The following is a 57,671-nucleotide window of genomic DNA, read 5'->3' as shown; positions in this document are numbered from 1 at the left end:
CAATTTCACAAGCTAATATCAACCATCCAATCATGCTCCCACTCCTTATTTAATACAACTGTGTTATTTAATTTAGCACGGTTGTATTAAAAAGGCAATATCTGTTATACTGTGCTCATGCCTAAAATTGTGGATCATGAAGAACGAAAAGAAAAACTTGCGGAGGCCACCTGGCGGGTTATCCGCCGGGAAGGAATGGAGCGCGCATCTGTGCGCACCATTGCGATGGAAGCCGGAATTTCGGCGGGATCGATGCGCCATTATTTTTCCACCCAATCCGAACTGTTGGCCTTTTCAATGAAACTGGTATCCGATCGGGTGAAAGCCCGCATCAGAAGCAGCGAATTTTCGGGGAACCCCCTTGAAGATATCCAGCGGATCATATATGAGATATTGCCCGTAGATGAAGAGCGAAGTGCAGAAATGGAGGTGTGGCTCAGCTTTACGGCAAAGGCACTCGTAGATCCGGCTCTTCAATCTTTAAGCAATGAAGTGTACGATGAGCTGAGAGCGACCATTGCGCACTGCATAGACTTCCTTATTGATTCTGGCTTGGCGCGTCCCGATCTTAACCGGGAGATCGAATCGGAGCGTTTGTATGCGCTTGTTGACGGCTTGGCCATGCACGCTGTCATGCAGCCTGGCCGCGCTACTCCTGACGTGCTTAAATCTGTTGTCTTGCATCATTTAGAGGCTCTTTGCCAATGATCCGATCGCTTTGTTCGGGGATTCGTTTAGGCGATAACAAAGTGGGGAAGCACAGGACAGAAGTCAGCCCTAATGCATATATCAGCATTGGGGCTGACTTCTCCTTTAAGTGACAAACGGGGTCATTCACTTCGACTTTATCGGTAATACATGGTGACCAAAAGCTTTATCAAGTAACGCGCTAGCCTCTTGACGAAGCAAAGGTTTCACTGCCCTTGTGTCGCAAGGAATTGTGGACCTAGGAACACATGGGAAAAACGATTGTATGGGCTCACAATGGACACATTGCAAAAACAAATATGCTGCCGCAAGTATATGCTGGGCAGCATTTGGCAGAGTATTACGGTGAACACTATGTATCTATCGGAACCTCCTTGTATGAAGGCTAGTTTAATGCTTTAAACTCGAATAATGAGGTTGTTGCCAATCAAATACAAGCGGACGATCTAAGCAGCTTTAATTATACTCTTGGAGAAGTCAATGCGGACCAATACTTTGTCGATGTGCGCAAGGCAAGCGGGGTAACGAAAGAATGGTTGAACGAACAGCGTCCTTTTGCAATTGGATTTGCAAGTGCCGATCCTAGTAAACCTAGCTATGTGGACATTTCGTTAAGTCAGGCGTTTGACATCCTCATTCATATTCAAAAAGCGGCCGTCTCTCAGCTTAACAGCTAGAGCACAAAATGAGGGCATCCGGTGTTCGGATACCCTCTCATTGCAATAAGTTCTTGTCAACAAGCACATACTTGGTTTCGAAGGTTGTGCATTAATGAATAGAGCAGTTTTGTTCCACTGGAGCATCTTCGCTATCTGGCGCAGGTTCATTTTCTTCAATGATCACTTCTATTTTGCGGATCCGGTTTTTGCTTATGTCCCGAATAATCATTTTGACATGCTCATATTGGATTTCTGTGCCCGGCTGAATATCGGGGAACTCGCTGAATACCCAGCCTCCGATAGTGTCTACCTCTTTATTTTCGATAATAATTCCGGTAAGATTGCTGAATTCGTGCAGATTCACCTTGCCATCGATCAAGTAGCAGTTCTCATCCAACTTCTCGATATCTCTTCGTTCATTAGTGTCAAATTCATCTCGTATTTCTCCGACAATCTCCTCGAGGATATCTTCGATCGTAATCAAGCCGGATGTTCCTCCGAACTCATCTACAAGCAACGCAATATGAACCCGTTTTTGCTGCATTTGCTTTAGCAACGATTTGATTGGAATGACTTCGGGCACAGTGAGAATCGGATGCACCAGCTTCTTGAAGTCAAAGTCCGGATTGTTGTCGTATTCTAAGAAGAGCTGCTTCGTGTTGATCATACCTACAATATGGTCTTTACTGTTGATTGCGACCGGAAAACGGGTATACTGTTCTTTGCGAATAATGGTCATATTCTCTTGCAGGGAACGATTTGTATATAAACAGATCATGTCTGTGCGTGGCACCATAATTTCTTTGGCCAGCAACTCATCAAAAGCGAAAATTCGGTTCACATAACCAAATTCGGTGTTGTTGATTTTTCCGCTTTGATAGCTTTCGGACAAGATGATTTGAATTTCTTCTTGAGAATGTGCTTCTTCATGCTCCTTGACCGGCTTCAATCCGAACAGACGGACTAGCAGGTTGGCGGAACCGTTGAGGATCCAAATGAAAGGATACATTATTTTATAGAAATATATAATCGGTTTAGCTGTTAGTAAGCTGATAGCTTCAGCCTTCTGAATCGCCACTGTCTTGGGAGCAAGCTCGCCGATAACGACATGCAGGAATGTAACCGATATAAATGCAATTAAGAATGACATGACATGGCTGATATCGCTTTGAATGTGCCATTTGTCAAAGATGGGGCGCAGCATGGCTTCTACTGTAGGCTCTCCTAACCAACCTAGTCCCAAGGCTGTAATGGTGATACCCAGCTGACATGCCGACAAATATCCATCCAAGTTGCTAGTTACGCGTTGAACGGCCAATGCATTTTTGCGTCCTTCCAGCACGAGTTGATCCACACGACTGGAACGGAGCTTTACAATAGCAAACTCCGTAGCGACGAAAAAGGCGGTCAACACAATGAGTATGGCAACTATGAATAGATTAAATCCTATGCCCATATTACTTTGTCTCATCCCTTTTTATATTAGATTTTGGAGTTCATTTGAACTAATTATACGAACTTATAAATAGATATACAAATAACCGCTTCAAACATTGAAGGCTAAACCAGCACGTTAATTCCGTTAAATAGAGTCAACGCATTCATTTTCTTAGTTTTACTGTTCTTTACAAGCGATTTCTAATGGTGCTATGATTGGTTCACATGAACTTGTAATATGCTGTGAGGAGGGAAGCATGATGGAGTCAATGACGCTTACGAGAAAAGAGATGTCATCCTTATTGCTTTCGCTGCAAGGAAACCACGAACAGTCGCCACTAACTATTCTACAAACGGCGTGGTCTAAAAATCACCAGCAAGCCTGTCAGAAGGGCGCTTCGCTCCCTGCTTTTTTGACGACGGAGATGCGTCCTGTCATTGAGAAGGTCATCCAGGGTATCCAATTCAACGGTTTTTCTTTGCAAGAGATTGCAGATCTCGGGAGTCTGATCGAGTATTCGAATGTTTCGATTACATCCATACAGAATTGGGTCAAACGTGACTTTAAAGAGTTATTTGTCATTAAGGAAGGAAGAAAATATTCCATTAATCAAGCCGCTTTATTGTTTATTATTGATGATTTGAAAAGCAATTTGGATTTTCTTTCTATCCGCAGGCTATTCCATACTTTGTTTTTTGGCAGGGAAAAGGACATTACTGAATTTATTGAGCCTGTTCAGTTCTATTATGCATATTCTACCATGTTCGAAGAATTGGATGCGAATAATGACCAGATGTTCGATATTGTCGGGCATACTTCGACCGCGAATTCCCAGGATACGCTATTAGATAATATGGTGAAGGCATACGCCGATCGAGTCGCCCAGTCGATGACGGGCATATCCAAGGCCCAGCAAAAAGGGGTAAGCAATATTCTTGTCATCTCGGCCCTTTCCGTTCAAACCTCCTATTTGCAAGCGGTAGCAAAACGTTATTACAATGCGACGGTATTTCTTGATTTCGATTGATGACCTAATGAAATTATCAAGTCCTTCGGATATGTGAAGAACATTTTGGAGGATTAATATGGAAAATTGTCAAATATATTAATCAAGTATGAGCCAATAGATTGTTTTTACTTATGATGAAAGGTGTGGTAGGTTGCGGCAAGGGTTGATATGGAAGCAAGGACTGGACGAACAAGAACAGGCGGAGATTCGTGAACTGGCTGAAGCGTGTGAAGAGCATGACGGCATCCGATTGAAGCTGAATTGGGATATGCTGCAGGCACGGCCGGCGGATCAAATGAATGATGTGCTTTATTACAAGGATGGCAAGCTGGTGGCGTTCCTTGGCATCTATATCATTATTCCGGCGGAAGCAGAGCTGAGCGGAATGGTGCATCCCGATTATCGCCGGCAAGGGATGTTTATGCGAATGGTGGAAGAAGCGTGTGAGCAGTTATCTCGGCGGGGGCCGAAGGAAGTCATTTACATCTGCTCGCGGGATTCCGCTTCCGGCGTTGCATTTCTGCAGCGGCGCGGGTTGCCGTATGCGTTCTCCGAATACGTGATGGAGCGGAAAGATGCTGATAATGCGCCGCTGCCAAGCGGGCAGCAGCGGGAGATCCATTTGCGCGAAGCTGGGGCTGATGATGTGACCATGTTGGCTGAGCTGAACCGGGTCGGCTTCGGCCTGCCGGAGCAGGAAGCGGGTGACTTGGCGACGGCAGCGCTATCGCCGCAGGAAGTGACGTACATCATTGAGAGCGGCGGCCGAGCCGTCGGCAAGCTTGGCGTACTGCTTGAGGGAGATGCGGCGTTCATCTATGGCTTCTGTATGCGCCCGGAGGAGCGGGGCCATGGATTAGGGCGGGCCGCTCTTGCCGGGACGATCGAGCGGCTGCGGCGCGAGTCGAACATCGCGCGCTTCCAGCTGGAGGTAGCCGTCAGCAACGAGCGCGCGCTCGGATTGTATGAGTCGTGCGGCTTTCGCAGGACGAATGTCATTGATTATTACAAGGAATCGCTATTATAGCCATAACACGACACACCCCCTGAAGACACTGAGATATGCTATGCTCAATGTCCATTCCAGGGGGTGTCTTTCTGCGATAGGCTGTAGGCATCTTTCACGGCATCATGTTGTTACTGTAAAGGGATTTCGAATTCGAGCTCCTTGAAGAAGGTGGCCTTCCGCATTTTGCTTGTATAGAATTTGATTTCTTTGTCTTTTTGCAGTGGCTGATCATCACATTCCATAACGTACGAATATATCCCATTTTCTACTTTCAATAACTTGTTTCTATACCACACTCGCTCACCGTCTTGTATAAGCAGTATGGCGTTTGTTTGATCTTCCGGGGAGTTGCCCTCAACATCATAGTGCAGCACCGTCTTATCCGGGTTGAACGCAATGCTTCGTATCGTAATCGAACCGATTTCTCCTTGCTGTACGGTTACCGGCAAAGCATTCGGATCCAGTACAACGGCGTTGTCCCCATAGCGTTTTCCGGAATAATAGGGCTTGAATATGAGCTTTTTGGCATGCTCGGGCAATGGGGCGTAATCAAATACAAATTCCATGGTCACCGTGTTATTATCGGTTTGCACACTCGCTCCTCCTTTACCGCCCATCGATGGAATAATAAATCCGCTCTCATCCGTTAAGATATAGGAACTATTCCATCCACTCCAGTTTTTCTTATGTTTATCCGGCGAGGTATCCTCTGCAATCTTGAATCTCACTTCTGTTCCGAGTGGCGTCGAGATTACGGATTGAAGGGTGATAGAGCCCTTTCCATTCTTTATTTGCTTCGTTTCCATCGGAACTATTTTTAGGGTTTGTGAATCATTGAATTTGACAGGGACGTTGAACTCCCAGTTCCCGCTTACCTCTCCCACCTGCTTGATTGAAAATGGAACGGTGAACTCGTCGGGCAGCTTGGTGTCACGCTCCGCTTCCAAGCCATAGACAGATTCGAACTTCAAAATTCCAATATTTTGCGCTGGCGTTTTTGAAATCATCCATGTCGCTTTATGCGTCCATATGTCGCTCACATCAGCATAATAGTCACGTAATTCAATCTCATATCTGTCCCAGCTGTTGTCAAGCGCAGGTAATGCATTGTCCGATTCCTCCTGGATTCCGAGCACGACCTGGACGCCGTCGTACAATACTTCTGTAATGGTAAGGGTAATGCCCTGATCGGCGGCGCTTAAATGAGCAGGCGCGGACAATCCTTTCCGGTTCGCATTTTGGAGGCCTTCATCACCGAGCGTTTCAAAAATTTGGCCGATAAACGGCACTTTTTTCAGCGTCTCCGCCATTACGGGGGACACGAAGCCGGACACCAACGTGCCGCCAATGATAAGGATGACAGCGGCAGCAACCAACCATGGCTTGCGGTTAGACGTTTTTCTTCGCACAGGCACAGCGTCGAGGGATTGAAGCGTCTCTTCCAGCCGCGTCTTCACCAGCTCGGGAAGCTCCGAGGCACATCCTGCCGTTAACCGCTGACGAATTTCTTCATCCACTTTGGACTCCATCAGGTTGTCAGCTCCTTTCCGCTGCCGTTAGTGACATTCAATAGTTCGGCCAGTTTTTGACGCGCTCGGTAGAGGCGCGACTTGACCGTGCCGATAGGCTGATCCAGCATGTCGGCCACTTCTTTGAGAGGCAAATCTTCAATATAAAATAAAGTGACGACAATGCGCAGGTCTTCCTCCAGCGAATCGACAATCTCTTGGGTCTCAATATGCATGTAATCGTCTTCTTCCGCACGCGCATGCTGAAGTTCGATAAACGGTACGGTCTGTTTTCGCTTCCGCAAAATTGATCGGCATTCGTTCACCAATATCCGAACGAGCCAAGTTTTGAAATACCGCGGTTCCCGCAATGTATGAATAGAGCGGTACGCTTTCAGCACCGCTTCTTGAATTGCATCCGCACAATCCTCGTCCGAAGATACAATGGATTTGGCTATTCTGTAAAGGGAGGCTTCATGAGCCCGAATGAGCGTTCCGAACGCATCCTTGTCGCCTTGGCGGACCCGCTCTACTTCATGCTCTAGCTGCTGCAATGTTATAATCTCCTTTGTGACTTATTGCAAAATTGCCGTTCGCTGTTCAGGATGCGGCCGGGGAAACGATCATCTTCCAGAATTCCCCTTTATCATTGATCGTACCTTTGACGGTCGGTTTTCCTTTTTTGGCAAACGTATATTCATCATATTCTACGGATACCTCATAACCTTTCAAGTCCAAATTGAAGTATTGTTAACGCTTGCTTGGCGTCGTCCAGCACTTTCGGGTCAAGATCGGCTAAAGTTATTTTATTGATCTTCTCCCCCTGCTTCTGTTGTTACGCTCCGTAAGCAATGTTGTGCACCGGCAGAGCGGATAGGCTCGTCATAAATAGACCTGCAGCAATCGTTGCGGCAATTAATATTTTATAAGGTTTCATATCTAGTTCCTCCTCGTTAAATTGCATCTAATACATTAGAGTCGGTTGTGGAGCGGGGAGGTTCACGCAATATGAAAATTTTGTTTACAGCTATTTTATATTTATGATAGATTTGGAGTTAGATATTGGAAAGGGGAATTTATACTTCATGCCAGTTTCTTTGTAATGGTTGCCAAATAGCACGAAAATTCCGTGTTTGAACAACGGGAGAAGTGTGCCCTTTTGACCCATTACAAGGACTCAGCGAAAGTATTGCATATACTTGCGGAGTGCCTATTTGGGGCACTCCGTTTTTTGTTGGACAAATGCGGATACAGAAATTTCATTCACTTTGAGAGGTGTTTTATAAATGAGACAACAGCTTGGTTTTGCCACGGAATCGTTACGATTGAGAGAATTCACAAGGGCGGATATTCCCGCTCTATATTCACTGACCCGTCAAACGGAAATTACGGACATACTCCCGGACTGGAACATGTCCGAAGAGGAGATAAGGGGATTCCTGGATTTCGTCATCTCCTCTTATGACACCTATAATCCGGATAATGTCAGAGTTCTGTTGGCTATCGAGCACAGGCAAGACCGGAAATTAATCGGCTGGTGCGGAGTATTTCCGAACGACATGCTGCCTCAAGCGGAGCGGGAAGTCGCTTATGCGATATCGAAGGATTATCGAAGCAAGGGGTATACGACAGAAGCGGTGCAAGGAATGATTTCATACGTATTTCATCACTCGACCCTTCCAGAAATCGTGGCCATCGTCAAACCGTTCAATGCGGCCTCAAGAAAGGTGCTTGAAAAGTCAGGCTTCGAACATCAAAAGCTTATAAGGCTATCTGATAATTCCGACTATAACTATTTCATCCTTCAGAGGGGCGATACTCATATGATTAGAGACATACGAGAAGAAGATATTGAGCCTTACTTGGATATTCTCGCCGAGGTCGAGCATGTGAACTTGAACCGAAGCAATCCAGAGCACGAGCAGTGGCTGCGGAGACGGATTAGCACGCATTTTCGCCGGGGCGCCAAGTTTTATGGTTATCAGGATGAAGAAGGGGCGGCCGGAATTGTTGTCATGTTGCATGAAGAAGCGCCAGCAGGAATAGACGCGCTAGGAGCCAGAGCCGAAGTCCTTGATATCGGCGTGAGCAAGCAGCATAGAAGAAAAGGGATGGGCTCCATTCTCCTCAAGCATGCGGAAGCTGTGGCGAGAAGCCGGGGAGCGTATTGCATGTTCATGATGACATACGCGGAGGATTATGATGTCATCGCTTTCTACGGGAAAAATGGCTTCATTCCGGTTGCCACCATTCCCGATGTGTTTGGACCGGATCTGGAAGGAACTGCTGTGCTTCGTAAAGTTCTGCGATAAGTCATTTCGCAGAGGCAACGTGCCAGCTCCGCTTGATGGGAAGCGGAGTTGCATTGATTTACACGCTCGAAGCTGTCCCCGTTGGAAAATATACAGTCAAATGTGCGGAGAGTGCGATTAAATCGGATGCGGACTGGAATTTGTACAGCGGATCCGGCTGGTATGAGCAATATGCAGCGGAAACGTGTCAAAAGACTGTATAAATTCCAATGGAATCAAGTGCAAAAAGGGATACGCTTCTGTTTGATTGCACAAAATCCAATGGGGATGAGACAATGAGGACTCCGCGGAGCTGGTTCAGATGATTGTCACGTAAAAACACTCCATTATTGGGGGATATAAGTTTCAACTCAAAGTAGAAGGGGGACCTTTAAATTCAATGGCAAGTCATTTGTTATGATGGGCGAAAATGAAGAAGGCTCTGGCTTATCTTTCAAGTCGGACCAGGAAACCCAAGAAATCCTGCTGCAGCAAGGCCAATTTTTCAAAACTCCGTATATCGGCCATCATGGCTGGGTTTCGGTCAAGGCCATCGAGCCGCTGGAATGGGGGGAGCTGGGATAATTGCTTGAAGAAGCATATCTGCGGGCAGCGCCGAAGCGTTTGGTGAAGCGAGTGCGGACATGACATGAGCCTCGATTGGAGCGGTAAAAGAAAGAGCCAGCCTCGGAAGCTAGTGAAGTGCGTCCGAGGCTGGCTTGTTGCGGTATCCGGTTCTAGCGGGTTGCGGTTTGCCCCAGGCTTCAGCCTCGTTACTGCATCGGGCGGGCGAGGAACGTGCTGATGAGTGCGGCCGCCTCCTGGCGCAGCATGGCATGTGTTGAGTTGTAATCGACTGAGCCGTCCGGCTTCGGCGTTACTTCCGGGCCGTGCTTCTTGCCGGCAACGATGTATTTCACGGCCGGAAGCGCCCAAGAGCCGGTATCGCCAGATACCTTCGCATCCTGCTTCGGCACGCCGAGCAGGGAAGCGATCCGCCAGATGAGGGCGGCCGCTTCCTGACGGGTTATCGGCCGGTCCGGCTCGAAACGCTTATCGGCCGCGGCCGTGAGAACCCCCCAATCGACTGCCGTCTGGATGTCTTGTGCCGCCGCGTGGCCGATCGTGTCGGAGAAGGCCGGCGGATTCGCCGATCGCTTCAAATGCATGCTGGCCATTATCATCGAGACGAATTCGGCGCGCGTTATTGTCTTCCTCGGCCAGAAGCGTGCGCCTGCTTCAGCGGCAATGCCGCCCCGCATAACTAGGTCGCGCACATAGGAGCGATATGGATGCTCCGATCCGATATCCTTGAAAGCGATCTCTGTTGCGGGCAGCTTCTCGGACCAGGCGACATCTCCCTTGTCTAGATAAGCGATGCTGCCGTCCGCATTCCGTTTGAAGCCGATTTGTTTGCCTTGGTCGTTAATGAAGAGCAGGGGATCCACTTGGCGCAGCCGCTGCCGCCCGGAGAACGGATCGACCAATTCCAGCGTGCCGTTCGCTTGCGCTTCCACACGAAGAACATAGAAGCCTGTGCGCAAGTCGCGATAGCTGCCCTCGAACGGCTTAAGCTCTTTTTGCGTCGGCTTCAAGATGACAGGCTCCGGCCGATTATCCGGGTAATAGTGGTCCATGAACGACTTGAAGATGTATGTGCGGAAGTTACCGGTCATGCCATCGTTCCGGTTGAAAATGACGAACGCGCCTGTCTTATGCTCAGGCAGCAGCCACATCCATGAGCTGAAGCCTGGCAGATCTCCGCCTTTGCCGATGACGTTCTGGCCGTTAAAGGCCTCGCGGTAGCTCGTTTCGAAACCGTAGGACGCATTCGGCAGCTTTGAATGCGAGGAGACCTTCACTTCCAGCATGTTGCGCACCGTTTCTGGTTTTAAGATGCGCTTGTCGTTATACGTTCCTTCATTTATCATCGCAATCATGAACTTCGCCATATCGCCTCCGGTCGAGAGCAGGCTGCCATCCGGACTATCCGCAGGCATAAGCTCATAGTAGGGAAGGATCTTGCCTGTAGGCTCATAAGAGACTGCTAAGCTGGCCTTCGTCTCTGGCGTCATAACGAAGCTGCTGTGGTTCATGGCAAGCGGATCCAGCACATGCTGCTTAGCGTATTGATTGAACGGCATGCCGGCAACTTGCTCCACGATATACCCCTGCAGCATGAAGCCGAAGTTGTCATACATATAGGTCTCCCCGGGCTTGCGTACAACGGTCGGCATGAATTGGCGCAGGAAATCGGACGTGTTGTTAATGTTGGTGTTGCTCGGGGTATCAGAAAAATCAAAACCGCTTGTATAGGTCATCAGGTGCTCCGCCGTCAGCGGACCATCGATCTTTCGCGGAATTTTGATGCCGCCCATATAGGCTTCGACATCCTTCTTCAAGTCTATTTTGCCCTGTTCGGCCAACTGCAACAGTGCTGCGGAGGTGAACGGCTTCGTGACGGATGCTACGCGCATGACCGTATTCTCGGGATCCATCGGCTTCTTTGCCGCTACATCAGAGTAGCCATACCCCTTGCTCAAGATTACCTTGCCGTCCTTCACGACCACGAAGACGGCGCCGGGGACGTTCTTCAGCTGCGGGGACGTGAACAGCTTGTCGGCGAACGCCTCCACTTCCTTCGAATCCGTCGGCCCTGCAGTTGCTGACGGTGTTTGCACGGTTGGCGCGGCTGTGGAGGACGAGGCAGGCTTGGCAGCGCCTGGGCCTTCCGCCGCGTAGACTGGACCGCACAGCGACAAGGCCATCGTCAGCGCGAGTGTGCAGAGCAGTCCCCTTTTACCTGATTGTCGGGTATATCGTTGTCGTGTTTTCATTTCGATTCCTCCTTATCCGAATGACCGGATGAATGAATTGGAAATTCCAATATCATCCTGTAAGACTGTGGAAATTCCCTATTCCCCTTCAACTGATTTTCTCAATTTTAAAAAATGTTTGAAACCGTTCGAGGGTCCTGATTCGACGGAGATGATACCGCGAAAATGGACAGCCGGTGGAGAGACGGAGAACAGTTACTATTACCGGGTCACGATAAGGGGGTTCTACTTATCTATATTGTTTAAAATAGTGCCCTCAAGATTACATATCTAGCTTACTTTTGTCAGAACGCCTTTATTATGAAAGAGTTCTGGTGTATAATTTTGCTCAGCAGAATATATGAAAAAAGGAGTAAGATGATGGATAAAATTCTGATTTTCGGACATAAAAACCCTGACACCGATACGATTTGTTCCGCAATTGCATACGCTGATTTAAAATCCCAGCTGGGCTTCAATGTGGAACCTGTCCGCCTCGGCAGCGTTAGCGGGGAGACGCAATTTGCATTGGATCATTTTAAATTCGATGCGCCTCGCCTTGTTGACACGGTAGCGAACGAAGTGAAGGGCGTTATTTTGGTCGATCATAACGAACGCCAGCAAAGCGCCAACGACGTCGATCAAGTTCAGGTGTTAGAGGTCATCGATCACCATCGCATCGCCAATTTCGAAACGAGCGGTCCTCTGTATTACCGGGCCGAGCCTGTCGGCTGCACCGCGACGATTCTGAAGAAAATGTACAAGGAACACGGCATCTCCATCCGCAAAGAAATTGCGGGATTGATGTTATCCGCAATTATTTCCGATTCTCTATTGTTTAAATCCCCGACCTGCACGAAAGAAGACGTGGCGGCAGCCCGTGAATTGGCGGACATCGCCGGCGTGGATGCAGAAAGCTATGGCTTGGATATGTTGAAAGCCGGTGCGGATCTGAGTGACAAGACGATTGCGCAGCTCGTCTCGCTTGACTCCAAGGAGTTCCAAATGGGCAGCGCCAAGGTGGAAATCGCACAAGTCAATGCCGTGGATGTCAACGATGTTCTGGCACGCCAAGCTGAAGTAGAAGCGGCCCTGTCTACCATTATTTTTGAAAAGGGATTAGACTTGTTTGTCTTCGTTGTAACGGATATTTTAAATAATGACTCCGTTGCATTGGCCCTTGGCCGCGCAGCAGATGCTGTCGAGAAAGCATACAACGTGTCGTTGGTTGATAATAAAGCCGTTCTCAAAGGCGTTGTATCGCGCAAATCGCAAATCGTGCCTGTATTGACGGAAACGTTGAAATAATGTGAGCCGTATCATGAAATACATCCAATAGAAGAAGAGGCTGCCCAATTGTGCCGGGCAGTCTTTTTTTTGCGTGAGTGTAAGAAAGCCTGAACTTGGATTGTATTAGGAGTAGAAATTTCACTAACAATCGAAGGAAGGGATTACACATGACAATGAAAAAATGGATGATGGGCATGACAATCGCCAGCTTGCTGCTTGCTTCGTATCCGATGAATGCGGCGTATGCCGCCGAAACCGTCATTATCCAAGAGACAGTGAACACAAGCGACAGCCAGCCGGAACAGTCAGTCATTGACGCGGCACAGAAGGAACTGCGCGCCTTCTTGAACGACTCGGCAGTCGAATTGGAAGTTGAGAAGAATGGGATTAGCGATATTTCACCTCTGTGGATCTTTAAGAATAAGGTTGGACGCGGGCGCATTCATGTTGATAAGAAGACAGGCGGTATTACGGGCATATTTGCCGACTATAAGTGGAGTGAATTGAACGAATCAGTCAAGGATACGGCGACGCAGGTGATTCGCAAGCTTGATCCGAACAAAACGTTCGCAGCGGAGTCCGTCAGCCGGGAGAAGAAGTTCCTGAGCGACGGCACGGTGCATGAGTGGGTTATGACGGGGAAAGAGATCATGATTACGCTTGATGCGGATACACTCAAAGCGAAAAGTGCTACGATTAGTTACCCGTTCGACCAGGCGACAGACAAGAAGGCGCTAAATGCCGGGCTGAACGCGCTGAAGACGATGAACGGCGGCAAAGCCGTGCAGTTGGATGTAGCAATCCATTACGCCGGTGAAAAGTATGATGGGTGGAAGTTCCATGACACCTTTGCCAATTATGTCGTGGATATTGAGTCGCAGACGGGCAAGGTAACAAACATCGACTTATGGGGGCACAAAGAAGCCGTCAACAAGACGGTTAAAGCCGTCAAAAAAGACAAAAAGCCGTTCTATGCGAAGAATCAGGCCATCGCCGCAGCCAAGCCGATGGTGAAGAAACTGTTCGATATCGACTTGACCGGTTATGATGTCGCCATCAAGAAGGATAATTATACGTTTATCAAGAAAGGCCAGCCGACCCTAAGCGCCAATATTGATGCGAAAGGCGGATTCTGGAGCTATACAGTGCTGGACCCGGATTCCAATTAGTGCTGCTCCCTTGCGGAGAAACCCTGTCTTCTTGAGGAAGGGTTTCTTTTTTTTGCGTCAATGCTAGATGGATCGCTTCCTTTCCCTTCACACGAGCGGCCAGTCTAATAATGGCCCATATGCCCATTCTCCCATTCGGTCAGCAGGGAACTCGTAGAGGTGTCCATTCTCCCATGCAATCAGGAGGATATCGCCCAAATCAAGCACATGAGGTTTCGGATTGCATGGCATGAAACGGCCGATGGACAGTGACAGTCACCTGAAGATATCTATTGGTGTGCTGTCTTCTGAATGAAGGGGAGAATGAAGCAAAGGACTGATAGAGACAAAGCGGCTCCATGGCAAGGTTTATAGCAGACATGCCGCATGTTAAATGTTGGGGACGTTTGACGGGTTGCTGGAAGGTCATTTACAATGTTCTCAATCTGTTGGCCTATGCCAGCTTAAGAAGTTTTGACAATGCAACCTGACTCTTGCAGTGTCCGCGCATTGTGAGCCGGGAGGCAATTCTGGATAATATATAGCTATGTTTGCTAAGCAAAAATGACTATCGATCGAGAAAGATATATAGGCTTCTTGGTAATTAAAGGTTGGCTGTATACAAAAAAAATAATATACTAGTAGTTATTGCTATAACATCTGGGGTTGATTCTAGTATGAAGTCATTATCACTGCCTATGGTTAAAATGATTATTTCGATGTGTATATTCGGTTCGATCGGCTTCTTCTCCGAACATACGGGTCTGCCGTCACTCGAATTGGTTTTTGTGCGTTGTATTTGTGCGACATTGTTTTTGAGTCTATGCTGGGTTCTGTCTGGACAATATAGACAAGAACGGTGGCACAAGAAAGAAGTCGCTCAAATTTTGGCCTGCGGCGTTTTTCTCGTATTCAATTGGGTGTTTCTATTCAAAGCTTTTGAGCTGATGTCCATTACGATAGCCATTTCTATCTATCATCTGGCTCCGGTGATCGTCATTCTGATCGGAAGTATCGTATTTAAAGAAAGATTGACGCTGCTGGCGTTTATGTCTATCGTCATCTGCTTCATTGGCACCTTGCTCGTCATTGGCCTCAATGGCGGCACATCACTTGATGAATTACTGTCTTCGGGCGTAATATGGGCGCTGCTGGCTGCTCTGTTTTATGCGTTTACGACATTGCTGGGCAAGGGCGTTGCGAATATGAGCGCCTATGCCATGACTGTATTGCAGACAACGCTCGGCATCTTCATTTTGCTGCCGTTTGTCGATTTCAGTGCTTTTGAAGGTGTGACTGCAAGCAATTGGTCCGCCATTGTAGCTACGGGATTCATTCATACCGGATTTGTCTATTATTTGTTTTTTGACAGCTTGCGTTATTTGCCGACGCGCATTATTTCAGCACTCGTATTTCTCGATCCGGCCGTAGCCATTCTGCTGGATACAGTGTTTACGGGATTCCGGCCGACCGGCATGCAGATGGCAGGCATTGTGTTGATTTTCGGCGGAATGGCATTCGCGTTGGTTAAGCCGAAGGTGAAGGAGACGTCCGGGCAGGCACATGCTAGGGTACAGCAAAATAGAGGAAGTAAGGAGCATTAATAATCGCATCCATCCTTATGAAAAGCATGTTATTTATATAATGCCTTTATTATGATACGGAGAATGATGGTCGTGTGCGTGCTTGGCTGACTTTTGTGGAATGGCAGTCGGAAAATGGAGCGCCGGGATTCTTAAAGTGAAATCGATCTCCCCTCGAATCGGGGATTGATTCCCGCTTATAGAGTTTCTGGCGCCCCTGTGCGCATTATCGTTCCCGCGATAACGACAATCTTGCCACGATTGGGTAATGATCCGACGCTAGCGTCTGGATAACCTCGCGCCGCTCTCCGAAGATAACCTCACTGCCAACGAGGATGTAGTCGAGCGTTTCATTTGCCTCCCCAGCAGGATACGTATATGCCATAGGCATATCAGCAAACACATTGCAAAAAGCTTGCGTCATGTGCGCAATTTCCGGACCATCCGGATAGGCGTTGAAGTCGCCCGCAACAACGGCAGAACCTGCTCGTGCTGCGGCAATTTCGAGAATTTCCTCTGTTTGCGCCATCCGTTCGTTCTCTTCCAGGCCGAGATGGGTCGCATAGAAAAACAGCCGGGCACCATTCACGTCGATTTCCGTCTCCAACAGCCCGCGCTGTTCGCTGTCGAAGCTGTTCAGCAGGTAATGGCGCTGCTTCACGATCGGGTATTTGCTTAACACGGCTATTCCGTATTGCCGCCGCTCGCTGCGTCCCGGCTCGGGGGCCCAATCCAAGTTGGCGCCATAGGCGTAATTCATCTCCAACTGCGCCGCCAATACGGCAATCGTATCCTCGTAGTTGCTTCGGTCCGCGAAGTGGCGATCGACCTCTTGCAGAGCGATAATATCCGCCCCGGAATCACGAATGACATTCGCAATCCGGACCAGATCGTACCGGTCATCCATTCCACGGCCATGCTGAATGTTGTACGACATGACGGTAAGCGAAGTATGCATCTCTATCATCATTTCACCCCTGAATGATTGCATGAATATCGTCCTTCGTTACCTACATTTGCATAGATTGCGGCAGCCGTCAATAGAAGTCCTCCAATCACTCCCAACCTTAACGAACGAATCCCATCATCGTCATAATCGTCTTCCGCTGTTGGGGGGCAGAGGCACTTTCACCGTAAGTATGGGTCAGTACCGCAATGTTGCTATGCCAATCTGCGCTCATTTTCCCCTTCCAACAGAGCCTGTCATGTATTACGTGTGCCTTGAAAGACAAAGGATACAATACATCGTTTATGGAAAAAAGTTGATTCGTGAACGAGGATATTCCATTCCTGTAGCGAATTATTCCGTACAAAACACATAAAATCAATATTTTGGTATTTGCCGTTCCTTATATTAAGACATACATCATTCCGTGCGTAATTCATTTATTGGGGATGTGGCGATTGAAAGGGGATACTCTCGAAGCAAATTGACTTGTTCGATTTCGCTTTCAACAATGCGTCTATTGGGATGGCAATCGTATCATTAGAAGGCTGCTTCATACAAGTTAATCGGGCACTATGCGACATGGTCGGCTACAATGAACGAGAATTACTGTCAATGAATTTTCAGTCGATTACCCATCAGGATGATTTGGAAGAAAATCTGGAGTATGTCAATCAGCTATTGAACCAGAAAATAGAAGCGTATCATATGGAGAAACGCTATATTCATAGGCTGGGTCAAACGGTATGGTGCATGGTTATCGCATCGGTTGTATATAACGAGAAGGGAGAGCCTGTCTTTTTATTCTCGCAGTTCCATGACATTACGGCAAAAAAGCTGACCGAAATTGTACAAAAGCAGACGGAAGACGTGTTAAGGGAAAAGGAAGAGTCCTTCCGCAACCTGTTGGAAGAGCTGCCGTTAGCCGTGCTCATCACTCAAAGCGGTGTATGTCAGTATGTCAATCGCGCCGCGCTCAATTTAATTGGGGCCGAGAGCGCAGAGGATGTACTGGGAACGTCCACGAACGATATCGTAGATCCGAGCAATCACGATAAGTTGGAAGAGAGAAGGCGCAAATAGCGTCAAGGGGAGAAGATAGGGAACGCCAAATATAAGATTACGTGTTATAACGGAGAGTTGAAGTATGTGGAAGGGATCTCGATTCCAGCTACCTATTGCGGAGAACGAGCGGTAATCGGGGTATTCCAGGACGTCACGGAACGGAAGAAAGAAGAAGAGCGGATGCTTCATTCGGAGAAGCTGTCGATTGTCGGCCAACTGGCGGCAGGGATTGCACATGAAATTCGTAACCCGCTCACCTCGATCAACGGATTTATTAAACTGATGCGGACATTAAAGGGAGAGAAGGAACAATACTATGACATCGTAGAATCCGAATTGAAAAGCATTGAAACATCGATGTTTTGTTAAGGGAGGAATCCGTATATATAACGATTCAAGACGAAGGATACAGGAACGGGCCTTGGCTTAATGGTCAGCTACAATATTATTGACAATCATGGAGGAAGCATATCGGTGGATAGCTTGCCGCAGCAAGGGACCACGTTTACAATCAGCTTGCCTGTCATTACGGAAGCGGAGCAACGAATAGATAGACCCTGAATTCCTTAGACGGAAATCCAGGGTCCAATTTCATTGCTCCTCGTACACCTTCTCACCGCGGCTGGCGAGACCGGCAAGACGCAGCTGACCGGAACCGTAGACGGCCTCTTTCGTCCCGTCCAAGGCAGGGTCGACATAACGGTGGAACCATGCTTCCAGCTGCGCCTTCATCGTGGCAGCTTGACGACGATAGTCTGGATGATCAATCAAGTTGCTGCGTTCTCCCGGATCGGCTGCCAGATGATACAGCTCGTGCGGGCCGTAAGGATAGCGATGAACATACTTCCATTCCTTGCTCCGAATCATGCGGACCGGACCATATTCGTCATAGATGACGATATTGTCCCGCTCCTGCATCTCTTCCCCGAGCAGAAGCGGGAGGAAGCTGCTCCCGGGGAGATGCTCAGCTTCGTCGTGTGTCAAGCCGACATAATCGAGCAGCGTGGGCATGAAATCATACCCGCTCACCAACTGCTCGCATACGATGCCGTGCGGGATCCTTCCGCCATGACTGAATAGCGCGGGAACTTTGACAGAGGTGTCGTACATATTTTGCGGGAACGTGGCGTTGCCTTTGCCCCATATGCCGTGATGCCCCGTGTTGAACCCGTTGTCGCTCAAGAAGATGACGAGCGTATTATCGCGCAAGCCCTTCTTATCCAGCTTGTGGAGAATCCGGCCAACGTTGGCATCCAGCGCCGTAATGGCGGCGTAATAGCCGATTGCATTGTCCCGCGGATTTTCTGGTCCGGGAGCGGTCGGAATGCGCCAAGGGTGTGCGGGTTCTTGCGGACACGTCTCGAATGGACAGTCAGCGTACAGGTCGGTGAAGGCTTGCGGATGGTTCCCAATCCAAGGACTGTGCGGCGCCGTATAGTGAACACTCAAATAAAAAGGTCGTGAACTGTCCTGCCATTCCAGGAACTGCAGTGCATCATCCGTAATGACATCGGTAATGTAGCCTTTTTCACAGACGAGTTCACCTTCCCGCACCATCGGCGCATTGTAATAGGGACTCCCTCCGGTCTGATGAACGAACCAGTGGGTGAAGCCTTTTTGCGGTGTCATGCTGTCACCAAGATGCCACTTCCCGCTGATGCCGCACACATAACCGTTCTCCGCCAAAATTTCGGTGAAGGCAGTCTGACCAGCCAAATACGGAATCGCGTCTGGTCCTATGTTTCCTTCCCGGATCCAGTCGTGAACGCCATGCTGCGATGGAATGCGCCCGGTGAACAGGGATGCCCGCGCCGGCGAACAGACGGGAGAGGTGCAGAAGAAGTTGGCGAACCGGATTCCCTGTGCCGCAAGCTGGTCGAGGTTGGGCGTGTGAATTTCATGATTTCCGGCGCATCCCATGGCCCATGCCCCTTGATCGTCCGTTAACACTAACACGATATTCGGTTTGCTGCCTGCCGCCTTATTTTGCATAAATACCGCCTCCCATAATATAGGTAGCTTATGAATTCATATCTGATTCCCATCGTGGCTGTGTGCATTCGCCTAGACCTTGCTGCATGTCAAGCTTGCCGGCAAGCTTGTCCAGAAAATCGTGGTGGTCGAATAATATGGGTTGATGTCGATTAACTGAAAACGATTACGTGTATTATAGCAGAAAATGGAATTGGAATTCACTATGAAAAAAAGGAGAGCTAAGCGGACCGCACACAATCGAGCAATGATATGATGAATAAAGGTAAGCTAACGACCATTGACAACACGTCAGTGATGATTTTATCATTTTCCAATGATAATTATTATCATTAATCTTGACACTCATTTTAAGGTAGGCTACAATACTCCCTGAGCTTATTGATAATGAATATCATTACTGCCTATATTTATCCATCATTTCGTATTTATACATAAATAAAAAATCACACTCTGCAAAAAGGAAGAGTCATGAAGAAAAGATACTTGGTTATCGCCCTCATTATTTTTTCATTTGCCTCGGTTTTTATCGGGGTCAAGGATATAACGCCGCTGGATTTATTTCATTTGTCGGATGACCAAGCACAAATTTTGCTCGTCAGTAGGCTGCCGCGCCTTATCAGCATTATTATTGCAGGCGTCAGCATGAGCATCTGCGGCTTGATTATGCAGCAGTTAAGCCGCAATAAGTTCGTGTCGCCGACGACGGCGGGGACGTTGGACTCGGCCCGGCTCGGCATTCTCGTATCTTTGATGTTGTTTACGAGCGCCAGTCCGCTGCTTAAGATGATTGTCGCCTTTGTCTTTGCCTTGCTCGGAACTTTTGTATTTATGAAGATTCTAGACAAGATCAAATTCAAAGATGCGATCTTCATTCCGCTTGTCGGGTTGATGTTCGGCAACATTATCAGTTCGATTTCTACCTTTTTCGCATATAAGTATGATTTGATTCAGAATATGTCCTCATGGCTGCAGGGCGATTTCTCCATGATTCTTAAGGGGCGGTACGAGCTGATGTATATCAGCATTCCGCTCATCGTCATTGCTTACCTGTATGCCAATAAATTTACGGTTGCCGGAATGGGCGAGGATTTCTCCAAGAACTTAGGGTTGAATTACAAACGGGTCGTTAATATCGGCTTAGTAATTGTGGCTCTGGTGACTTCCTCGGTCGTGCTAACGGTAGGGACGATACCGTTTCTGGGCTTGATTGTGCCGAACATCGTGTCCATATACCAAGGTGATCATTTGAAGAACAGCCTTTCTCATACCGCTCTGCTTGGGGCCGTATTCGTCTTGTTCTGTGACATACTCGGTCGAATCATTATTTATCCGTATGAGATTTCGATTAGTTTGACCGTCGGTGTCATAGGAAGTGCTATTTTCGTTTACTTACTGATGAGGAGAAGGGCACATGGGCTATAAAGGAAAACTAGGAGTTCTCGCCACCATTGCCGTCGCGTTGATTGCCGTATTTGTATTTATCAAAATCGGAAACAACTGGGGCTATGTCCTTCCACGAAGAGGCATGAAGGTATTTGCAATTATATTGACTGGGGGCTGTATCGCCTTTGCGACGACCGTATTCCAGACGATAACGAACAACCGCATATTGACGCCGAGCATTTTAGGCTTGGATTCGCTATATATGTTAATCCAGACGTTCGTCATCTTCGTATTCGGCTCGATGAACGCGACGATAACGAACAGCAATATCAACTTTATTATTTCCGTTGGCCTTATGGTTCTGTTTTCAAGTATTTTATACAAAGTCATTTTCAAGCGCGAAGATCAAAATATTTATTTTTTATTGTTAATCGGATTGATATTCGGCACCTTGTTCGGAAGTCTGTCCACGTTCATGCAGGTGCTCATCGATCCGAATGAGTTCGCCATCGTGCAGGATAAGATGTTCGCGAGCTTCAACAATATCAAAACCGATCTGCTTATTATCGCCAGCATCTCGGTGCTGCTCGTGTCGTTGTATTTCATGCGATTCACCAAGTACTTGGATGTGCTGTCGTTGGGAAGAGAGCAGGCCATCAACCTGGGCGTCGATTATGATTATGTGGTCAAGCGGCTGCTGATTGTCGTCGCGATACTCATTTCCATCTCAACGGCGCTGGTTGGCCCTATCACGTTCCTGGGGCTGCTCGTCGTGAACGTGACGTATGAGTTCTTGAAGACGTACCAGCATAAGTTTTTGATTTTAGGCTCCGTCCTCATCAGCATCATCGCGTTAGTCGGGGGACAGTTGATTGTGGAAAGAGTATTTACGTTCTCCACTACCTTAAGCGTCATTATCAATTTCGTCGGCGGGGGTTACTTCATCTATCTTCTATTAAAGGAGAATAAATCGTGGTAGAAGTAAAAAATGTCTCAAAGCAATATGGGAACAAAAACGTGGTGGAACAGGTGTCCGTTACGATAGAGAAGGGCAAGATCACCTCCTTTATCGGTCCGAACGGGGCAGGGAAGAGCACGCTGCTGTCAATGATCAGCCGTCTGATTTCGAAAGACGCAGGAGACATTTACATCGACGAGCAAGATATCAGTCAATGCAAGAGCAATGATTTGGCGAAAAAAATATCGATTCTGAAGCAGTCCAATCATATCAATCTCCGGTTGACGATTCGGGAGCTCGTATCCTTCGGACGCTTTCCCTATTCGCAAGGCAGGCTGACGACAGAGGATTGGAAATATGTCGATGAAGCGATTGAATATATGGATCTTAAGGATATAGAGCATAAATATTTGGACCAACTAAGCGGAGGCCAGAAGCAGCGGGCCTACATCGCCATGGTCATCGCCCAAAATACGGAGTATATCCTTCTGGATGAGCCTCTTAACAATTTGGATATGAAGCATTCCGTGCAAATTATGAAAATTTTACGGAGACTGGTGGATGAGCTTGGCAAGACGATCGTTATCGTCATCCATGATATTAATTTCGCTTCCTGTTATTCGGATTATATCGTCGCGCTCAAGAACGGCAGAGTCGTCAGAGAAGGCACCACCAAGGAGATTATCGTCCCGTCCGTATTGCAGGAAATATATGATATGGACATTCAGATCGAAGATATCAATGACAACAAGATCTGTGTCTATTTCGCTTAACACGGGTTACAGCTTTCAATGATTCCGTCTGGTTTCATTGAAATGATATACATGCATTTTCAAAAGGGTCACGGTGCGAACAGCATCAATAAAAAAATATCGAGGTGGAAAAATGAAAAAGACAGTTATGCTTCTCATAATTGCCATGTTGGTCACGGTAGTAGCGGCTTGCGGGCAAAAGGAATCAAAAGGCGATGCGTCCAACGCAGCGGGAACAAACCAACCGGCTGAAGAGCTTACGATCAAGCATAAATTAGGGGAAACGAAGGTAAAGAAAAATCCTTCGAAGATCGTCGTGTTTGACTTTGGCGCATTGGATTCATTGGATAAATTAGGGATCGAAGTAGCTGCGATGCCGAAAGGCAACTTGCCGCCGTATCTTTCCAAATTCGAAGACGACAAATATACGAATGTCGGCAGCTTGAAAGAGCCGGATTTCGAGAAAATCAATGAGCTTGCTCCGGATTTAATTATCATTTCCGGCAGACAATCTGACATGTATGAAGAATTTACGAAAATTGCCCCAACGATTTACTTGGGTGTCGATACGGCGCGTTACATGGATTCCTTCAAAGAGAATGCAACGACTATCGGGCAAATTTTCGGCAAAGAAGACGAAGTGAAAACAGAACTGGCCAACATCGATGAATCGATTAAAAAGTTAAATGAAAAAGTGACGGCAAACAACAAAAACGCGCTCATCATTTTGGCGAACGACGGTAAAATCAGCGCATACGGAGCAGGTTCCCGATTCGGCATAATCCATGACGTATTCGGCTACACTCCAGTAGATAAAGATATTGAGGTTTCCACGCACGGTAAAGGCATTTCCTTTGAATATATTGTGGAAAAAGACCCGGACTACCTGTTCGTCGTTGACAGAAGCGCGGCAATAGGCGGCGAATCGTCTGCGAAGCAAGTAGTGGAGAATGAGCTGGTCAAAAATACAAAAGCATTTAAAGACGGCAATATCGTCTATCTGGATCCGAGCTTCTGGTATCTGTCCGGTGGCGGACTGCTCTCCGTTGCAGAAATGGTGAAGGAAATAGAGGCAGGCACCAAGTAAGACTTAACTATCAAAGTGCATGAAAACAGGCGTATAACGGGCCTGCTTCCATGCACTTTTTTTGTGCGTCTATTTACCTGATTCACCGTCGAGCATGCGCTTGACCTGTTCATCTATGCCATCCCAGAACGGAAGAACGTTCTCCTTCGGTGCCCCAAAGATACTATCTGTACCTGGATTTTAGATGACATCTCCGTTCTGTTTGAGAATATCCAAGTACGCGGTGACGAGTTGGGCCGTCTTCGTGTCCGGATGCTTCAGCTTGCGGCATACGTCGAAGCCGCTCATCTTCGGCATCATGACGTCCAACACCAACACATGAGGTTGGAACGATTCCGTCTTGCTCAGCGCTTCTTCGTCATCTGTGGCCGTCTCAACCGTATATCCTTCCCGTCTCAATGCATAGGCGATCGCACTAGCAATCGCTTGCTCATCGTCAGCCACAATTTTGAAGTCCATGACGTTCCCTCCCATCCGATTTCATCCCAATATTCATTAATATTTTAAATATTGCTGTCATGCTTCATACTGATAATTGTTGGACATCCCCAATATCGGTTGTATAATAGTTAGGCTCGACTTCACATTGTTTATGGTTAATAAGGAGAAGTAATCGATGATTACTTTGCAGGCGGAACGAAGAATCCAGCTTGAATTTATTGGGATTACAGACAGAGATTTATCCCTCTTAAAAAGTAAGAAAGCGGAGTTTGCCAGTGTGACCAATCAGCTTGTAGATGAATTGTACCAACAGTTTGTATCTCAGCCCGAACGTCTTGAGCTCATTACTAAACATAGTACGATCGAACGATTAAAAGAAACAGCAGCAGACCCACTGCAAAGTGATGGAATTGAACAAGGAGGTTTCCGACATTCATAATATGGGTAATGTCATGAGGGGCATTTCGGAGCAAAGTCATCTCCTTGGCTTGAATTCGGCTATTGAAGCAGCGAGAACAGGGGAGCATGGCAGAGGATTTAGTGTCGTGGCAGATGAAGTACGGAAATTGGCGGGCAATTCCAAGGCAGCGCTGAACAAAATCGAAGGAAAGCTCAAAGTGATTTCCAGAGTTCTTGAAAGCGTTCAAAAAGGGTCGCAAAGTATGACGGTTTACTCCGATGAACAAGCGGCAACAGCGGGGGAGATCGCGTCTACGGTTACGATGATCGAAGAAGTTACACATGAGTTAGAGCTGCTGAAAGCGGAAATTTAACGTTCACAAGAGGTACAGAGCATGAATACAGAATACGACGAGCAACCCGTTCCGATGACGACCATGGATCAAGTGATTCGCTCCTTCGCCGATCAATATCATTTGACCAAGCGGGAGAGTGAGATTATGAATCTTATGGTTGTGTACGGATATAGTAACAAAGAACTTGCTAGCCATTGCATGATTAGTGAGAAAACGGTGAAAAACCACATTGAAAAGATCAGGAACAAAGTGGGGGCAGGATCAACGCGAAAGCTGTTATCCTCCTTCATTGTGCATCAATTTACGGCCTAGTGAAAGGCTTCTCCGTCTTAAGGTGGGTGAGATAATCGATATTAGTCTAAAAGTTTATTGACAAGTATTCTTTTATTCACTATACTGTTCTGTAATCTTATATATGATATACGTTGAAAGAGCCTAGTAGCATGTTTGTCACTGTTTCCAGAAAGCTAGGGGTTGATGCAACCTAGTACAAACAAACCTGTGAATTACACTCTGGAGTATCTTAGGTAATGCTAAGCGGATTAGCAATCGATACTATTGCTGAGAGTGGTATTAATAGTGACTGCAGCGCTATTAATACAATTTGGGTGGTAACACGGTTAATAAATCGTCCCTATGTCTACTATAGACATAAGGGCGATTTTTTTTATATCAGCGTTTGTCATACGTATAGGAGATTTAAAAATAAAAGGAGTTGGACAACCATGAATATTATCGAAGAACTCGAATGGCGCGATGCGATCAACCAACAGACAGATGCAGAAGGATTACGCGAATTGGTAAATGAAAAGAAGATTTCCCTGTACTGTGGTGTCGATCCAACGGGTGATAGTATGCACATTGGACATTTAATTCCATTTATGATGATGAAACGCTTCCAGTTAGCTGGACACCGTCCTGTTATCTTAATTGGTGGAGCGACCGGAACAATTGGTGACCCAAGCGGACGTCAAACAGAACGTCAATTGCAAACATTAGAGCAAGTGCAAGAGAATGTTGAAGCTCTGACTGCACAAATGAAAAAGCTCTTTGATACAGGCGGCAGCAATGAACTGAAAATGGTAAACAACTATGACTGGACACATAAAATAAACATAATAGACTTCTTGCGTGACTACGGGAAAAATTTCAGTGTCAATACGATGCTGGCAAAAGACATTGTAGCAAGTCGTCTAGATAGTGGTATTTCATTCACGGAATTCTCATACCAGATTCTTCAGTCAATGGACTTCCATCATCTATTCAAAGAAGAAGATGTTCAATTGCAAATTGGTGGTGCCGACCAATGGGGGAACATCACAAGTGGTCTGGACTTGATTCGTAAAAAAGAAGGTTCAAGCGCCAAAGTATTCGGATTAACGATTCCATTAATGTTAAAAGCGGACGGCACCAAGTTCGGTAAAACAGCTGGCGGGGCAGTATGGTTAGATGCTAACAAAACAACGCCATTTGAATTCTACCAGTTCTGGGCTAACACAGATGACCGTGATGTCATTAGATACTTGAAATTCTTCACCTTCTTAGATAAAGAGACGATCGACGCATTAGAAGTCAAGGTGAAAACAGAACCGCATAAACGTGAAGCACAAAAAGTATTGGCGGAAGAAATGACAAGATTTGTGCACAGTGATGAATTGTTGAATCAAGCGAAAAAAATAACAGAAGCATTATTCAGCGGAGATATTAAATCATTAACCGCAGATGAAATTGAGCAAGGATTTAAAGACATGCCTACCTTCCATGCTTCAAAAGAAACAAAAAATATTGTGGAGTGGTTAGTCGATCTAGGCATTGAACCGTCTAAGCGTCAGGCTCGAGAAGATATCACGAACGGAGCAATTTCCATGAATGGTGAACGAGTAACTGATGTAAGCATGGATGTAACCATGGAAAACTCATTCGATGGCAGATTTATTATTATTCGCAAAGGCAAAAAGAACTACAGCCTAGTGAAATTGGGATAAATTACCTTAATTGAGCTATCATCATGGAGTAAAAGCGGGGATTAATCATGCTTGTATCGTGGAAACGCTCGTTACAATTAGCATATTTTAATCACTACATGATAACAAAAGTTAACAAAGAGAAACAAGTCAATTGGTTGATAGTGGAGTTAGGTTTAGATAATGTGACAGAAGAACATATCAATCAAGAGCTAAATAATATGTTAATTGGATTTAATCGTTTGTTTAAGTATAAGAGCATAAAGGAAGCTACTCTTGGTTATTTTCGAATGCTGGATATTGTGAAATCAGGGGATAGATATTATCCCAGAATCCATATCTTGCTCCCAACAATAAAAAGTTATTTTCAAGGCAGATATTATATTAAATATGATAACTGGGTATCCCTGTGGAGTAAGGCATTGGATATTGAAAACAACTTATTTGTGAAGGTGAAAGCCGTTAATTCCAAGGGTGATGACCGTGCTATTATTATGAAAATGAAAAAAGGGTTATCATTGTTCGATGAAGCTGCGGAGAGTAAGCTTTCAGCTGAAAAAAATACCCATATTGCATCACGAAGATTAATAGGATATAGCAGACTATTAAAAGATGTGATGGACCAATTCGAAATCGATAACAGCTTTGATCTAGACATGGATACATTATATACAGAAGATTCAATTGCAAATTGTGCATTTGAAAGTATGTTAGAGTGGCATCCAGGTTTAAGGGAAGAACAAAACAACCCTTTTTTCTCTTCTAGTAACATTTAAAAAAACAGGGTATCTATCATTTATGATCTTTCTAAAGAGGGACTGTCCCAAAAGCCATGGAAGTGGCTGCGGAATAGTCCCTTTCCAATTATTCGCTCAGTCATTTCCCAGAGACCCAGAGACTCCCTTGGTAATAAGTGTCAGTACAATCCCCCTGAAGAATCTTGTTTATCGCAAAATTTTTTTTGGATAATAATCCCTTCCCTTGAGATTTGCACAATTTTAAACCATTAAAATTTGATTGATAAATTAAAGAAAAAAAGGTTAATTCCACTATTCTCTAAGTCCCAGACTGCCAAATGAGACATTTCTTCATTCTGCATAAGTATGCCTTCCGAGCCAACGTGATCTGCAGTGATTCCGTATAAGGTTACTTCCCATACTCCATATCTCAATGATTCCTTCCTTACAAAAAGAACACATAGAATAATTATGCATAAATATGAATTATAAATCCGAAATTCAGTTCATAGCCGCTTTTACCCTTAAAAGCGCGCATCGTTTAAAGCCTTTATCAATAAAGTAGTAAAAGCTTTAAAGGCACAAGTAATTAGATTTTGGAAAAACAACAAAAAGCCTTATACAACAGAGAGTTATAGGTTATTGACATAACAAAAAATGAGGCGTAAACTGGCGTTGTTCCAGTTAATCGATTAACAATTATAGACAAACATTTTCATAACGAGAGGTGAAGATGAGAAATAAACCACCACATTCGTTATACATCTTTTCTTGCATGTGAATTATTTCTCTAAATTTTTAAGAGAGTTTGAAATAAAGAATTGAATAGCAGAAAGAAGGACAGATTTATGGGCAAATCAAAAAGATTAACACTTTTCGGGTTAATCGGTATTACGATGGCGTTCTTTGGTACTGTACGCAGTGTACCGACGCTCTCCATAACAGGCTGGACCCAAATCTTCTACATGCTTGTGGCAGCGGTGTTATTTGCACTGCCTATCGCATTGATGTCAGCTGAGCTTTCAACAGGATTCCCTGAAGAGGGAGGGCCTCAAGTTTGGGTGAAGAAAGCTTTGGGTGAAAAATGGGGGTTCGTAACCTCTTGGTTATTATGGGTTCAAATGTTCTTCGGTATGGTAATGGTATCTTCCACAGTAGGTGTGTTGTTCGGATATGTCATTAACGTACCAGAACTATCTTCAAACAATTACTTTATTTTTGCGGTTATCCTCATTTCTTACTGGGGGGTAACGTTATTAAATCTTAAATTTGATATGGTTAAAATTTGCGGTAATTTGGGATCGGTTATAGGGGTCTACATTCCATTTGTGATTCTTGTCATTTTAGGTGTAATGTACTTGTTCAAAAACGGAATCCAGCCGAACAGCTATTTGGGGAATTTTGAAGTTAAAGATTTAGTGCCGAACTTTTCAGAATTGGGGAGCTTATCTTATTTGTCGGGGATTATCTTTATCTTCGCAGGTGTTGAAATCTCGTCCGTGCATGCGAACAATATCGAGAATCCGAAACGCAACTATCCGATAGCCGTTATTGCTTCCGTTATTTTATTAGTTATTTTTAACCTTGTTGCTGGTTTAACGGTATCCAATGCAGTACCAAGAGGGCAATTAGAACTTGCCAATATTACGCAACCTTATCTTATATTTTGTGAAAATTTAGGCATACCATCAATCGTTGTAAATATGATCTCAGCCATGATTTTAATTGGGGTATTAGTTCAATTAAGCGCATGGGTATTGGGACCAAGTAAATCCATGATTAAAGTTGCGGATGAAGGGAACTTGCCTAAGTTCTTCCAAAAAAGAACGAAAAGGGATATTCCAATCACCTTTGTTATGATACAAGCGATTGTTATTTCATTAGTAGCTGTCTTGTACGTGGTCGTACCGGATGTCAACAGCGCGTTTCTGATTATCACGATAACAACGACCATTCTGTATTGCGTTGTATATGCATTAATTGCTATCTCAGCTATTCGCTTACGATACAAAATGCCTGAGGTTGAAAGACCTTTTAGATTAGGCAGCAAGGGTAACGGATTAATGTGGTTTGTCTCCATCTTATCCATGTTAAGTGTTGCTATCACGATTACAGTCAGTATCATTCCACCATCGATTCTGAAGCCTAGCCAATACACAGGATACATTATCTATCAAGTGGGAGCTACTATCGTTATGGTTGGTATCGCTCTGATTATTTACAAATGTAAAAAACCGGAGTGGAAAAAAAGTGAGTAATCACTAGCGAGCTACTGAATATCAAGTTTCATATATTCCGTTAACAACCTAATTGAACATATTGGAGGAACAAACAATGAATTACCAAATGCCAGATATCAATTTAAAAGCACTATTCCTAGGTGACAAAGGTGAAAATGTTGACTTATTCAAAGAATTATTACTTAAAGTCGTGGATGAGCATGTGGGCTGGCGTCAAAACTATCAACCTCAAGATTTACCGGTTATTACGCCGCATGATAGAAGTTCGAAGAGCTTCCAAGAAACTGCTGACCATGTACGTAGTGTATTTAATGAGTTATCTTCCAAGCTTCGGACAGAATCGTTGCCTTGGCACACAGCAGGCCGTTTCTGGGGACATATGAATTCTGAAACGTTGATGCCTTCTATTATCGCTTATACAGCTGCTATGTTATGGAACGGCAATAACGTAGCTTATGAATCTTCACCAGGCACTTCTCAAATGGAAGAAGAAGTCGGACATGAATTCGCTACACTTATGAGCTACCAAAAAGACAAAGGTTGGGGACATATTTGTGCCGACGGTTCGATCGCGAACTTAGAAGGTCTATGGTACGCAAGAAACATGAAGTCACTTCCGCTTGCTATTAAAGAAGTAGCGCCTGAATATGTGGAAGGGAAATCAGAGTGGGAATTATTAAATATGTCTACAGAGGAAATTCTCGACATCATGGATCAAATTCCTGACAAACTTGATGAAGTGAAAGCTCGCTCTGCTCGTAGTGGTAAAAACCTCAATAAATTAGGCAAATGGTTGATTCCACAAACGAAACATTATTCTTGGTTGAAAGCCGCTGACATTATCGGAACTGGGTTGGATTGTGTAGAAGCTATCGATGTTGATAATCAATACCGCATGGACATTGACAAATTAGAAGCTAAAATTCGTGAATTAGCTGCACAAGAAATTCCGGTTCTCGGTGTAGTTGGTGTAATTGGCACAACTGAAGAAGGTCAAGTGGATCGGATCGACAAAATGGTAGAGCTTCGCGAGAAATTGGCGAAAGAAGGAATTTATTTCTACATTCATGTGGATGCTGCTTATGGCGGGTATGCTCGTGCTATCTTCTTGGACGAAAACAATGAATTTATCGATTACGACAAAATTGATGAAGTTTATGAAAAATACAACATTTTCACAGAGAAAAATGAATGGCTCACCAAAGATATTTACAGTTCCTTCAAAGCCATGAATCAAGCTGAAACCATTACAATTGATCCGCACAAAATGGGATATATTCCTTATTCCGCTGGTGCAATTGTTATTAAAGATAGCAGAATGCGTGACGCCATCTCCTACTTCGCAACCTATGTATTCGAAAAAGGTGCGGACATTCCTGCATTGCTGGGCGCTTATATTCTTGAAGGATCAAAAGCAGGCGCAACTGCAGCAGCAGTCTGGACAGCTCATAAAGTATTGCCATTAAACGTAACTGGTTATGGGAAATTAATCGGTGCAAGTATCGAGGGATCTTATCGGTTCTACGATTTCTTGAAAAATAAAGAATTTAAAGTTGGCGATAAAACAATCAACGTTTATCCGCTAACAAAACCTGACTTCAACATGGTGGACTATGTATTCAACGAAGCAGGCAATACGGACTTGGAAAAAATGAATAAATTGAACCATGATTTCTTTGACTATGCTTCTTACGTTAAAGGTGGATTATACAACAACGAATTCATTACTTCCCATACAGATTTTGCTATTCCTGACTACGGCAATAGCCCGCTTCCATTTGTTGAAAGTCTTGGATTCAGCGAGAAAGAGTGGGATCGCGAGGGCAAAGTTACCGTACTGCGTGCTTGTGGATTATCTCCATATGCTCATGATAAAGCGGTCTTCGATGAATATGCTGCCAAGATTGAAAAAGCTATGCAAGACAAACTTGAATCGATTTACAACAACGAAATGAATTCGTAATAATGAAACGTGAATGCGTAACGATAGGAATGTTGTTACGCATTCACCCTTTATACAATCTCTTACAAGACAGGGAGTGCTTGAAATGACTATCAAAAAAGTCTTGACCGTTGCCGGTTCTGATTCAAGCGGGGGAGCAGGACTGCAGGCGGATCTCAAAACGTTCGAAGAATATGGAACTTTTGGTTTGACTGCCATCACGGCTATCGTCACCATGGATGCTGACAATCATTGGCATCATCATGTACATCCAATGGACTCAGAGCTTGTGCATGAGCAATTGACAACGATATTCTCCGGCGGTTCATTGGATGCCATGAAAACGGGAATGCTCGGATCGGTCGACACCATTAAGCTCGTGAGCAACGTCATTGACAAATACGATGTGAAAAGTGTAGTAATTGATCCGGTGATGGTATGCAAAGGGGGAAATGAACTGGTACAGCCAGAAAATGGACAGGCTATACGCGAGTATCTTTTGCCAAGAGCAACGATTGTAACGCCTAATTTATTCGAAGCAGGTCAATTATCCGGCATGGCCAAGGTAAGCACGGTAGCTGACATGAAGGAAGCCGCGCAAAAAATTATAGAGCTTGGCACGAAACATGTCGTAATTAAAGGGGGGAAATCGCTAGAGGATAATAAAGCGATTGACTTGCTGTATGATGGCTCGGAATTTACATTGTATGACTCAGAGAAGATTCATACGAATCACAATCACGGCGCAGGATGCACCTTTGCCGCGGCTATAACAGCAGGACTTGCCAAGGGGCTATCTGTGAAAGAGGCAGTAGCGAAAGCAAAAGCATTCACTGCCGAAGGCATCAGGTCTGGCTTTGCTTTTAATCGTTTCGTTGGACCCGTATGGCACGGAGCATACAATAAGGCGGATCAGCGCTTGCATCAATAAGCTCAAATTATTGTTTATGTCCTATCTATATCCCAATTTTTGATGACTGCATGATTAAATAGATGGTCATTAAATGATAAGGAGTCTATCATATGAAAAAAGATGTTACGCTAAAAGAAAGTATGTTTCTTTTAGTTGTTCTATTGGCGATCATAGGAACTTGTATTATAGGCTTAGGCTTATCTCCTCAAGTTCCTATTTTGATTTCGTTAGGTGCTGTTATCTTATTCGCGAAGATGAAAGGCGTTTCTTGGGATGTCATCCACAAGGGCATTCAACACGGCATTATGCCGGGCTTGATTCCCATCCTTATATTTATGCTTATTGGCGCTTTGATAAGCGTCTGGATTGCTGCAGGAACAATTCCTACGATTATGGTTTATGGATTCGGAATTTTATCGGCAAAATTCTTTTTACCTTCCGTCTTTGTTATTTGTGCGCTTGTGGGGGTAACCGTAGGAAGCTCATTCACAACGATTTCGACAGTTGGTATCGCCTTCTTTGGGATGGGGCAAATCATGGGATACCATTCGGCACTAACCACAGGAGCCATCATTTCAGGAGCCTTCTTAGGTAATAATATATCCCCTTTATCTGATACAACTAACTTAGCATCTGCTATAGCAGAGGTGGACTTATTCGATCATATACGAAACATGATGCGGACAATGATTCCGTCGTTCGTTATTTCACTCATCTTCTTCGCGATAGTGGGTCACTCAAAAGTCTTGTCAACAGGGGCTCAAATTGATGAATTAGTTAATACATTGTATTCCTCTTTTCCCATATCGGTTGTTACATTAATTCCAGTATTGGTGTTATTCATTTGTGCTTGGAGAAAGATACCTGCCATTCCGACTTTGCTATTGAGCATTGCTTTTACGATCTGTATCAGCTATATCTATCATCCACACACTAGCTTTGTTGAAATTTCCAATCTGATGCAAGATGGATTTGTTTCGCATACAGGAGTGGAGAGTGTAGATGTCCTGCTTACTCGCGGTGGAATTCAAAGTATGATGTGGTCTGTTTCTCTTATCCTGCTTGCGTTATCTCTGGGAGGACTGTTAGTAGAGCTCAAGATCATTAAAACCTTAATATCAAGTATTTCGGCATTCGTAAGTACAAAAGGAAAATTAATTTTAATGACTGCGTTGTGTGCCATGGGAATTAACATTCTTCTCGGTGAACAATATTTATCCATTATTTTGCCGGGTGAAGCTTTCAAATTTCAATTCGAAGAAATCAATCTGCATCCAAAGCAGCTTTCGGCAATATTGGCCAATGCCGGTGCAGCCTTCAATGCGCTTATTCCCTGGGGAGTTAGTGGCGTATTCATTACGGGTACCTTAGGTGTTTCTACATTGGAATATTTTCCATTCGCAATATTTTGTATTGTCGCTCCCGTGTTAAATATTTTGTGGGGTTTTATTAGAAGAACAGAAAAAAAATCATCTAGAGCAGCTTGATCGTATCCCCTTGTCTCATCTTACATTGGACTATGTACAGTGACATGCCGTTTAGCCGCCAAACCGTACATTTTACTGTATATATTCCAATGTAGCTTACTTCAACCGCCAAGTAAAAAAAATTAGTTCCACTTATATAGCCGGCTTTTTTCTGTGAAAGTCTAAACCGATGCAAGATAGAGCAACAGCAGCAACGATTCCGTTGTGAAAGAAACTTGTAATAAATGGATTTTTGGACAAAACGGGCTTCATTGGCTGAAGCGTCCACGAACTAGTAAATCCATTTTTTTGTTAACGATTACAGCGGGAAATGATTTGATAATATATCCAAACTCATGGTTTTTGTAATATATGGATGAATTACGCTCGGAAAAATAATGATATAATAGTTTTGCCTAATTTTAATATTGATAGTTAAATAATGTTGTATATATCGGTGAAATTAATCACATAGTTTGCTGATTGTGTACTGGTTGCTCTAATAAATGGCTTTCTAAGGAGATAATATCTTTAGGTGACAGAATAAATGCTCTTGTTAACGGCCTTCTGATCATATATCTCAAGATGAAGTGAGAATGGTATGATGCAGCAATCACTCTAGGAGGTAGACACATGCTAATAGATGAACTGCAAGGACAAGCTTTAGATGAATTTTTTCAAGGGATTTTGACACTAGAAACAGTCGAAGAGTGTTATTCTTTTTTTGATGACTTATGTACTGTAAATGAAATTAAGACCATGTTTCAAAGATTTCAAGTAGCCAAAATGTTATATAATCATAATACTTACAGTGAGATTGAAGAGGTGGCCTGCGCAAGCACAGCAACGATCTCTCGTGTGAAGCGATCCCTGCATCACGGAAATGATATGTATGATGTCGTGTTTAAACGCATGAAGGCTAAAAAAAATTCAGAGAAGTGATTTGGGCCACTTCACATTTTAGTTAACTAGGGGAATCTAGTGAGCGGACTCGCACACGAGCTTTAGAATCGATTCTAAGGCTCGTGTGCTCTAGGTTATAGAGTTGATTTATCGGCACAATTTGACTTCTCTTCGTTATCACAATAAATGTGCATCGCTTCCCGCATGAATTGGGCTAAGCCCGACTGATATTGATCGATGCTCTTCGTGAAGCGGTCGTCAGCGATATACAAATCGCCGAGACCGCGGAAGATGTCGAGCGTGCAATCGTAGAAGTTATTCGTAATATGCCGTCTCCATTCGCCGACTGCCGCCTGGACCTGCGGATCCGCGGGCCCTTGTTCCATCGCAGCGATGAGCTTGTTATAAATGGCTGCTTGGCTTGCCATAATTGCAGCCCAATCGTCATTCGCATATTTGGACGTCCGTTCCATCGTGCGATCGACGACATCCCGACCATATTTCTCGCGCGCTTCCGCGGCATATTTCTTCTGGTGCGCCTCGATTTCCGCCATATCGAAGCCTTCGAACATCTCTTTCTTTTTCATAACTATACCTCCTTCTAGGGATGTAATCGTACGGTCAACCGTGCGAATAATGTCTTCGATTCGCTCCTTCTTCTTGAGCAGCAATTCCCGGTGCACCTGCAGAGCATGCTTCCGATCAAAATTCGGCTGGCCCAAAATTTGCTTAATATCTTCCAACGAGAAGCCGATTTCTTTGAAGAACAAAATTTGCTGCAGCGTCGCTAAATTGTCGTCCGAATACAGCCTGTATCCTGCCGGGGTGACGGTGTCCGGCTTCAGAAGCCCAATCTCATCATAGTGGTGGAGCGAGCGCACGCTAATTCCGACTAAATTGGCCACTTCCTTCACTCTGTAAGCCATCCGCTCACCTCCTTGCCTTTATCGTAATCCATCACGTAACGTGAGAGTCAACAGCAAAATAAAAAAAGGGCGTCTTCGTTAGTGGAAGTCACCCTCATTCCGATTGTAATGGATCTTTTCCATACTAGCACCGCTTAAAATCTGCCGGATTTGAAGATCGCGTACAGCAGCCATAGAAACATAAAGGCAGCGACGATGAACCCGATCTCGATCGCTGGAACATCCCACAGCAGCGTCGGCTTTCTGCTGAGCGAGGAACCGACAATAAGCCCGACCATAATGATGCTGAAGGCGAGCAGCACGATGCTGAAGGAGAGCCGGTTGCTGATCTGATCGAACTTGTGCAGCGTATAGTCCAGATCCGGCAATTCGACCTCGACCTTAACTTTGCCGCTGCTCAGGATGCGGGCAAGCTGATTAGCCTGCTTCGGCAGATCGGTCAGCGCCTGTAGAAAATCGGAAGCTCCGCCGAGCAGCTTTTTCCGGACACGACGAGGACTGTATTTTTCCAACAGCAATTTGCGCCCGAATGGCTCCGCCATATCCAAAATGCTTAGAGTCGGATCCAACTCCTCTACGACGCCTTCCATTGTAATGAGCGCCTTCGCCAGCATAATAAGATCGGGAGGGAGCGTAATCCGGTGCCGCTGGGCGACAGCAAACAGATCGTGCAGCGACTGCCCCAGACTGATGTCGGTAAAAGGAATGTCGTAATACTGCGCGCGCAGCCGATCCAGATCCCGCTTTAGCCGCGTCATATCGGTACGGTCGGGGACGACGCCGAGCCCTGCAATCGCCCGGATGATCCCATCCGTCCGCTGTCGCATCAAGGAGATGATGAGATCTGATAGATGCTCCTTCATATCACTGCTCAAGCGGCCGACCATGCCGAAGTCGAGGAAAGCCAGTCTGCCGTCATCCAATACAAGCAAATTGCCGGGATGCGGATCGGCATGGAACAAGCCCTCGATGAACATTTGGTGGAGCATCGCATGAACGAACCGTTCGGCTATCGCCTTCAAATCATGCCCATGTGCAACGATGTCCTCGTGCCGGTTTAATTTCACGCCTTGCACATATTCCATCGTTAACACGTGGGAGGAGGTGTGCTGCCAATAAATCCGGGGGATATGTATGTCAGCCGAATGCAGGAACTGCCGCGCGATCTTCTCAGTATTGCGGCCTTCGTGACTGTAGTCGAGCTCCGCTTTCATCGATTTTGAGAACTCCTCAATCATTTGCGGAATCTGATACTCTGCCACCCATGTCCAGCGTTTTTCGGCGATGGCGATCAAGCCTTTAACAATCTCCATATCGCGTTCGATGACAGGATGGATGCCCGGCCGCTGAACTTTGATCGCTACCGCTTCCCCGCTGTGGAGCTTGGCCAGATGAACCTGACCGATTGAAGCCGCCGCTACGGGTACATCTTCGAAGGAGCTGAAGATGTCTCCAATGGACATCCTGAGCTCCGCTTCAATAATGCGGCGTGCCTCGTGTGCCGGGAAAGGGGGCACCTGATCCTGCAGCTTGATCAGTTCCCGGATAACGGAGTCTGGGAACAAGTCGGAGCGAGTGCTGAGCAGCTGGCCCAGCTTGATGAAGGCCGGACCGAGCTCTTCCAATACCAACCGAATCCGCTCTCCCACCGTCTTCGTCTCCGGTGCTTTACGCGTAATCATACGGCGGGGGAGCGACAGCACATGGAACAGCCCGATCTCCTCGACCATATAGCCAAAGCCATGACGCATGAGCGCCATGGCGATTTCCCGGTAGCGGCGGGTATGTCTAATCCACACGTTCCTGCTCCGGCTCCGCTTCCGATCGAGCGAGACGCGCCTCCAATTCGGCGATGCGCGCTTCCAATGCGGCCAGTTCGGACTTTACCGGAACGTCCATTTCTTGTAGCTTGCGTTTGACTTGCTCTTGAATCATCGTTTTGAATTCAGCTTGTTCTTTCTCGCCTTTTTCGATGAGCCGGTTGATCCATTCTTTGGATTCCGCAGGCGCGAGCTCCCCCCGCTTCACCAGTTCATCCACGAGGTTCTCCACCTTTTCTTTGCTGGCCATTGTCAGACCCCATCCGAGCGAGACGGCTTTTTTCAACAAGTCACTCATGCGTTATCCCTCCTAGTCTCATCCTGCATTGGATTCTATGCAACGAACCGAGCGTGTATTTCTCTTTACGGCAGGCTTCATTGGAATGAATGCTTTGGCGCTCATTTCCGCAGCAAGCGCTGCAACACAGTCAGGTCCGCTGGATACATTACAGTCAACTTATATTTGTAGTATACCCGTGGATCTTTCCAATATTTCGGTTTTTTGAGATTGTTGAGTTACACACATGCTAATGGAAGAAAAACTTTTTCTCGGCTCGAGTTCATTTTTTATTGCTAAGGTGGTTGCGGATGCTCCTATTCCCTAAATAGAAACAGCAGTATCCCATAATCGCGCCTACCGTATTGAAAAACAGGTCATCTACTGTAGCCGTGCGTGTCGTTGTAAACAGAACTTGCGCCAGTTCGATGATCAGGGAGAAGCTCAAACCCAACAGTCCGGTTATGTATATTTTCCGCGCGAATGGGTATAACATCGGAATTAGCAAACCGAATGGGACTGTCATCGCTATGTTGGCCACCGAGTAGTACAGTTGCAGTTTGATGTCCGTCATCCGTCTAAGCTCTGCAAACAAATAAAAGTCAACCGAGAACGGTCTTGGGTACAGTCCCACCATTCGCGATACCTTGTACTGGACTGTCTGCTGCGGGCTCTATATCGGCAAAGGAGCCAAATCGCAACAGCGATAATTGCCATCAGGATAAAATTCAGCTTAAAAACCACGATTGCCCCCACCTTCTGTTATTCATATACAAATCACTAATTTCATAAGTAATATCATAAAGTTCTTAAATAACGATATCCCGATTCTTCTCTCGCTTCCACAATAGAATTATAAAAAGGATGCTTCGTAATGATTGACGTATGTTTTGCCTGAACATATGTTCCACTCAGTAAAGACGGCGAGGCTGCCCTTCGTCATACGCTGACGCAAGGAGCAGCCTCGCAAGCTTGTCTTATGTTACAGAATGCATTATGAATCTAAGTTGGCCAATTCGTAGATCGCTCTGGCATAGATGGCGGTCGCTTTCAACAAATCGTCGATCTCAATGTGCTCATCCACTTGATGCGCCGTCTCTTCTCTGCCTGGGAAGAGGGCGCCGAATGCAACACCATTATCCATGAAGGCCGCGTACGTGCCGCCGCCAGTCGTGAGCAGGGTCGGTTCCAGCTTCGTCTCTTCTGCGTATATATTTTGCAAAATCTTGATCATGGGATGGTTCTGATCCACATGATGGGGCTGCTTCAAATCGAGTTCGTCATCGATCACGATATCGTAGGGCGCCATTTTCGCTTGCAGCGTTGCGAGGATGTCATCGCATTGCTGCGTAACCGGGAAGCGGATGTTCAAGTGGAAGAACGAGTCTGCCTGCTCCGAGTATTCGAAAATGCCTGCATTCACAGTGAGCGAACCGGTAATGTCATCCTCGTATTGGATGCCAAGCGCCGTACCCAGATGGTCGTCGACCAGATGCTTGCCGATGAAGCTTATGTACCGATCGGCATCTGGCTGGAAGCGGTATTCCCGCAGGAAACGCATGAGCTTCAATGCGGCATTGACGCCTACATGTGGTTCCATACCGTGCGCAGACTTGCCTTTCATCCCGAGCTCTAGCTGGCCTGCCTTAACCTCGGCGGTGCCGTTCAACTGCTGTTCGGCGCAATAGGCCTGGAACTGTTCCGCCATGTCCGCAATTGCAGACGCTTCCCCGGTTACGGTCGCTGTTGCCGACTCTGGAACCATGTTCGCAATGCCTCCGCCATGGAAGGCCTTCAGTTCGAATCGAGCCCCATCCACTGGTGCTGCTTCTTTAGACGAACCACCATTCCGTTTAAGGAAAAATTTGTTGTTAATTTGCCCCTTTTCCGCATGGGTAATCGGGAAGTCGGCATCTGGCGCGAAGCCAGCCATCGGCATCTTCTCGCGCTTCGTATACGTCTTCATGCATTCCATGCCGCTCTCTTCGTCGGTGCCGAATATAATCCGCACGTTATGCTTTAACGGCAGTCCAAGCTCTTTTACGATTTTCAGACCATAAAAGGCTGCGAGCGTAGGGCCCTTGTCATCGATCGCACCGCGTGCGTACAGCTTGCCGTTACGGACATCGGGCTGGAAAGGCGGCGTAGTCCATTGGCCAGTGGCCGGAACGACGTCCAAATGGCACAGCACGCCAATATACTCGTCGCTGTCGGAATCCCCGTATTCAGCATACCCGACGTAGCCGTCCAGATTGTTGACGCGGAACTGCTCGCGGCGGGACAGTTCGAGCATATAATCGAGCGCCCGGGCGATCTCCTGGCCCATCGGCTGTCCTGGTCCGCTGGTGCTGTTGTCCTTAACGCTTTCAAAGCGGAGCAGCCCTTTCAAATCATTCAACAGCTCGTCTTGTCTTGCAGTAACTTCAGCCATCCAATTCATTATTGTGCACTCCTTATTCCGTTGTCGTGAAGAATTGTTCGTGTTCATAGCCCGAGCAATCCAATCCATTTAAGTATAGCATGGCATAAAACGTTTGCAGTCAAGCGAACGCAAAATATTGCTATAGCGCGGACGTTCAGCTTTGATGGCCAACGGCAAAGGCTGGCTCATGGCTGCTCATCTTGGCACATCGTGACGAACATGTTGAATGCAGCGGTCTTTACGATGTCTTTATGATAGATGAATCGGGTCGAGACGCTCCCGGCTGTTCCGGGCAGCGGGTACCGGGCCAGGTCATGGTTCCGATCAAGCTGATCGACTACGGATTCGGTCAGCATGGACATGCCCAACCCGGCTTTGACACAGCCAATAATTCCTTCGAGCGTGTTCAACTCCATCGTTCTTTTCGGAACGATGCCCTCGGCACGGAGCCAATCCTCCATCGTTGTGCGGTAGAAGCAGCCGGACTTGAATACGATCAAGTTATATTGCTCCAAATCGTCCTTGACGAGGCGGGATGTCAGGTTCCTTTGCACGACGAACACCAATTTCTCTTCAAAAACGGGAAATTCACATAAGTAGGGGTGATTCGCTTCCCCGGCAATAAATGCGCCCTCGATCTCGCGGTTCAATACCATCTTGACAAGCTCACTCGTACTGTCCGTATGCAGGAGCAGCTCCACCTCGGGATATCTTTTGCCGTAAGCGGCGAGCAGCGGAGGCAGTCGCACAGCAGCCGCCGTTTCCATCGCACCGATAGCTAGCGGTCCGGTCGGGGATTTCGAGTGGATAATTGCTTTTTTGGATTCTTCGATGAGCTGAAGAATTTGTTCCGTATAGGCCATAAGCGCCTTTCCAGTTGATGTCAGCGTGACACCGTGCCGGTGGCGGTAAAAGAGCTGCGTCTCGTACTCGTGCTCGAGCCGCTTGATTCTGGCGGTAATATTCGATTGCACGAAGTTGAGTGTTTCCGCCGCTTTGGAAATGCTTTGTTCCTGGGCGACGACGTGAAACGTATATAAATCCTCAATGTTCATCGCGTTCTCCTCACAACCGTGGTATCAAAAATATTGATATGAAATATGAAAATATATCATTTTACTAACTATTTTACCATCCTTATGATGAGGAGATAGGAGAAATTTTAGATGAAGGTGATGTTTAACGATGGGGAATCGGCTTGACAGAAATTATCCAGCCTATCTTCTTGCAGGGGGTATGCTTTCTCTTGTTATTGTGATGGGCATCGGCAGATTCGCCTATACTCCGATCCTGCCTCTGATGACACATAGCGCGGGACTGTCCGAGGCGGCGGGTGGTTATCTGTCATCGTATAATTATATTGGCTATCTGTTCGGATCCTTAGCTGCGGGCATGCTGCCGTGGCGCAGAGGCAAGGTGTTTTACTTAAAGCTGTATTTACTTGTCAACGTGCTGACGACGGCGCTGATGGGCGCAGTGAGCGGGTTCGCGTTATGGTCTGTCCTGCGCTTCGTGTCAGGCTTCAGCAGTGGGCTTGTGTTCGTATTCGCTACGGGCATCGTATTGGATGGGTTGGCCCTGCGCGGGCGCTCGTCCTGGTCCGGTTGGCTCTACAGCGGCGTCGGGCTGGGCATTGTTTTGAGCGGATGGCTCGTACCGGCGTTGAACGATTTCGGAGGATGGAAATGGGCGTGGGGCGGGCTGGGCAGCGTATCGATACTACTGGGGGCATTCCCGCTGCTGTTTCTTAAGGAACCACTGACTGCGTCCAGCAAAAATGCGCCGAGCGAGCGGGATCATCAGGACAGCACAGGCAACCGGGGCATGCTGATGCGGCTTATTGTCGCATACGGCTGCGAAGGCATGGGCTATATTGTTAGCGCCACATTTTTAGTTGCCATCGTGGAGCAAATGCCGGAGGTTCGCGAATTTTCCGCTTTGAGCTGGGTATTCGTCGGTGTGGCGGCGGCTCCCTCCTGTTGGATATGGAGCTGGATAGAGAAAAAGAAAGGCAGCATGTCGGCACTGTACGCGGCCTTTTGCACTCAAATTTTCGGAGTCATTCTTCCTGTCCTTTTTCCGAATGCAATTGGTGTGTTGACAGGCGCGTTTTTATTCGGAGCGACGTTCATGGGGATTACGATGCTGACCATGTCGTTGGCCCGGGGCATGTTTCCGCAGGAGAGCAGCACCATTATCGGCTATGCAACGGCAGTATACGGGGCCGGACAGATCATCGGGCCGATCGTGACTGGTGTATTGATGGTGAACACGGGCAGCTACGATGGTGCGCTTGTGTTCGCGTCGCTCACGCTCCTGTGCGGATTGATCGTGCTGGTGACGGGGCATGAAAGAGTGCGTGCGGCGGGCTGAATTTGCTATAATATTTGGAAACGGATGATACACTAGGAGGAATTCATTTTGGATTATAGAGATGCACTTGCCCAGTACATCAATTCGACGAACACGCATGATTTTTCCAATATCCAACAACTGCTCGATCCCGCTGCCGTGTATTGGTTTACAGACAAGACCTGCACGTCGCTGGAAGAGATAAAAAACTATTTCGAACAGGCATGGCAGACGATCCAGGAGGAAGTCTACAGCGCAGTGGACGTAACATGGATCGCAGCTGGAGAAGACGTTGCCGTATGCACATATACGTATAAATGGGAAGGGTACTACAAAGGCGAGCACAGAGAAGGCTGCGGCCGCGCCACGAATGTATTCAAGCGGGCAGACGGTGAGTGGAAGCTCGTGCACGAGCATTTGAGCCCGCTATAGCCGATAGGGCGGGGCGACTTCCCCCGCCTTGGTCCGATTCTTAAACGAAACCTAACCTAATATTAAACTGGGAGCCCCTAATCTTAACGTTCACCTGATACGATGGTATCGATAGCATACAACAAGACAAGCCGGGAAGGTGAACAGAAGTGAAGCGATCCAGTATGACGGCTTGCTGTTCATCGACACGATTCATCCATCACAGCGGCTGCCTTGATGAATGGAAAAAACCGGGAGTAGCGGGATGAATTCCCGTTATTCTCTCGGTTTATTTAATTGAATTGACCTGCTCACACGATGCGCATCAAGCGTCTAAGCGACTTTAGCATGATAAGAGGGAAGTGATTTTGCAGAGAGATACCGCTGCGAAATCGACTGCTTTCGTAACATCCAAGATGACGATCCCCTCGCCAGTTCTGGATACGATGGCGTTCTGAATATTGGCGAACAATCCGAAGCCGACGGTGGTCATATCGACTGCCCTATCGATGTTGGCGTCAAGGAATTCACGCAGCGGAGCTTCAATGCAGTCGCTTGGAGGTGACGGCGGCTCCAGCAGCGCAACGTCTGCAACTTGAGGAGACGCGACGCCAACCACTTCACTGATCGGAATGACGAACATTCTCGTATCTCTTTGCACGGTCACTAAAGAATTGCTTACACTGACAATGGTTGAGTTAATAAAATTGCCGGGCGGGTTGCTTGTCGTTCCCAATGTAACCTGGACGCCTTCCAGTTGAGATAGGACGTACTGCATCGGCGGGATACAGCAATCTGAAGACGATCCCGGCAGTCCTTGTTGCCCTTGAGGTCCCTGTTCTCCCTGCTGTCCTGAAGGTCCTTGCGGCCCCATATCGCCTTGCGGTCCTTGTTCTCCCTGCTGTCCTGAAGGTCCTGCCGGCCCTTGCAGCCCCGTAATCCCCTGCACGCCTGAAATACCTTGTGGTCCTATCGTTCCCATCGGTCCTTGCGGTCCCTGTTCACACTGCCATCCAAGAGGTCCTGCGGGTCCTGGAGGTCCTGCCGGCCCCGGAATACCTTGCACGCCTGGAATCCCTTGCGGTCCTATCGGTCCTTTTCGTCCTGCGGGTCCCCTGGCACCTTGCGGCCCTGGAGGCCCGGAAGCACAGTGACACACGCGGGGCTTGGTGCGGCGAATCAACTTGGTTTTTTTGCAAGAACATCGGTCTTTTCCCGTTTTTTTTCGCAAGCATTTGCTCCGTTTTCTTCTCCACCGGCAGACGATAATCGTTTTCTTATGGCAGCGTCTTCTTCTTATTTTAGTAATGCGGCCCAAGTCAGAGACACCTCCCCATAATTTACTATATACTACGGCGTCTGCACAAAAACAGGTTGGACGGATGACCAAGCCGAGATAGACAGGTGACTATTATATCAATAAATAGGCAGCAGGCTATCGAGAGCCCTCGGGAAATTACCCTAGTAACGGCTCAATGAAAAAAGGGGCGGCTGCCTTAACACTCGTCTACAGGCGATGACATACTTTAGTATTGTAGCTTAGCATATGTAAAAGGGTTGGAAGGAACATTGGCGAGGTGCCGCTAATCATGAAGAGAATCATCGTAAGTAATAGACGTGTTCGTAAACTGCTTGGCCCCTGGATTAATCAGAATCTGGCCGTTCTTCAATGTTATAAGCTGGCCTGCTACCGGTCTGTCACGGTCCAAACAGTGATACGTGCCCGCAAACATAGAGGTTCCCGTCGGAGACCACATCACTCTGCGCAGCGAATTGTATGGAAGTTGTCACTCCAACAACATAAGCGGTTAGGCCAACGGGCAACGCGCAGGAAGAAGAAGATTTCCTCCAGTGCTGCGATACGTACTCCACAGCATATCCGTCTCAAGGCTGTATCCATTGAGCCGCCGAAGCGTTATACGAAGCGGAAATCTCCAGCGAAGCGGCCTACTCGGCGGCGCAAGAGAATCTACTATGCATATGAGAAGCGTCCCGCCAAGCAAACGACTGCCGCTCCAGAGTTGTTCTTCCACCACATTGATCCGCCCGCAGGAACGGAATCGATCGAGAAGGTAATGCCGACGGTTGAGGAACCGATTGCGCAAGCGCCTTCGACAGCAATGGAAGCACAGCCGGTGCCCGAGCAGAACATCTCGATTGACGAGCCAATTCCTATGCAGTCAGATACAGAGCCGCTGGAAGAGATGGATACTCCACAGCCGAAGCAGTCAACTGGTATGGAAGAGCACGGTCAGGATAGTAAAATGGAGCCGATTGTGACCCAAGCCTGCATTTTATTCCGTAATGAAGATCAGGAGGCCTCCTTCACGGAAGTATCCTTATTGGAAGCTATTTGGGACGTTGGCTGGGACCAACTCGTTCAAGTGCGATGGGAGCATGAATGGACAGACGTGCGCTATGAGACGAAGCTTATGATTCAGGACGTCCGTATCGACGAGGCTGAGTCTGCATTCCTTTGGGTTACGGGCCACATCAGGATAACCGCTATAGGGACAACACATAATAGTCCTGCTTTGCGGCATCAAATGACATATATACCCTTTTCCAGTACGGTGCTTCGTCCTCTATCCGAGACACGGCTTTCAACTCCAGAGCACTGCGATGAACCCCCTCCATATCATGCAAGCATTCGGGCGGAGGCTGGCGATTGGCATGTAAAAGTCGTGTTGGAGCCGGATCAAGCTGACGCCCGAGTGTCTGAAGGGATGATTCACGTATCGGGTCGGGTGTGGTGGTTCCGGAAGCAGCTTATCCCTTGGCGTAAGTAAAAATGGATGAAAAGGGGCAGATTCTCCAAGACAAGCGCCGAAGCAATTCTCCCTCTCCGTAATAGTATAGTATTGCACAACAAGATTGAGCAGTTATCACGAGGAGGATGAAGAGATGTCTTGTCATGATGGGGATTGCCGCGTTGTCGAGTCAACGACACTGGGTGAATGCGAGAACGAGAAACACGATCCACATTGGCCAACAATTAAAGTTCCGTTAGTATTAGCAGAGCGTGAAGTACAAGTAAATGTTGAGGCTCTGATTAGTTTAGATGAACCTGCGTTGGAAATTAAACGAATCAAGAAGAAAGTATTTTTGGAGCAGTGCAAATTGGTTCCAGTCGATTTCCATGGTAAATGGGTAAAGAAAGCAAAATTGTACCTCAGAGGGTTTATCCGCAAAAATATTGAATATGCTACAGCCGACACATCCCCAACGAACTCCGCCGTTTGCGGAAGAATTCTTCATACGACAGCACACGTGCCTTTCCAATGCGTCACAGAAATCAGATTCGGTAAAGTGAAGCCAGAGCTTTCTTCCGAAAAAGTAGAAGAGTTCGAGTTCTTGGGTCAAGACGAAATGTCTCCTCAACTTGAAAAAACATTGTTCAGCCACGAAGTATTCTTTAACGAACAGCCTTTCTGCGAACTGGTCAAAGTCAGATTCCATGAGCTCGATATGGGCGAAGACTTCGACTTCGATGATGATCTGCCTCGCAAAGAGAAGACGTTCCGCAAATTGCGTGAAAAAATCGTTATGCACGTAACTGTAAAAGTACTGCAAAAGCAGCAAGTTCCATTGCCATGGGGACATAAAGACGACGATGATTGCAAAGACCACGACAAAGACCACGACAAAGACCGCTGTAAAGACCATGACAAAGACCACGACAAAGACCACGACAAAGACCGCTGCAAAGACAAAGACCACGACAAAGACCGCTGCAAAGACAAAGATCGCGGTAAAGACCACGACAAAGACCGCTGTAAATGCCACAAAAAAGATAATTAGGATCGCTAATCTAGCGCTAGCTGTCGAGAATTTCTCGACAGCTATTTTAATGTTCGTATACATTCATGTGAATGGTTTGACAAATAAAAATATTTGATTATAGTAAGTATTACTATAACTACTAAAGGAAGCGTGCCATTTATGGATGAGATTGTTGCGGAACTGCATAAGCTGGGATTCTCTCAATACGAAGCTAAGGCCTATGTCGGCCTCTTGAAGACCTCTCCAATTACCGGATACGAGATAAGCAAGCGATCTGGCGTGCCAAGGTCAATGATCTATGAAGTGCTCGGCAAGCTGTTGGATAAAGGGGCGATCTATACGGTGCCGTCCGAACCGGTGAAGTATGCGCCGGTGCCTGCTGCGGAATTAATGAATCGTTTGCGCAAGTCGTATGAACAGTCATTCGATTATTTGGAGCATGCGCTATCAGGTATGGAAAGCGAGCGCGAAGTGGATGTCATCTGGCATGTCCGCAGCGATCAGCGCGTGATTGACGAGATGATTGACATGATCGAGAACGCGAAGGAGGAGTTGTGGCTTTCGGTATGGGAACCGCAAGTTCCGCCGATTCAATCGGCCATTCAGCAGCGCGTTCAGGCAGGGGCGAGCGTGTTCTCGATTGTATTCGGCGCCCCGGAGATCGAACTTGGCAATACCTATCATCATAATTACATGACTCCCGATGTTGTGGAACAACGGATGGGAGGACATTTGACGATCGTATCGCGCGACGGGGAGGAAGTTCTCATCGCCAGCTTCTCCGATCACGCTCCGGCTTGGGCGGTCAAGACATGTGATCCTGCCTTGGTACTGGTCGCCACTGAGTACATACGTCACGACATCATGGTCGAAGAGGTGACAAGAGAATACGGTCCGGAACGATTGGATCGGCTCTGGCGCACGAAGCCTGATCTGGTACATGTCGTTACAGGACTTCGGTTCAATGCGGAATAATGCAGATTGAGCCATTTTTTTTGGACAAATCATAGTCGTTAGAGTAATAACATCTAAGAAGAAGGGGCTTGGGGATGAAGGAGAATGCGGCGACACAGGAACGCCTTTTTTGGCTAGGCGTGAAAGATTGCCTGCCGACGGTGCTCGGATATTTAAGCATCGGCTTTGCTGCCGGAGTCGTGGAACGGACGGCGGGATTGAGCATTGCGGAAATTGCGCTCATGTCCGTGGTGCTTTATGCTGGTTCTGCGCAATTTATCGCGGTGGGCATGTTTGCGGTGGGGGCCCCGATAACGTCCATTATCGCAACCATATTTATCGCCAATTTGCGTTATTTGCTGCTGAGCGCAGCGCTGGCACCTTATTTTCGGCATTTGCCTGCTTGGAAGAATACGATTCACGGCTTTCTGTTGACCGATGAGACGTTTGCAGTTGCGACGAATCGGCTCTCGCTAGTAGGTTATGCCGATAACGGATGGATGCTCGGCTTAAATATAACGGCCTATTTGAATTGGCTGCTCGCTAATGTAGCCGGCGGAATTTTCGGGCAATGGATCGGCCGGCCAGAAGCGTTCGGCCTCGATTATGCCTTGCCGGCTATGTTCATTGGTCTTCTCGCTCTGCAAATGGCGGATCGCCCTGGACGGCGAACCGATCTGACGGTGGTGGCTTGTGCCGTGCTGCTGACCATTGGCTTGAACACGGTGCTGCCGTCTGGAATTGATGTCATTGCCGCGACGATGCTAGCGGCTGCGATAGGGATGGTGATAGAGAAGTGGAAGTAAGATGGGAGATCATGCTCATTATAGTAGGAGGCGCGGTCGTGACGATGATACCGCGAGTATTTCCACTTGTGGTGTTAAGCAAGATGAAGCTGCCTGAATGGGCGATGCGCTGGCTTCATTATATTCCGATCGCGATTATGGCTGCATTGCTGTCTCAGGAATTGCTGTTGACGTCGGCCGATTCGGGCTACATTCGATTATGGGCCGCATTGCCAACGGTGCTCATTGCCATCCTGACCCGAAGTCTGATGGGGACGGTGGCGGTAGGCATCATTTCAATGATGATACTGCGTTATTTATTCTAGCTAAAATAGAGATTACTGGTCATTCCAGCGACAGACGCGATGACAATGCCGCCAGTTCCGTGCGGAGCATACTCGAAAACATAAGGGAATCTGTTAAGGATGACGTTGGGGTGAAGGAGGAAGTAAAGAATAGACTGAACGATGATATCGATGAATGCACATATCTGTTGGATTTGTACTTGAAGAACATGGAGTAATGGGGAACGTAATCTGTAAATACGACAAAGGTGCTTGGCCCCGATTTTACTTTCGGATAAGCTGAGCACCTTTGTCTTGTCGTTATAGCGGCGGATTCTTATGACACTTCCGGCATACCGGATAGTAGCGGTCGTTGCCGCCAATCACAATTTGATCGCCCGTATATATAGGATTTCCGTTGCCGTCTACCCGCAGGTTCATCGTCGCTTTCCGCTCGCAGAACCAGCAGATCGTCTTCATTTCCTCCAGCTTGTCTGCATACAGCAGCATATATCGGCTTCCTTCGAACAATTCGTTGCGGAAATCATTTTTAAGTCCGAACCCCATTACCGGAATATTGAGCTCATCCACGATGGAGGTGAGCTGCATAATCTGCTCCTTTTTCAGGAACTGCACCTCATCCACAAGCACGCAAGAAATCGACCCGGTATGGCGGCACACAATCTCGAATACATCTGTATGCGGATGAATCGGTATCGCCTCACGTCTTAATCCGATGCGGGAAGACACATAGCCGACTTCGTCCCGGTCATCCACCGCAGAAGTGAAGATAAGGACAGACTTGTTCTGCTCCTGATAGTTGTGTGCGACCTTTAAGATTTCGATGGATTTTCCGCTGTTCATCGCTCCATATCGAAAGTATAACTGTGCCAAACTTATGCAACTCCGTTCTTTGCTGAAATAACGAAGTTTATAATAGCACACCCGAATGAATTAATCGAGAATGACCGGTTTGTCAGGCTGCTTCAAAAATTCGAACATCGTCCGAATTTGCCGTTCCGTATTACGCTCGACAGAAAGCTCGGGAAGCTCATCTTCGCGAAAGAAACGGACGTCGCTCGTTTCTACGCCGCTTAACGCTTCTCCGCCAACCACCCTGCATTGAATGAACAGCTTATACACATGGTACGGCTCCGGAGGATGATGGTGAAGCCGCTTATCCATGACCGCCAGCAGTCTGACCGCTTCCGCCTCATAGCCTGACTCCTCGTTAATTTCCTTTACGGCTATTTCTGCAGGTGAGTATCCGATATCCGCCCATCCACCGGGCAATGACCATGCGCCGTCGGCTTTTTCCCGGACGAGCAAAATTCGATTGTCCTTGAATACTACGCCGCGAACATCGACCTTAGGTGTCGCATAACCATCCTCGGCCGCAAAAGCGAGCTCGATCTGTTCCTTGTTCACTTTGGAATAGTTGGCCATCATGTCTATGCTCATTTCCCGCAATTCCTCATACCGTTCCCGGTCATATACATCCTTCGTGTAAGTGAGTCCGGTTTGGGCCAGCGCTTGCAGCCGCTTTGCCCATTGAAGCCACTTAAGGTCGTTCGTACTCCCCGTATCGTGGCAGTCGATTAGATCCAACAGTTCCTTTGTTCGCGTGAAAATTGCATTTGGTGCCGTTGCGAAATGATCGGACTGCACGGTGTCGAACCATTTTGCTCCTGCGGTATAGACTCCGGCAGCAATACCCGCGGCAATGTCAGCTTCGCTATCCCCGATCCATACGGCTTCAGCGGGAACTGCTTGCAGGGCGTGAAGCGCTGCTGCAATTCCTTCCGGGTCAGGCTTCGATCGCTTCACGTCGTCTCCCGTAATGGCCACGTCAATGAATGGGGCCAGACCGAGCATGCCGACTGAAATATCGTAGGCTCTACGGCCTTTGCCGGTTACGACGCCGACCGCTATGCCTCTCTCTTTCAAGGCTTGCAGCAAGCTGCGAATGTCAGCCGACGAGCGCACGAAGCTCGGATGCCAGTTGCGGTACAGCTCGAAGTATTCTTCGATTGCCTGCGGCAACAATCCGGCATGCCGAAGGTTGGCAGTGAGGATGCCTTCCTCTGTCGGTCCGAACATGGCGACAATCTCTTTGTTCGTGACGATACGGTTATCGTATCGTTTGAATACCGATGTAAACGCATGCAAAGATAGCGGCAGCGTATCCGCCAACGTCCCGTCAAAGTCAAACAGAACCGCTCGAATCATCGTATCCGCCCTCCCATGTAAGGTTGATCAACATTCTGTATATCCATCATTATGACCGATCTTGAGGCGATCCGCCAGCACAGCGATGAAGAGTTGGACGAGAGAAACGATGAACAAAACGAGAAAGAGGGGAGACTACTCCTCTTTCTCGCCTTAAGGATTTCGTTGAAGCGATAAAGCGAGAATGACGGTTCCCCCTTCTCTTTCAAGCGAAAGCGTGGAGCATGGATCGTGCGTCCTCCTGATGGAAGGGGAGAATGAAGCAAAGAGGCGGCAGAAGCGAATCACCGTCAGTCTGAACATGCGATGCGACTAGACGAACAGAACATGCCGACTTTAGAAACGAAGACCTGCTTTTAAACGCGGTTGTGGCCAGCCTCAGCAGCAGGTGAAGCTCCTGCTAATCCTGTCCTCCTTCGTACGGAACCGTACTGTCCTTCAACGTCCAAATAGCGGTGGCCGGCTTCGGCAGCTTCAAGTTGAGCACCTTGGCTTTGGCCGCATCCGAATATTTCAAGCCCCATCTATCAAAAAACTCAAGCAGATTGTTGCCGCTTAACTCCGATGTCTTCACCACGAACAGATCGATTCGAGCCTGATCGTTCTGCGGCAGCTGCGCTTGCGGCATGTCGCGGACAGAAGAGTGCAGCTTCGTATACAGATTCCAGCCGTAAGCGAGCTGCAGCTGGCGGAACATGATCAGACGCGTCCAGACGTCGTTCTGCTCGTCGTCGTTGAAGTTTTTATTCGGATGGTTGCTGTTCAAATATTCGAAGGCGACGTCATAATATGTTTTGCCGTCTGAAGTCTTCTTGGTGAGAAGACGGGAATGGTTGCTAAAATGATCTTGAATGAACAGGGAGTATATATTGACCGTCGCCTCGCCGACCGCGCCCCATGTCCAAGCGTACTGCTGGTATTCGTGGCCCGTCTCATGCCACCAGCCCCAGCCGTCGAGCGTCTTGATGCCGTTCACGGTGACCGCATCGATAGCCGACGGATCGTTGAAGAACATGATCGGATAACCGGCATGCATGAAGCCGGCGCTAATCTGGGTGTCACCGACATAACGGTACGGAAGTGTAATGCTGCGGTGCGGCTCTGGCTTGTTCGGCGCGACGCCCACCAGTTTATCGTATTGATCGAGCATGACATCCCATAATTTCAGGAACTCATCCGGGTTATCCAGATTGCGCACCAATTCGGATGGAACGGTGATAATGACGCGTGTTGATTGCAGCTCTGCCCAAGGTGCCGCATAGTTGCGTACGGAGTTCTTCCATACCTCCTTGTCAGTCGTTCCCATCACATAGTACGGAGAATTGACGGCTCCGCTCAGATGAACCGCAGCCTTCTTGCCTGAATGCGGCTTCGTCGGAATCAAATAGACCAATCCGCCGTATGGGCTCGTTACCGTATTGGCGCCCGGCTTCAACGTCATCCGTGTCGTCACAAGCGGTACGCGTGACCATTTGTCGATCGGCAGGCCGCTCAGATTATCGGTATGAGCGCCGATCTGCACATCCAGGTCGGCCGTTCCCTCTGGCACAGCGACGGTAATCGTCTTGCCCGCTTCCGCGTACAATCCGGTGCTGATCCAATTTTTCGGAATGGCTCCTTGGCGCAGGTAATCATAAGTGGAGTAATTGAAATCGACTTCGACAACTTTGTCGTTGATGATAGGGGCTTCAGCGGGCACTTTGCCCGGGAAGGCGTCGGCGAACGGCGACTTCGTTCCGGACGGATTCTGGTAAATGCGGTCCATAACGACCGGAAGCAGGGAAGCGCTATAAGGCTTCTTTTTCGGATCGACCGGGAGCGCCACATGGGTTAATTGATCGGAATCGGATTGGACTTGATTATAAATCGAACTGGACGGAGTAAGGGCGCCGAGTGTTGAGCTTAACACAGAAGTTAATATGGCCATCTTCTGTTCAGCATTCGAGTCTGGGAAGCCGATTTGAACTTCATCGATGGTTTTGCTGCCGGCTTCCACTGATTTGGCTTCGGTCATCAAATTCCCGATTTCGTAGGTGGCCGCTTGATTGACATTCAGAAACGGCGCCGTACCGTCCCACGTCGTTGCCTGATTGTTCATCAAGCTCAAGCCGACCGAGTTGAGCAGCTGCTGAAGCGGATAATCCGTGCCGAGGGATGCCGAAGACTGATCGGTGCCCAAGGATACATAAGGGAATTGCTCCAATACCCATCCTTTGAGCGCGACGACCAGCCTCCCTCCTTTGTGTATGTAATCAAGCAGCGCCGGCACTTCGTCTTTACTGACGAACTTATAGTCGATGAAGGCGACAGGGAACTTGCTAGGATCGAGCATTGGCTTGCCGCTCTTATCGGCCGCTTGCCAACTGTCGATAAGCGTAATATCGACTGGCAGATCGGAACGCGCCTTGAAGTCATCTGTCTTCGTGAGGATGGCGATGCGTCCTTTGCCGGCAAGCGCGTCCTCATAGCTCGTCGCCAAATCTTCTGTCGCCCACAATAGAATATTGCGCGCAATCGTCGCTTTGCTGTTCGATTGAGCGGGTTCGCTCAATTTGAAATACGATTCGCTTCCGACCGTGACAACCCGGCCTTGTCCGTAACGTGCCGCTGCCATGATGGGCGTCGATTTCGGGCTGGCCGCCACGGCGAAGGCATTCTGACCGATGGCTGCGACGCCGCCGTTATAGGAATCGCCGTTAAGCGGTATGCCTGTCGTATCCCGGCTTAACAGATTCAGGTCGCGCTGCGTGAAGGAAGCGGTTACAATTTTGGGGTTGGGCGACGGCTCGGATTTCTCGGATGATGGTGCAACTGCCGGCCCCGCAAATATAGAAGTCGAGAACAAGGAAATTGCCAGTGCCATGGAGCAGATTGTGGAGATCATAATCATTTTCGTATTCGTTTTCATGCCAATGATACACTCCTTTGTATCCATATTCATTGTCATGGAGTATACGCCTGCTGCATGGGGATGTGTGTTCTCTCCCTGTAATGGCGCTTGCCGGGATGAGAGGGGGATTGCTCTGTGAGAAATGATGAACAGCAGCGAATGCGGGAGCCGCATAGTTCCCCGAATAGTACCTCCCTTCCTCGCCTGGCTTACTATTGTCGTGCGTTATAATGCTCTTGCTGTGTATCATATTGTACTGAACAGCGATGGTATTTACAATAAGTAACAACTATTAAAAGCAGTTAATATGCTCCATGTTCAATACGTTCCTATTATATTGTGACAAAAAAAGAGTGATGCCCGAACAGTCTGTTGTATAACGGACAAGATATGGTGTATACTGAATTAATTGAGAACATATGTTTGTTTTTTGGCCGGAATGGCTGTGACAATATGGACGAGGAGGGGCTTAGGTATGGAGCAACAGCATCAGCCATGGCATGTTTCGGACAAGGTGCTGGCCCGTAAGGGGGCGAGCAAGGCTGCGGATATCCCGGAAGAGGTGCTTGAGTTATTGCATCAGGGTGCGCTTGAAAGCGTCAATTTGACGGAATGGTTGGCTGTCGATCATGTGATTCTGCTGCGGCATGTCCTGCCTGAAGTTGGGCTTCATAAGTTAGTGCAGCCGTTAGAGCTGAAGATTAACCAACTGAAACAGAATAGCACGATGAAGATCATCCCGTTCATTGCCGAAGCAATACGAGTGGAACTGCAGGAGTGCAATCCTCAGGATTTCACTGCTGCTATTAATTTTCTGTCCGCTCATCGGTCCGATAGCGTACGTTGCTGGGTAACTTATATGATCGGCTTGAACGAGGAGCTTTCCTTAGAGGAGAAGCTGGTGCAGATGAAGCCATTTGCAGCCGATAAGCACTTCGGTGTAAGAGAAATCGGTTGGATGGCCGTCCGCGAATCGATTATTCGTGATCTTCCGGCAGCGATCTCCCTCTATCGGAGCTGGGTGACGGATTCGGATGCCAATGTCCGAAGATTCGCCATTGAATCGACAAGACCGAGGGGAGTCTGGTGCAAGCATATTGAACAGTTAAAGCTCGAACCGGAATTGGCGCTGCCGCTATTAGAATGTGTCAACTCCGACCCGGCTAAGTATGTTCAAGATTCAGTAGGCAATTGGCTGAACGATGCGAGCAAGGCGAAGCCGGACTGGGTCCTGCAAGTATGTGATGATTGGCTGCGGGCATCGGACACGAAAGAGACGAGAAGAATCGTAGCCAAGGCCAAGCGAACGCTTGCCAAGCAAGTGCAATGATTAATGATTGCTTGCCGACGGGATATATGTTGTTTCCATGCACCATATTCAATGGAGGCCTGAGACAAATGGGGGCGCCAATGCTGGAACGTTACCCTTGCGAACATTCGCTTAAAAAAATTCTAAAAAAAACAAACCTTTTTCATCTCTAATGCATCTAATAACAAGGCGGGCAAGCTGTAATGCTTGAAATCATAAAAAACAAGAAGCCGCCAGATATGAAAAAGGTATAATACGTCGGGAACAGCTAGAGAATGGAGGACATGGCAGCGCTGTTTGAGTCTTTTGAATCCGGGGCAATGTGCTCTCCATTTGCTCTATCAAGGACAAAGAACAGCAAGAGATGAAAGCGAACTTTACAGTAAATAACGAACAGTGGCATGACATCATTCATATGGATCAGATGCAAAAAATTCAAGTAACTGAATACGGTATCATGCTATAACGGTACCCTTTCTAATCACTGCTATTGAGCGCTAACCTCAATGTCTGATAAGAAGGGGTGTTTTTTCTCTGTCTAGTTAAATTTACAAAGGGGAGCCAGAGTGAGCGATGAAGCGCTCTCCATGGTGCGAATCGATATCCCGAAGCAGCTTATGCGCTAGGCTGGACGCGGCTTTGAGATGTGCCGTCCTCGTTTTCAGACCAACAGCCAGCAGAGAAACAGAAGTAAAGCGGTTATAAAAAGAACCATTAAGCTGCGGCTTAATGGTTCTTGCACTTTTTATTAGAGTTAATACTCATTCCCCGTTGGATTTCATGCAGTCAAAAGGGCACAGTTCCCTCTTAGCGGCAGGACTATCTTCTATCGTATCGAAGTTCAACTACACGATGGGGGTTATGCCCATCTAATTCAGTACATCTCGGCAGCGTCTTTAGGCAGGGATTTCACATGATGAAGGTGTGCGGTAACTCTTTCATCGTCAACATGCGGATATTCATAGCCATAATGATCTGCGATATTTACGGCAACGTGTCTGAACAAACCGCACATTGCAAAGAGCGATTGCCATATATTCTCGTAATCAGCATCGGAATAAGTATTTACGAACTCATTCCATATCTGATCTTCAAGGTGTTGTTCGAAGTATTTGCCGAATTTGCCTGCGCTCACAGTGAAATTCGTCGCTATGCCAATATGCCATTCAATCATGACGATCAGCATGCTTCGCACTGGATCGTCAAGCATCGCTTTTGCATAAGGCAGCTCTTCTCGCCACAGCCCTTTTGCGACATTTGCGCTGCACCACCAAAACTCATTGCAGCAATCCGAGAATAGCTTCGCAGTCGGTTGCCCGATAAGGTAGTCTTCATCACTCGCCTGAGGAAACGGTTCGATTATTTGATCTTTATCCAGAAGGAGGATACTCAAGCTGTCACGCCCTACGAGTTCATCCGACTTCTCTATAGGCACTAGAGTAAGGTCTATCCGATTGCCGTCTGTGAACTGCATAAGATAAGGGAAACATCCATTCTCTTCCGCTGGAACAAGAGAAATATCCTCGGGCATTTGCATGATCATTCTGTCGCCAAACCGATTAACCCAGCTATGATCCGATGTAAATGATTCGATGGCTTCGACGACATATACGATATCATAATCTTGAAAACAGTCTTTCTTTACATTTGGATTGGTTCGCGATCCGTTCATAATGACAGCGCGGATTCGCTCATCTTGTGTGGCGGTGGTTAGTATCAAATCCATCATTTCTTTTTCGGTTCTCATTTCGTAACAACCTCCCAATTATAGTTTTCAAACATACATGCAGCCCAATCAGGAGGCGCTCGGGAATGATAACCGGGCCGATATGCCTTACATAAGCGTTATAACTTGTTTAGCCTTTTCTTCATATCCATCCCTTCCTTTCCTGCTCATCAATCATCTTAAAGATGACTATATCCTAAGAGTGGGAGATTCACAATATTTGGTTCCAGCTTTGTGTCCAGATTCTGTCGCGGGATGCAATGCCGCAAGCAGACGAATCCATCCTCCAGGATGAGGCGTTTTCTTGTTCTACAGGAGATCGTCAGCGCATGTCTTTATTCTCGGATGGGCATACCATAAAAAAACTCCTTTTCAGGATAAAAAAGAACGAAACAAATAGGAGGGTGGGTCCGCTGTCTCTTAGCAAGGAGCGGGATGGTCTTATGACGGAAGATGACAAGCAGCCGCTTCAACCCGATTTGATGGCGCAGTTGGAT

51 protein-coding genes, 3 pseudogenes and 1 other annotated feature (2 of these 55 cut by a window edge) are annotated in these 57,671 nt (G+C 47.2%); of the genes and pseudogenes, 35 read left to right on the top strand and 19 right to left on the bottom strand.

All coding sequences use genetic code 11. The features are described from left to right. On the bottom strand, nucleotides 1-34 hold the 5' end (the start) of the coding sequence (locus LQV63_RS07145; RefSeq protein ID WP_233696169.1) for a hypothetical protein. It extends 500 nt beyond the left edge of the window; the window shows 34 of its 534 coding nt (coding positions 1-34); it begins with the start codon at nucleotides 32-34; its stop codon lies off the left edge, out of view. Between the two features lie 83 nt (nucleotides 35-117). On the opposite strand from LQV63_RS07145, the gene LQV63_RS07140 reads away from it, so the two are divergent. Both LQV63_RS07140 and LQV63_RS07135 read left to right on the top strand, forming a co-directional pair. Next, nucleotides 118-708, top strand: coding sequence for a TetR/AcrR family transcriptional regulator (locus LQV63_RS07140; protein ID WP_233696168.1), 591 nt, complete (start codon nucleotides 118-120; stop codon nucleotides 706-708). Between the two features lie 248 nt (nucleotides 709-956). Then, nucleotides 957-1,385 (top strand): annotated as a pseudogene (locus LQV63_RS07135) (erythromycin esterase family protein). Between the two features lie 91 nt (nucleotides 1,386-1,476). Here the strand turns inward: LQV63_RS07135 and LQV63_RS07130 are convergent. Next, the gene (locus LQV63_RS07130; RefSeq protein WP_233696167.1) at nucleotides 1,477-2,823 is read right to left on the bottom strand and encodes a hemolysin family protein; all 1,347 of its coding nucleotides are present in this window, start codon (nucleotides 2,821-2,823) and stop codon (nucleotides 1,477-1,479) included. Between the two features lie 241 nt (nucleotides 2,824-3,064). Here LQV63_RS07130 and LQV63_RS07125 point away from each other — a divergent pair, with 241 nt between their 5' ends. Both LQV63_RS07125 and LQV63_RS07120 read left to right on the top strand, forming a co-directional pair. Next, nucleotides 3,065-3,832: a DUF1836 domain-containing protein gene (locus LQV63_RS07125; protein ID WP_233696218.1), complete on the top strand. Its 768-nt coding sequence runs from the start codon at nucleotides 3,065-3,067 to the stop codon at nucleotides 3,830-3,832. Nucleotides 3,833-3,977: 145 nt separating this feature from the next. Next, nucleotides 3,978-4,841, top strand: a complete 864-nt coding sequence (locus tag LQV63_RS07120; protein ID WP_233696166.1) for a GNAT family N-acetyltransferase — start codon at nucleotides 3,978-3,980, stop codon at nucleotides 4,839-4,841. A gap of 110 nt (nucleotides 4,842-4,951) precedes the next feature. On the opposite strand, the gene LQV63_RS07115 is transcribed toward LQV63_RS07120, so the two are convergent. Together LQV63_RS07115 and LQV63_RS07110 are read right to left on the bottom strand one after the other, a co-directional pair. Then, the gene (locus LQV63_RS07115) at nucleotides 4,952-6,352 is read right to left on the bottom strand and encodes a DUF4179 domain-containing protein (protein WP_233696165.1); all 1,401 of its coding nucleotides are present in this window, start codon (nucleotides 6,350-6,352) and stop codon (nucleotides 4,952-4,954) included. Continuing rightward, nucleotides 6,352-6,885, bottom strand: a complete 534-nt coding sequence (locus LQV63_RS07110; protein ID WP_019423431.1) for a sigma-70 family RNA polymerase sigma factor — start codon at nucleotides 6,883-6,885, stop codon at nucleotides 6,352-6,354. Before LQV63_RS07110 ends, LQV63_RS07115 begins: the two co-directional genes overlap by 1 nt. 732 nt (nucleotides 6,886-7,617) lie before the next feature. Here LQV63_RS07110 and LQV63_RS07105 point away from each other — a divergent pair. After that, nucleotides 7,618-8,643 (top strand): GNAT family N-acetyltransferase, encoded by a 1,026-nt coding sequence (locus LQV63_RS07105; protein ID WP_233696164.1) that lies wholly within the window; start codon nucleotides 7,618-7,620, stop codon nucleotides 8,641-8,643. Between the two features lie 378 nt (nucleotides 8,644-9,021). Beyond that, nucleotides 9,022-9,207 (top strand): annotated as a pseudogene (locus tag LQV63_RS07100) (MmcQ/YjbR family DNA-binding protein); the annotation flags it as partial. Nucleotides 9,208-9,395: 188 nt separating this feature from the next. On the opposite strand, the gene LQV63_RS07095 reads toward LQV63_RS07100, so the two are convergent. Further along, nucleotides 9,396-11,459 (bottom strand): serine hydrolase, encoded by a 2,064-nt coding sequence (locus LQV63_RS07095; protein WP_233696162.1) that lies wholly within the window; start codon nucleotides 11,457-11,459, stop codon nucleotides 9,396-9,398. A 360-nt stretch (nucleotides 11,460-11,819) separates the two neighbouring features. On the opposite strand from LQV63_RS07095, the gene LQV63_RS07090 reads away from it, so the two are divergent. The 3 genes from LQV63_RS07090 (at nucleotide 11,820) to LQV63_RS07080 (ending at nucleotide 15,480) form a co-directional block, all read left to right on the top strand. Further along, nucleotides 11,820-12,746 (top strand): manganese-dependent inorganic pyrophosphatase, encoded by a 927-nt coding sequence (locus LQV63_RS07090; protein WP_233696217.1) that lies wholly within the window; start codon nucleotides 11,820-11,822, stop codon nucleotides 12,744-12,746. Between the two features lie 149 nt (nucleotides 12,747-12,895). Beyond that, a complete protein-coding gene (locus LQV63_RS07085; RefSeq protein WP_233696161.1) occupies nucleotides 12,896-13,897 on the top strand; it encodes a hypothetical protein in 1,002 nt (333 codons plus the stop codon). 656 nt (nucleotides 13,898-14,553) lie between these two features. Then, nucleotides 14,554-15,480, top strand: a complete 927-nt coding sequence (locus LQV63_RS07080; RefSeq protein WP_233696160.1) for a DMT family transporter — start codon at nucleotides 14,554-14,556, stop codon at nucleotides 15,478-15,480. A gap of 205 nt (nucleotides 15,481-15,685) precedes the next feature. Here the strand turns inward: LQV63_RS07080 and LQV63_RS07075 are convergent, their stop codons facing one another. Next, complete coding sequence (locus LQV63_RS07075) at nucleotides 15,686-16,450, bottom strand: endonuclease/exonuclease/phosphatase family protein (RefSeq protein WP_233696159.1); 765 nt, start codon at nucleotides 16,448-16,450, stop codon at nucleotides 15,686-15,688. A 444-nt stretch (nucleotides 16,451-16,894) separates the two neighbouring features. On the opposite strand from LQV63_RS07075, the gene LQV63_RS07070 reads away from it, so the two are divergent. The 3 genes and pseudogenes from LQV63_RS07070 to LQV63_RS07060 form a co-directional block, all read left to right on the top strand. Next, entirely contained in the window at nucleotides 16,895-17,488 is a 594-nt protein-coding gene (locus LQV63_RS07070) for a PAS domain S-box protein (RefSeq protein ID WP_267933921.1), read from the top strand. Between the two features lie 66 nt (nucleotides 17,489-17,554). Next, nucleotides 17,555-17,839, top strand: a complete 285-nt coding sequence (locus tag LQV63_RS07065; RefSeq protein ID WP_233696157.1) for a histidine kinase dimerization/phospho-acceptor domain-containing protein — start codon at nucleotides 17,555-17,557, stop codon at nucleotides 17,837-17,839. A gap of 39 nt (nucleotides 17,840-17,878) precedes the next feature. Continuing rightward, nucleotides 17,879-18,031: pseudogene (locus LQV63_RS07060) on the top strand (ATP-binding protein); the annotation flags it as partial. Nucleotides 18,032-18,061: 30 nt separating this feature from the next. Here the strand turns inward: LQV63_RS07060 and LQV63_RS07055 are convergent. Continuing rightward, the gene (locus tag LQV63_RS07055; protein WP_019423447.1) at nucleotides 18,062-19,462 is read right to left on the bottom strand and encodes a sulfatase-like hydrolase/transferase; all 1,401 of its coding nucleotides are present in this window, start codon (nucleotides 19,460-19,462) and stop codon (nucleotides 18,062-18,064) included. Between the two features lie 471 nt (nucleotides 19,463-19,933). Here LQV63_RS07055 and LQV63_RS07050 point away from each other — a divergent pair, with 471 nt between their 5' ends. From LQV63_RS07050 to LQV63_RS07035, 4 genes are all read left to right on the top strand, one after another. Then, a complete protein-coding gene (locus tag LQV63_RS07050) occupies nucleotides 19,934-20,887 on the top strand; it encodes an ABC transporter permease (protein WP_019423448.1) in 954 nt (317 codons plus the stop codon). Further along, entirely contained in the window at nucleotides 20,877-21,827 is a 951-nt protein-coding gene (locus LQV63_RS07045) for an iron chelate uptake ABC transporter family permease subunit (protein WP_019423449.1), read from the top strand. The genes LQV63_RS07050 and LQV63_RS07045 overlap by 11 nt, the downstream gene beginning before the upstream one ends. Further along, the gene (locus tag LQV63_RS07040) at nucleotides 21,821-22,579 is read left to right on the top strand and encodes an iron ABC transporter ATP-binding protein (protein ID WP_019423450.1); all 759 of its coding nucleotides are present in this window, start codon (nucleotides 21,821-21,823) and stop codon (nucleotides 22,577-22,579) included. The genes LQV63_RS07045 and LQV63_RS07040 overlap by 7 nt, the downstream gene beginning before the upstream one ends. 112 nt (nucleotides 22,580-22,691) lie before the next feature. After that, a complete protein-coding gene (locus LQV63_RS07035) occupies nucleotides 22,692-23,645 on the top strand; it encodes a siderophore ABC transporter substrate-binding protein (protein WP_233696155.1) in 954 nt (317 codons plus the stop codon). Nucleotides 23,646-23,825: 180 nt separating this feature from the next. Here LQV63_RS07035 and LQV63_RS07030 read toward each other — a convergent pair whose 3' ends face one another. Beyond that, nucleotides 23,826-24,104: a response regulator gene (locus LQV63_RS07030; RefSeq protein ID WP_267933920.1), complete on the bottom strand. Its 279-nt coding sequence runs from the start codon at nucleotides 24,102-24,104 to the stop codon at nucleotides 23,826-23,828. A gap of 157 nt (nucleotides 24,105-24,261) precedes the next feature. Between LQV63_RS07030 and LQV63_RS07025 the strand changes: the two genes are divergently transcribed. From LQV63_RS07025 to LQV63_RS06980, 10 genes are all read left to right on the top strand, one after another. After that, nucleotides 24,262-24,525 carry a protoglobin domain-containing protein gene (locus LQV63_RS07025; RefSeq protein WP_233696154.1) on the top strand — a complete coding sequence of 88 codons (264 nt, stop codon included), beginning with the start codon at nucleotides 24,262-24,264 and terminating at the stop codon, nucleotides 24,523-24,525. Beyond that, nucleotides 24,491-24,859 (top strand): methyl-accepting chemotaxis protein, encoded by a 369-nt coding sequence (locus LQV63_RS07020; RefSeq protein ID WP_325175859.1) that lies wholly within the window; start codon nucleotides 24,491-24,493, stop codon nucleotides 24,857-24,859. Before LQV63_RS07025 ends, LQV63_RS07020 begins: the two co-directional genes overlap by 35 nt. Before the next feature lie 21 nt (nucleotides 24,860-24,880). Further along, entirely contained in the window at nucleotides 24,881-25,153 is a 273-nt protein-coding gene (locus tag LQV63_RS07015; RefSeq protein ID WP_233696152.1) for a helix-turn-helix transcriptional regulator, read from the top strand. 104 nt (nucleotides 25,154-25,257) lie between these two features. Then, nucleotides 25,258-25,480 (top strand) — a binding site (T-box leader). An 86-nt stretch (nucleotides 25,481-25,566) separates the two neighbouring features. Next, a complete protein-coding gene (gene tyrS, locus LQV63_RS07010) occupies nucleotides 25,567-26,826 on the top strand; it encodes a tyrosine--tRNA ligase (protein WP_233696151.1) in 1,260 nt (419 codons plus the stop codon). Nucleotides 26,827-26,873: 47 nt separating this feature from the next. Next, complete coding sequence (locus tag LQV63_RS07005) at nucleotides 26,874-27,581, top strand: protein rep (protein ID WP_233696150.1); 708 nt, start codon at nucleotides 26,874-26,876, stop codon at nucleotides 27,579-27,581. An 809-nt stretch (nucleotides 27,582-28,390) separates the two neighbouring features. Beyond that, entirely contained in the window at nucleotides 28,391-29,800 is a 1,410-nt protein-coding gene (gene tyrP / locus LQV63_RS07000) for a tyrosine-tyramine antiporter (RefSeq protein ID WP_019423457.1), read from the top strand. A 76-nt stretch (nucleotides 29,801-29,876) separates the two neighbouring features. After that, on the top strand, nucleotides 29,877-31,745 hold the full coding sequence (tdc, locus tag LQV63_RS06995; protein ID WP_019423458.1) for a tyrosine decarboxylase: 1,869 nt from the start codon (nucleotides 29,877-29,879) through the stop codon (nucleotides 31,743-31,745). Nucleotides 31,746-31,830: 85 nt separating this feature from the next. After that, nucleotides 31,831-32,655: a bifunctional hydroxymethylpyrimidine kinase/phosphomethylpyrimidine kinase gene (gene thiD, locus LQV63_RS06990; RefSeq protein WP_233696149.1), complete on the top strand. Its 825-nt coding sequence runs from the start codon at nucleotides 31,831-31,833 to the stop codon at nucleotides 32,653-32,655. Between the two features lie 92 nt (nucleotides 32,656-32,747). Then, a complete protein-coding gene (gene nhaC / locus LQV63_RS06985) occupies nucleotides 32,748-34,124 on the top strand; it encodes a Na+/H+ antiporter NhaC (protein WP_019423460.1) in 1,377 nt (458 codons plus the stop codon). Between the two features lie 612 nt (nucleotides 34,125-34,736). Beyond that, nucleotides 34,737-35,045: a YerC/YecD family TrpR-related protein gene (locus LQV63_RS06980; RefSeq protein WP_233696148.1), complete on the top strand. Its 309-nt coding sequence runs from the start codon at nucleotides 34,737-34,739 to the stop codon at nucleotides 35,043-35,045. A gap of 95 nt (nucleotides 35,046-35,140) precedes the next feature. Here LQV63_RS06980 and LQV63_RS06975 read toward each other — a convergent pair whose 3' ends face one another. From LQV63_RS06975 to LQV63_RS06950, 6 genes are all read right to left on the bottom strand, one after another. Continuing rightward, nucleotides 35,141-35,932 (bottom strand): MerR family transcriptional regulator, encoded by a 792-nt coding sequence (locus LQV63_RS06975; RefSeq protein WP_233696147.1) that lies wholly within the window; start codon nucleotides 35,930-35,932, stop codon nucleotides 35,141-35,143. Nucleotides 35,933-36,066: 134 nt separating this feature from the next. Continuing rightward, entirely contained in the window at nucleotides 36,067-37,692 is a 1,626-nt protein-coding gene (locus LQV63_RS06970; protein WP_233696216.1) for an ABC1 kinase family protein, read from the bottom strand. Nucleotides 37,693-37,720: 28 nt separating this feature from the next. Further along, nucleotides 37,721-38,050, bottom strand: coding sequence for a phasin family protein (locus LQV63_RS06965; RefSeq protein WP_233696146.1), 330 nt, complete (start codon nucleotides 38,048-38,050; stop codon nucleotides 37,721-37,723). Nucleotides 38,051-38,312: 262 nt separating this feature from the next. Continuing rightward, complete coding sequence (locus tag LQV63_RS06960; protein ID WP_267933919.1) at nucleotides 38,313-38,666, bottom strand: VanZ family protein; 354 nt, start codon at nucleotides 38,664-38,666, stop codon at nucleotides 38,313-38,315. 357 nt (nucleotides 38,667-39,023) lie between these two features. Next, nucleotides 39,024-40,469, bottom strand: a complete 1,446-nt coding sequence (pepV, locus tag LQV63_RS06955) for a dipeptidase PepV (protein ID WP_233696144.1) — start codon at nucleotides 40,467-40,469, stop codon at nucleotides 39,024-39,026. Nucleotides 40,470-40,636: 167 nt separating this feature from the next. After that, nucleotides 40,637-41,506, bottom strand: a complete 870-nt coding sequence (locus tag LQV63_RS06950) for a LysR family transcriptional regulator (protein WP_233696143.1) — start codon at nucleotides 41,504-41,506, stop codon at nucleotides 40,637-40,639. 130 nt (nucleotides 41,507-41,636) lie between these two features. On the opposite strand from LQV63_RS06950, the gene LQV63_RS06945 reads away from it, so the two are divergent. Further along, nucleotides 41,637-42,824: a YbfB/YjiJ family MFS transporter gene (locus LQV63_RS06945; protein ID WP_233696142.1), complete on the top strand. Its 1,188-nt coding sequence runs from the start codon at nucleotides 41,637-41,639 to the stop codon at nucleotides 42,822-42,824. Between the two features lie 48 nt (nucleotides 42,825-42,872). Continuing rightward, nucleotides 42,873-43,235 (top strand): YybH family protein, encoded by a 363-nt coding sequence (locus tag LQV63_RS06940; RefSeq protein WP_233696141.1) that lies wholly within the window; start codon nucleotides 42,873-42,875, stop codon nucleotides 43,233-43,235. Nucleotides 43,236-43,557: 322 nt separating this feature from the next. Here LQV63_RS06940 and LQV63_RS06935 read toward each other — a convergent pair whose 3' ends face one another. Next, nucleotides 43,558-44,280, bottom strand: a complete 723-nt coding sequence (locus LQV63_RS06935; protein ID WP_233696140.1) for a collagen-like protein — start codon at nucleotides 44,278-44,280, stop codon at nucleotides 43,558-43,560. A gap of 523 nt (nucleotides 44,281-44,803) precedes the next feature. On the opposite strand from LQV63_RS06935, the gene LQV63_RS06930 reads away from it, so the two are divergent. The 5 genes from LQV63_RS06930 (at nucleotide 44,804) to LQV63_RS06910 (ending at nucleotide 49,062) form a co-directional block, all read left to right on the top strand. Continuing rightward, entirely contained in the window at nucleotides 44,804-46,003 is a 1,200-nt protein-coding gene (locus LQV63_RS06930; protein WP_233696139.1) for a hypothetical protein, read from the top strand. Nucleotides 46,004-46,118: 115 nt separating this feature from the next. Next, a complete protein-coding gene (locus LQV63_RS06925; RefSeq protein WP_233696138.1) occupies nucleotides 46,119-47,015 on the top strand; it encodes a CsxC family protein in 897 nt (298 codons plus the stop codon). Between the two features lie 141 nt (nucleotides 47,016-47,156). Next, on the top strand, nucleotides 47,157-47,972 hold the full coding sequence (locus LQV63_RS06920) for a TrmB family transcriptional regulator (protein ID WP_233696137.1): 816 nt from the start codon (nucleotides 47,157-47,159) through the stop codon (nucleotides 47,970-47,972). 74 nt (nucleotides 47,973-48,046) lie between these two features. Beyond that, nucleotides 48,047-48,757 carry an AzlC family ABC transporter permease gene (locus LQV63_RS06915; RefSeq protein ID WP_233696136.1) on the top strand — a complete coding sequence of 237 codons (711 nt, stop codon included), beginning with the start codon at nucleotides 48,047-48,049 and terminating at the stop codon, nucleotides 48,755-48,757. Continuing rightward, nucleotides 48,748-49,062 (top strand): AzlD domain-containing protein, encoded by a 315-nt coding sequence (locus tag LQV63_RS06910; RefSeq protein WP_026011265.1) that lies wholly within the window; start codon nucleotides 48,748-48,750, stop codon nucleotides 49,060-49,062. The genes LQV63_RS06915 and LQV63_RS06910 overlap by 10 nt, the downstream gene beginning before the upstream one ends. A gap of 279 nt (nucleotides 49,063-49,341) precedes the next feature. Here LQV63_RS06910 and LQV63_RS06905 read toward each other — a convergent pair whose 3' ends face one another. From LQV63_RS06905 to LQV63_RS06890, 3 genes are all read right to left on the bottom strand, one after another. After that, nucleotides 49,342-49,914, bottom strand: coding sequence for a thymidine kinase (locus LQV63_RS06905; RefSeq protein WP_233696135.1), 573 nt, complete (start codon nucleotides 49,912-49,914; stop codon nucleotides 49,342-49,344). A 60-nt stretch (nucleotides 49,915-49,974) separates the two neighbouring features. Continuing rightward, nucleotides 49,975-51,249: an NUDIX hydrolase N-terminal domain-containing protein gene (locus LQV63_RS31730; RefSeq protein ID WP_325175857.1), complete on the bottom strand. Its 1,275-nt coding sequence runs from the start codon at nucleotides 51,247-51,249 to the stop codon at nucleotides 49,975-49,977. Between the two features lie 400 nt (nucleotides 51,250-51,649). Continuing rightward, nucleotides 51,650-54,157 carry a M60 family metallopeptidase gene (locus LQV63_RS06890; protein ID WP_233696134.1) on the bottom strand — a complete coding sequence of 836 codons (2,508 nt, stop codon included), beginning with the start codon at nucleotides 54,155-54,157 and terminating at the stop codon, nucleotides 51,650-51,652. A 457-nt stretch (nucleotides 54,158-54,614) separates the two neighbouring features. On the opposite strand from LQV63_RS06890, the gene LQV63_RS06885 reads away from it, so the two are divergent. Next, nucleotides 54,615-55,469, top strand: coding sequence for a DNA alkylation repair protein (locus LQV63_RS06885; protein WP_233696133.1), 855 nt, complete (start codon nucleotides 54,615-54,617; stop codon nucleotides 55,467-55,469). An 853-nt stretch (nucleotides 55,470-56,322) separates the two neighbouring features. Here LQV63_RS06885 and LQV63_RS06880 read toward each other — a convergent pair. Next, complete coding sequence (locus LQV63_RS06880; RefSeq protein WP_233696132.1) at nucleotides 56,323-57,195, bottom strand: aminoglycoside 6-adenylyltransferase; 873 nt, start codon at nucleotides 57,193-57,195, stop codon at nucleotides 56,323-56,325. A 422-nt stretch (nucleotides 57,196-57,617) separates the two neighbouring features. Here LQV63_RS06880 and LQV63_RS06875 point away from each other — a divergent pair, with 422 nt between their 5' ends. Continuing rightward, nucleotides 57,618-57,671, top strand: the 5' portion of a protein-coding gene (locus LQV63_RS06875; protein ID WP_233696131.1) for a spore germination protein. It continues 1,485 nt past the right edge of the window; the window shows 54 of its 1,539 coding nt (coding positions 1-54); it begins with the start codon at nucleotides 57,618-57,620; its stop codon lies off the right edge, out of view.

This window comes from Paenibacillus profundus, assembly GCF_021369635.1.
In the GTDB taxonomy this organism is placed as follows: Bacteria; Bacillota; Bacilli; order Paenibacillales; family Paenibacillaceae; genus Paenibacillus_B; species Paenibacillus_B profundus.
The sequence above is the reverse complement of the archived record's forward strand: the minus strand, read 5'-3'. Positions and strand labels throughout refer to the sequence as shown.

Bases quoted from the DNA above. Each gene is read 5' to 3' on its own strand.
- LQV63_RS07085 (WP_233696161.1), top strand. From the start codon at position 12,896: ATGACAATGAAAAAATGGATGATGGGCATGACAATCGCCAGCTTGCTG.
- LQV63_RS06965 (WP_233696146.1), bottom strand. From the start codon at position 38,050: ATGAGTGACTTGTTGAAAAAAGCCGTCTCGCTCGGATGGGGTCTGACA.
- LQV63_RS07020 (WP_325175859.1), top strand. From the start codon at position 24,491: ATGGAATTGAACAAGGAGGTTTCCGACATTCATAATATGGGTAATGTC.
- LQV63_RS07015 (WP_233696152.1), top strand. From the start codon at position 24,881: ATGAATACAGAATACGACGAGCAACCCGTTCCGATGACGACCATGGAT.
- LQV63_RS07025 (WP_233696154.1), top strand. From the start codon at position 24,262: ATGATTACTTTGCAGGCGGAACGAAGAATCCAGCTTGAATTTATTGGG.
- LQV63_RS06880 (WP_233696132.1), bottom strand. From the start codon at position 57,195: ATGAGAACCGAAAAAGAAATGATGGATTTGATACTAACCACCGCCACA.
- LQV63_RS07125 (WP_233696218.1), top strand. From the start codon at position 3,065: ATGGAGTCAATGACGCTTACGAGAAAAGAGATGTCATCCTTATTGCTT.
- LQV63_RS07055 (WP_019423447.1), bottom strand. From the start codon at position 19,462: ATGCAAAATAAGGCGGCAGGCAGCAAACCGAATATCGTGTTAGTGTTA.
- LQV63_RS06885 (WP_233696133.1), top strand. From the start codon at position 54,615: ATGGAGCAACAGCATCAGCCATGGCATGTTTCGGACAAGGTGCTGGCC.
- LQV63_RS06945 (WP_233696142.1), top strand. From the start codon at position 41,637: ATGGGGAATCGGCTTGACAGAAATTATCCAGCCTATCTTCTTGCAGGG.
- LQV63_RS07115 (WP_233696165.1), bottom strand. From the start codon at position 6,352: ATGGAGTCCAAAGTGGATGAAGAAATTCGTCAGCGGTTAACGGCAGGA.
- pepV (WP_233696144.1), bottom strand. From the start codon at position 40,469: ATGAATTGGATGGCTGAAGTTACTGCAAGACAAGACGAGCTGTTGAAT.
- LQV63_RS06925 (WP_233696138.1), top strand. From the start codon at position 46,119: ATGTCTTGTCATGATGGGGATTGCCGCGTTGTCGAGTCAACGACACTG.
- LQV63_RS07105 (WP_233696164.1), top strand. From the start codon at position 7,618: ATGAGACAACAGCTTGGTTTTGCCACGGAATCGTTACGATTGAGAGAA.
- LQV63_RS07095 (WP_233696162.1), bottom strand. From the start codon at position 11,459: ATGAAAACACGACAACGATATACCCGACAATCAGGTAAAAGGGGACTG.
- LQV63_RS07030 (WP_267933920.1), bottom strand. From the start codon at position 24,104: ATGGACTTCAAAATTGTGGCTGACGATGAGCAAGCGATTGCTAGTGCG.
- tdc (WP_019423458.1), top strand. From the start codon at position 29,877: ATGAATTACCAAATGCCAGATATCAATTTAAAAGCACTATTCCTAGGT.
- LQV63_RS07045 (WP_019423449.1), top strand. From the start codon at position 20,877: ATGGGCTATAAAGGAAAACTAGGAGTTCTCGCCACCATTGCCGTCGCG.
- LQV63_RS07035 (WP_233696155.1), top strand. From the start codon at position 22,692: ATGAAAAAGACAGTTATGCTTCTCATAATTGCCATGTTGGTCACGGTA.
- nhaC (WP_019423460.1), top strand. From the start codon at position 32,748: ATGAAAAAAGATGTTACGCTAAAAGAAAGTATGTTTCTTTTAGTTGTT.
- tyrP (WP_019423457.1), top strand. From the start codon at position 28,391: ATGGGCAAATCAAAAAGATTAACACTTTTCGGGTTAATCGGTATTACG.
- LQV63_RS06915 (WP_233696136.1), top strand. From the start codon at position 48,047: ATGAAGGAGAATGCGGCGACACAGGAACGCCTTTTTTGGCTAGGCGTG.
- LQV63_RS06975 (WP_233696147.1), bottom strand. From the start codon at position 35,932: ATGGCTTACAGAGTGAAGGAAGTGGCCAATTTAGTCGGAATTAGCGTG.
- LQV63_RS07140 (WP_233696168.1), top strand. From the start codon at position 118: ATGCCTAAAATTGTGGATCATGAAGAACGAAAAGAAAAACTTGCGGAG.
- LQV63_RS07050 (WP_019423448.1), top strand. From the start codon at position 19,934: ATGAAGAAAAGATACTTGGTTATCGCCCTCATTATTTTTTCATTTGCC.
- LQV63_RS06890 (WP_233696134.1), bottom strand. From the start codon at position 54,157: ATGAAAACGAATACGAAAATGATTATGATCTCCACAATCTGCTCCATG.
- LQV63_RS07130 (WP_233696167.1), bottom strand. From the start codon at position 2,823: ATGGGCATAGGATTTAATCTATTCATAGTTGCCATACTCATTGTGTTG.
- LQV63_RS31730 (WP_325175857.1), bottom strand. From the start codon at position 51,249: ATGATTCGAGCGGTTCTGTTTGACTTTGACGGGACGTTGGCGGATACG.
- thiD (WP_233696149.1), top strand. From the start codon at position 31,831: ATGACTATCAAAAAAGTCTTGACCGTTGCCGGTTCTGATTCAAGCGGG.
- LQV63_RS06980 (WP_233696148.1), top strand. From the start codon at position 34,737: ATGCTAATAGATGAACTGCAAGGACAAGCTTTAGATGAATTTTTTCAA.
- LQV63_RS07080 (WP_233696160.1), top strand. From the start codon at position 14,554: ATGAAGTCATTATCACTGCCTATGGTTAAAATGATTATTTCGATGTGT.
- LQV63_RS06920 (WP_233696137.1), top strand. From the start codon at position 47,157: ATGGATGAGATTGTTGCGGAACTGCATAAGCTGGGATTCTCTCAATAC.
- LQV63_RS07075 (WP_233696159.1), bottom strand. From the start codon at position 16,450: ATGCAATCATTCAGGGGTGAAATGATGATAGAGATGCATACTTCGCTT.
- LQV63_RS06950 (WP_233696143.1), bottom strand. From the start codon at position 41,506: ATGAACATTGAGGATTTATATACGTTTCACGTCGTCGCCCAGGAACAA.
- tyrS (WP_233696151.1), top strand. From the start codon at position 25,567: ATGAATATTATCGAAGAACTCGAATGGCGCGATGCGATCAACCAACAG.
- LQV63_RS07005 (WP_233696150.1), top strand. From the start codon at position 26,874: ATGCTTGTATCGTGGAAACGCTCGTTACAATTAGCATATTTTAATCAC.
- LQV63_RS06960 (WP_267933919.1), bottom strand. From the start codon at position 38,666: ATGGTGGGACTGTACCCAAGACCGTTCTCGGTTGACTTTTATTTGTTT.
- LQV63_RS06970 (WP_233696216.1), bottom strand. From the start codon at position 37,692: ATGGCGCTCATGCGTCATGGCTTTGGCTATATGGTCGAGGAGATCGGG.
- LQV63_RS06930 (WP_233696139.1), top strand. From the start codon at position 44,804: ATGAAGAGAATCATCGTAAGTAATAGACGTGTTCGTAAACTGCTTGGC.
- LQV63_RS07090 (WP_233696217.1), top strand. From the start codon at position 11,820: ATGGATAAAATTCTGATTTTCGGACATAAAAACCCTGACACCGATACG.